General features: G+C 68.0%; 50 protein-coding genes and 1 tRNA gene (2 of these 51 cut by a window edge). 12 read left to right on the top strand and 39 right to left on the bottom strand.

The annotated features are described in order from the left end of the window. From murF to dinB, 8 genes are all read right to left on the bottom strand, one after another. Positions 1-420 carry the 5' end (the start) of a UDP-N-acetylmuramoyl-tripeptide--D-alanyl-D-alanine ligase gene (murF, locus tag CXQ96_RS07875; protein ID WP_104117479.1) on the bottom strand. Its footprint begins 1086 nt before the window's first position, so only the first 420 of its 1506 coding nucleotides appear in the window; its start codon is at positions 418-420; its stop codon lies off the left edge, out of view. A 6-nt stretch (positions 421-426) separates the two neighbouring features. Next, entirely contained in the window at positions 427-2025 is a 1599-nt protein-coding gene (locus CXQ96_RS07880) for a UDP-N-acetylmuramoyl-L-alanyl-D-glutamate--2,6-diaminopimelate ligase (protein WP_104117480.1), read from the bottom strand. A gap of 57 nt (positions 2026-2082) precedes the next feature. Beyond that, a complete protein-coding gene (locus CXQ96_RS07885) occupies positions 2083-3873 on the bottom strand; it encodes a penicillin-binding protein 2 (protein ID WP_104117481.1) in 1791 nt (596 codons plus the stop codon). 56 nt (positions 3874-3929) lie between these two features. Then, a complete protein-coding gene (locus CXQ96_RS07890; RefSeq protein ID WP_104117482.1) occupies positions 3930-4619 on the bottom strand; it encodes a hypothetical protein in 690 nt (229 codons plus the stop codon). Then, complete coding sequence (gene rsmH, locus CXQ96_RS07895) at positions 4616-5617, bottom strand: 16S rRNA (cytosine(1402)-N(4))-methyltransferase RsmH (RefSeq protein ID WP_181036396.1); 1002 nt, start codon at positions 5615-5617, stop codon at positions 4616-4618. Before rsmH ends, CXQ96_RS07890 begins: the two co-directional genes overlap by 4 nt. Positions 5618-5871: 254 nt before the next feature. Continuing rightward, positions 5872-6303 carry a division/cell wall cluster transcriptional repressor MraZ gene (mraZ, locus tag CXQ96_RS07900; protein ID WP_104117484.1) on the bottom strand — a complete coding sequence of 144 codons (432 nt, stop codon included), beginning with the start codon at positions 6301-6303 and terminating at the stop codon, positions 5872-5874. 359 nt (positions 6304-6662) lie between these two features. Then, complete coding sequence (locus CXQ96_RS07905; RefSeq protein WP_104117485.1) at positions 6663-7040, bottom strand: DUF3040 domain-containing protein; 378 nt, start codon at positions 7038-7040, stop codon at positions 6663-6665. Positions 7041-7271: 231 nt separating this feature from the next. Continuing rightward, positions 7272-8618, bottom strand: a complete 1347-nt coding sequence (dinB, locus tag CXQ96_RS07910; protein ID WP_258058943.1) for a DNA polymerase IV — start codon at positions 8616-8618, stop codon at positions 7272-7274. 124 nt (positions 8619-8742) lie between these two features. On the opposite strand from dinB, the gene CXQ96_RS07915 reads away from it, so the two are divergent. Further along, positions 8743-9867 carry a polyprenyl synthetase family protein gene (locus CXQ96_RS07915; protein WP_104117487.1) on the top strand — a complete coding sequence of 375 codons (1125 nt, stop codon included), beginning with the start codon at positions 8743-8745 and terminating at the stop codon, positions 9865-9867. A 166-nt stretch (positions 9868-10033) separates the two neighbouring features. On the opposite strand, the gene CXQ96_RS07920 is transcribed toward CXQ96_RS07915, so the two are convergent. Further along, on the bottom strand, positions 10034-10387 hold the full coding sequence (locus CXQ96_RS07920) for an Rv2175c family DNA-binding protein (RefSeq protein WP_104117547.1): 354 nt from the start codon (positions 10385-10387) through the stop codon (positions 10034-10036). A gap of 319 nt (positions 10388-10706) precedes the next feature. On the opposite strand from CXQ96_RS07920, the gene CXQ96_RS07925 reads away from it, so the two are divergent. Then, positions 10707-12278 (top strand): lytic transglycosylase domain-containing protein, encoded by a 1572-nt coding sequence (locus tag CXQ96_RS07925; RefSeq protein ID WP_104117488.1) that lies wholly within the window; start codon positions 10707-10709, stop codon positions 12276-12278. 88 nt (positions 12279-12366) lie between these two features. Beyond that, a complete protein-coding gene (locus CXQ96_RS07930; RefSeq protein WP_104117489.1) occupies positions 12367-14643 on the top strand; it encodes a Stk1 family PASTA domain-containing Ser/Thr kinase in 2277 nt (758 codons plus the stop codon). Positions 14644-14718: 75 nt separating this feature from the next. Here the strand turns inward: CXQ96_RS07930 and CXQ96_RS07935 are convergent, their stop codons facing one another. Beyond that, positions 14719-16101, bottom strand: coding sequence for a class II 3-deoxy-7-phosphoheptulonate synthase (locus CXQ96_RS07935; protein ID WP_104117490.1), 1383 nt, complete (start codon positions 16099-16101; stop codon positions 14719-14721). Positions 16102-16178: 77 nt separating this feature from the next. Further along, positions 16179-17039, bottom strand: a complete 861-nt coding sequence (locus tag CXQ96_RS07940) for a 1-acyl-sn-glycerol-3-phosphate acyltransferase (RefSeq protein ID WP_104117491.1) — start codon at positions 17037-17039, stop codon at positions 16179-16181. 322 nt (positions 17040-17361) lie between these two features. Here CXQ96_RS07940 and CXQ96_RS07945 point away from each other — a divergent pair, with 322 nt between their 5' ends. Beyond that, complete coding sequence (locus CXQ96_RS07945; protein WP_104117492.1) at positions 17362-17922, top strand: hypothetical protein; 561 nt, start codon at positions 17362-17364, stop codon at positions 17920-17922. A 103-nt stretch (positions 17923-18025) separates the two neighbouring features. On the opposite strand, the gene CXQ96_RS07950 is transcribed toward CXQ96_RS07945, so the two are convergent. Continuing rightward, on the bottom strand, positions 18026-19114 hold the full coding sequence (locus CXQ96_RS07950) for an ROK family glucokinase (RefSeq protein WP_258058945.1): 1089 nt from the start codon (positions 19112-19114) through the stop codon (positions 18026-18028). A 136-nt stretch (positions 19115-19250) separates the two neighbouring features. Here CXQ96_RS07950 and CXQ96_RS07955 point away from each other — a divergent pair, with 136 nt between their 5' ends. Next, complete coding sequence (locus tag CXQ96_RS07955; protein WP_104117493.1) at positions 19251-21059, top strand: long-chain fatty acid--CoA ligase; 1809 nt, start codon at positions 19251-19253, stop codon at positions 21057-21059. 45 nt (positions 21060-21104) lie between these two features. On the opposite strand, the gene CXQ96_RS07960 is transcribed toward CXQ96_RS07955, so the two are convergent. The 3 genes from CXQ96_RS07960 to CXQ96_RS07970 form a co-directional block, all read right to left on the bottom strand. Further along, positions 21105-22508 (bottom strand): mycothione reductase, encoded by a 1404-nt coding sequence (locus tag CXQ96_RS07960; protein WP_104117494.1) that lies wholly within the window; start codon positions 22506-22508, stop codon positions 21105-21107. 20 nt (positions 22509-22528) lie between these two features. Continuing rightward, positions 22529-24052, bottom strand: coding sequence for a MinD/ParA family protein (locus tag CXQ96_RS07965; RefSeq protein ID WP_104117495.1), 1524 nt, complete (start codon positions 24050-24052; stop codon positions 22529-22531). A 116-nt stretch (positions 24053-24168) separates the two neighbouring features. Then, a complete protein-coding gene (locus CXQ96_RS07970) occupies positions 24169-27603 on the bottom strand; it encodes a pyruvate carboxylase (protein WP_104117496.1) in 3435 nt (1144 codons plus the stop codon). Between the two features lie 243 nt (positions 27604-27846). Between CXQ96_RS07970 and CXQ96_RS07975 the strand changes: the two genes are divergently transcribed. Next, the gene (locus CXQ96_RS07975; protein WP_104117497.1) at positions 27847-28668 is read left to right on the top strand and encodes a ParA family protein; all 822 of its coding nucleotides are present in this window, start codon (positions 27847-27849) and stop codon (positions 28666-28668) included. A gap of 69 nt (positions 28669-28737) precedes the next feature. Here the strand turns inward: CXQ96_RS07975 and CXQ96_RS07980 are convergent, their stop codons facing one another. The 14 genes from CXQ96_RS07980 to CXQ96_RS08045 all read right to left on the bottom strand — a co-directional run bounded on the left by CXQ96_RS07980 (position 28738) and on the right by CXQ96_RS08045 (position 41262). Then, the gene (locus CXQ96_RS07980) at positions 28738-29325 is read right to left on the bottom strand and encodes a MerR family transcriptional regulator (RefSeq protein WP_104117498.1); all 588 of its coding nucleotides are present in this window, start codon (positions 29323-29325) and stop codon (positions 28738-28740) included. 219 nt (positions 29326-29544) lie between these two features. After that, a complete protein-coding gene (locus CXQ96_RS07985) occupies positions 29545-30048 on the bottom strand; it encodes a bifunctional nuclease family protein (protein WP_104117499.1) in 504 nt (167 codons plus the stop codon). A gap of 11 nt (positions 30049-30059) precedes the next feature. Continuing rightward, complete coding sequence (locus CXQ96_RS07990) at positions 30060-30809, bottom strand: MerR family transcriptional regulator (protein ID WP_104117500.1); 750 nt, start codon at positions 30807-30809, stop codon at positions 30060-30062. Between the two features lie 8 nt (positions 30810-30817). Further along, entirely contained in the window at positions 30818-31309 is a 492-nt protein-coding gene (locus tag CXQ96_RS07995; RefSeq protein ID WP_104117501.1) for an FHA domain-containing protein, read from the bottom strand. Positions 31310-31381: 72 nt separating this feature from the next. Beyond that, positions 31382-31768, bottom strand: a complete 387-nt coding sequence (gcvH, locus tag CXQ96_RS08000) for a glycine cleavage system protein GcvH (RefSeq protein WP_104117502.1) — start codon at positions 31766-31768, stop codon at positions 31382-31384. A 197-nt stretch (positions 31769-31965) separates the two neighbouring features. Next, a tRNA-Pro gene (locus tag CXQ96_RS08005) sits at positions 31966-32039 on the bottom strand. A gap of 77 nt (positions 32040-32116) precedes the next feature. Further along, positions 32117-33673, bottom strand: a complete 1557-nt coding sequence (gene der, locus CXQ96_RS08010; RefSeq protein WP_104117503.1) for a ribosome biogenesis GTPase Der — start codon at positions 33671-33673, stop codon at positions 32117-32119. 84 nt (positions 33674-33757) lie between these two features. Continuing rightward, complete coding sequence (gene cmk / locus CXQ96_RS08015; RefSeq protein ID WP_104117549.1) at positions 33758-34456, bottom strand: (d)CMP kinase; 699 nt, start codon at positions 34454-34456, stop codon at positions 33758-33760. A 59-nt stretch (positions 34457-34515) separates the two neighbouring features. Beyond that, the gene (locus CXQ96_RS08020; RefSeq protein WP_104117504.1) at positions 34516-35643 is read right to left on the bottom strand and encodes a prephenate dehydrogenase; all 1128 of its coding nucleotides are present in this window, start codon (positions 35641-35643) and stop codon (positions 34516-34518) included. A gap of 3 nt (positions 35644-35646) precedes the next feature. Then, positions 35647-36951, bottom strand: coding sequence for a pseudouridine synthase (locus CXQ96_RS08025; protein WP_104117505.1), 1305 nt, complete (start codon positions 36949-36951; stop codon positions 35647-35649). Positions 36952-36978: 27 nt separating this feature from the next. After that, positions 36979-37620, bottom strand: a complete 642-nt coding sequence (gene scpB, locus CXQ96_RS08030) for an SMC-Scp complex subunit ScpB (protein WP_258058947.1) — start codon at positions 37618-37620, stop codon at positions 36979-36981. After that, on the bottom strand, positions 37613-38512 hold the full coding sequence (locus CXQ96_RS08035) for a ScpA family protein (protein ID WP_258058959.1): 900 nt from the start codon (positions 38510-38512) through the stop codon (positions 37613-37615). Before CXQ96_RS08035 ends, scpB begins: the two co-directional genes overlap by 8 nt. A gap of 209 nt (positions 38513-38721) precedes the next feature. After that, positions 38722-39609 carry a ParA family protein gene (locus tag CXQ96_RS08040; RefSeq protein ID WP_104117552.1) on the bottom strand — a complete coding sequence of 296 codons (888 nt, stop codon included), beginning with the start codon at positions 39607-39609 and terminating at the stop codon, positions 38722-38724. 252 nt (positions 39610-39861) lie between these two features. After that, complete coding sequence (locus CXQ96_RS08045) at positions 39862-41262, bottom strand: cation:dicarboxylase symporter family transporter (RefSeq protein WP_104117506.1); 1401 nt, start codon at positions 41260-41262, stop codon at positions 39862-39864. A gap of 230 nt (positions 41263-41492) precedes the next feature. Between CXQ96_RS08045 and CXQ96_RS08050 the strand changes: the two genes are divergently transcribed. The 6 genes from CXQ96_RS08050 (at position 41493) to CXQ96_RS08075 (ending at position 48398) form a co-directional block, all read left to right on the top strand. Further along, positions 41493-43190, top strand: coding sequence for a sensor histidine kinase (locus tag CXQ96_RS08050; RefSeq protein WP_104117507.1), 1698 nt, complete (start codon positions 41493-41495; stop codon positions 43188-43190). Beyond that, positions 43187-43909, top strand: a complete 723-nt coding sequence (locus tag CXQ96_RS08055; RefSeq protein ID WP_104117508.1) for a response regulator — start codon at positions 43187-43189, stop codon at positions 43907-43909. The genes CXQ96_RS08050 and CXQ96_RS08055 overlap by 4 nt, the downstream gene beginning before the upstream one ends. Positions 43910-44073: 164 nt before the next feature. Continuing rightward, positions 44074-44751, top strand: a complete 678-nt coding sequence (locus tag CXQ96_RS08060; RefSeq protein WP_104117509.1) for a GntR family transcriptional regulator — start codon at positions 44074-44076, stop codon at positions 44749-44751. Next, complete coding sequence (locus tag CXQ96_RS08065; protein ID WP_104117510.1) at positions 44744-46264, top strand: MmgE/PrpD family protein; 1521 nt, start codon at positions 44744-44746, stop codon at positions 46262-46264. The genes CXQ96_RS08060 and CXQ96_RS08065 overlap by 8 nt, the downstream gene beginning before the upstream one ends. A 9-nt stretch (positions 46265-46273) precedes the next feature. Continuing rightward, positions 46274-47203: a methylisocitrate lyase gene (gene prpB / locus CXQ96_RS08070; RefSeq protein ID WP_104117511.1), complete on the top strand. Its 930-nt coding sequence runs from the start codon at positions 46274-46276 to the stop codon at positions 47201-47203. A gap of 52 nt (positions 47204-47255) precedes the next feature. Next, positions 47256-48398: a bifunctional 2-methylcitrate synthase/citrate synthase gene (locus CXQ96_RS08075; protein WP_104117512.1), complete on the top strand. Its 1143-nt coding sequence runs from the start codon at positions 47256-47258 to the stop codon at positions 48396-48398. Positions 48399-48440: 42 nt separating this feature from the next. Here CXQ96_RS08075 and CXQ96_RS08080 read toward each other — a convergent pair whose 3' ends face one another. The 10 genes in view from CXQ96_RS08080 to CXQ96_RS18820 are tightly spaced (at most 50 nt apart) and all read right to left on the bottom strand, a layout consistent with a single transcriptional unit that may run on beyond the window. Continuing rightward, a complete protein-coding gene (locus tag CXQ96_RS08080) occupies positions 48441-49037 on the bottom strand; it encodes an 8-oxo-dGTP diphosphatase (protein ID WP_219816109.1) in 597 nt (198 codons plus the stop codon). Between the two features lies 1 nt (position 49038). Next, positions 49039-49998, bottom strand: a complete 960-nt coding sequence (gene xerD, locus CXQ96_RS08085) for a site-specific tyrosine recombinase XerD (protein WP_258058948.1) — start codon at positions 49996-49998, stop codon at positions 49039-49041. Between the two features lie 5 nt (positions 49999-50003). Then, positions 50004-50699 carry an NUDIX hydrolase gene (locus CXQ96_RS08090; RefSeq protein ID WP_104117554.1) on the bottom strand — a complete coding sequence of 232 codons (696 nt, stop codon included), beginning with the start codon at positions 50697-50699 and terminating at the stop codon, positions 50004-50006. A gap of 8 nt (positions 50700-50707) precedes the next feature. Next, a complete protein-coding gene (locus CXQ96_RS08095; protein WP_104117514.1) occupies positions 50708-52408 on the bottom strand; it encodes a CTP synthase in 1701 nt (566 codons plus the stop codon). After that, positions 52405-54132: a DNA repair protein RecN gene (gene recN, locus CXQ96_RS08100; RefSeq protein WP_104117515.1), complete on the bottom strand. Its 1728-nt coding sequence runs from the start codon at positions 54130-54132 to the stop codon at positions 52405-52407. The genes CXQ96_RS08095 and recN overlap by 4 nt, the downstream gene beginning before the upstream one ends. Continuing rightward, positions 54129-55055: an NAD kinase gene (locus CXQ96_RS08105; RefSeq protein WP_104117516.1), complete on the bottom strand. Its 927-nt coding sequence runs from the start codon at positions 55053-55055 to the stop codon at positions 54129-54131. Before CXQ96_RS08105 ends, recN begins: the two co-directional genes overlap by 4 nt. After that, on the bottom strand, positions 55048-55899 hold the full coding sequence (locus tag CXQ96_RS08110; RefSeq protein ID WP_104117517.1) for a TlyA family RNA methyltransferase: 852 nt from the start codon (positions 55897-55899) through the stop codon (positions 55048-55050). The genes CXQ96_RS08105 and CXQ96_RS08110 overlap by 8 nt, the downstream gene beginning before the upstream one ends. Further along, positions 55886-56101, bottom strand: coding sequence for a hypothetical protein (locus CXQ96_RS08115; protein WP_219816110.1), 216 nt, complete (start codon positions 56099-56101; stop codon positions 55886-55888). The genes CXQ96_RS08110 and CXQ96_RS08115 overlap by 14 nt, the downstream gene beginning before the upstream one ends. 50 nt (positions 56102-56151) lie before the next feature. Next, positions 56152-57141 carry an HAD-IIA family hydrolase gene (locus tag CXQ96_RS08120; protein ID WP_181036398.1) on the bottom strand — a complete coding sequence of 330 codons (990 nt, stop codon included), beginning with the start codon at positions 57139-57141 and terminating at the stop codon, positions 56152-56154. Continuing rightward, a protein-coding gene (locus CXQ96_RS18820; protein ID WP_258058951.1) for a hypothetical protein crosses the window boundary here: on the bottom strand, positions 57134-57671 show its end. Its footprint extends 1148 nt past the window's final position; the window shows 538 of its 1686 coding nt (coding positions 1149-1686); its start codon lies off the right edge, out of view; the stop codon is at positions 57134-57136. The genes CXQ96_RS08120 and CXQ96_RS18820 overlap by 8 nt, the downstream gene beginning before the upstream one ends.

Here is a 57671-nt window from a genome sequence, read left to right on the forward strand (position 1 = left end):
GGTTGGAGCGTCGGCCGCGAGGATACCCGCCAGCAGGTCCTTGGTGGTGGTCTTGCCTGCCGACCCCGTGATGCCGATGACCGTGATGTCGCCGTGCGCACGCAGCCGACGCACCGCTTCGGCGGCGAGCTGACCCATTGCGAGGACGGCATCGGGCACGATGACGGCGGGGAACGGGCCGTCCGGACCGGCCACCGCGCGCTGCGCCAGGGCCAGGACGGCACCGCGCTCGAACGCCGATGCGATGAACAGGTGTCCGTCCGACTCCTCTCCGGGTTTCGCGACGAACAGGGAACCGGGCACGCATTCGCGCGAATCGGTTGCTGCGGAGGTGACGGTGATGGCGGGACCGGTGGGGTCTGTACCGGTCAGGACACCCCCTGTGAGTGCCGCGATCTCGGCTGCGGTGAATTCAATCATGACGGTTCAGGACTCTATCCCGGAGGTGGAAAGCCCAGAGAATCCGTGCCTTGTCAACGCGGAGCGCAGTTCCACGCGGTCGTCCAGGGACAGATTGACGCCCTTCACCTCCTGCCACACTTCGTGGCCGCGGCCCGCGATCACGATGGTGTCGGAAGGGGTCGCCAGCGCCACCGCACGATCGATCGCATCGGCGCGGGGGAACACCTCCAGCACCTGGCACGAGAGCCCCTCGTTCCGCACGGCGTCCCTGGCCCCCGCCAGCACGGCACTGCGGATGACGGCCTCGTCCTCATCGTGCGGGTCGTCGTCGGTCACGATGAGGACGTCCGAGAGCCGGGCTCCCACGGCGCCCATCACGGGGCGCTTGGACTCGTCACGCTGCCCGGTGGCCCCGAAGACGGCGATGACGCGTCCGGTGGGACGGCGGACCGAGGACAACGTGCGTTCCAGCGCGTCCGGGTTGTGCGCGAAGTCGACGATCGAGGCGGGCTCCTCGCCGATGAGCTGCATCCGGCCCGGCACCTCGGTGGTGAAGGGATCGTGCGCGTCGAGGGCACGCTGGATGTCCTCCAGGGCGACGCCTGATGCGAGGACCATGATCGTCGCGAGCGCCGCGTTCGAAATGTTGAACGATCCCGGCAGTCCGGTACGGACCCGGAGCCGCTCGCCCGAGCGGTTCTCCAGCACGAAGGCATTACCCAGCCCGCTCGGCTCGGCCGAGGTCACCACCCAGTCGGCGTCGACGGTGCCGCCGTCTCCCGAGCGGTCGGTGCGAAGCGTCAGCACGGGGACGTCCGCCGTGTCGGCGAGCTTCCGCCCCCACGGATCGTCGACCAGCACGACGGCACTCCCGCACCGCTCGTGCGTGAACAGTGAAGCCTTGACCGCGAAGTAGTCCTCCATCGTCCCGTGGAGGTCGAGGTGGTCCTGCGTCAGGTTCGTGAAGCCCGCGACGTCGAAGCGCACTCCGTCCACGCGACCGAACTCCAGGGCGTGGGAGGAGACCTCCATCGACGCCGCGTCGAGCCCGCGCTCCCCCATCAGGGCGAGCAGGGAGTGGACCTGCGGGGACTCCGGCGTGGTCAGCAGACTGGGGATCGCTTCGTCACCCGCGCGGATCTCGATCGTGCCGATCAGTCCGGTGGTCCTGCCGAGCGCTTCGAGCAGCGCGTTGAGGAAGTAGGTGGACGTGGTCTTCCCGTTCGTCCCCGTGATGCCGAAGAGCGTCGGCGCGGAGCCCTGCTGCCGGCTTCGGAAGACCTCGCGCGCGAGTGGCCCGACGGCCCGCCGCGGATCGGTTACGACGACGACCGGAGGCAGGTCGATGCCGGCGGCAGCGGCCGAGCGAGCCGCGATGGCTGCTCCTGCCTCATCCGTCATGATCGCCGATGCACCGCTGAGGACGGCCTGCGCCGCGAACTCGGCGCCGTGGCGCGACGCTCCCGGAAGGGCTGCGTAGACATCCCCCGGAAGGACGGACCGGGAGTCGAGCGTGACGCCGCTGACCGTCGGCAGCGAATCGGCGTCAGGTGTGGCTGCGAGGGGGCCGAGGACCGCCAAAGCGGTCGACAGGCTGATCGGGCGCGGAACTCGCGGCCGCATCAGGGAAGCGTTGCTCCCCTGCGGAATGTTCAATTGCACGGTGCTGTGGCCTCCGGGTCAGAATTCGACCGGGTAGATGTCCGGTTGCGTTGTCGATGCCGGGACGTTCCTGGAGTTGAGGACCTGCTTCATGACCTTCTGGAAGGACTCGCCCGGGATGAGGTAGTACAGGTCGCCCTGGGGCTTCTGGAGCGTGATGACGACGACGTACTGGGGATCCTCGATCGGCGCGATGCCGGCATAGGAGAGAGTGTAGCCGTCGTAACCGCCGGTCGCGCTCGGCGCCTCGGCCGTGCCGGTCTTCGACCCCACCCGGTACTGCTCCAGTTCGCCCGACTTCCCGGAGCCCTCCTCCGTCACCGTCTCGAGCATCTTGCGCATCGTGAGGGCTGTCTCCTCGGAGAGGACCCTCGTGCCCTCGTCCTCGGGCACGACGTGTTCGGTACCGTCCGGGTCGATGTACGCGTCGATCAGCCGTGGCTGCAGCCGAACGCCGTCGTTGGCGAGGGTCTGGTACACCATCGCGGTGTGCAGGGCAGTCTGCGTCAGGCCCTGACCGAAGAGGACGGTGTATTGCTGCCGGTCGTCCCAGTTGTCGGGGGTCGTGAGGAGGCCCTGGTTCTCCTCGTTGAGTCCGGTTCCGAGGGGCTCGCCGATCCCGAACTTCTTCAGCCAGTCGTAACGCTCCTGCTTCGTCAGCTTCTCACCGATCTGCACCGTCCCGGTGTTCATCGACTTCGCCAGGATGCCGGCGGTCGTGCGCTTCTCCGTGCCGTGCTCGAAGGCATCCTTGAACGTCTGGGCGCCGACCGTGTACCGGTTCTCGAGGGTGAATTGCGAGGTGGGTTCGATCAGCCCCTCTTCCAGAGCTGCCGCCATGGTGATCACTTTCGTCGTCGAGCCCGGCTCGAAGGAGGCGCTCACCGAGTTGGGCGTGCGCTTCTCCGGCGGGGTCGCTCCCGGATCATTCGGGTCCGGGGTCGTCGATTCGGCCATCGCCCGGATCGCGCCGGTCTTCGCCTCGACGACGACGATGTTGCCCCACTCGGCGTTGTAGTCCTCGACCTGCGAGGCGATGGTCTGCTGGGCGAACCACTGCAGGTCCTGGTCGATCGTGAGCCTGACGTTCTGGCCGTCGACGGCGGGATCGTCCTCGTTCGTGGCGTAGGGGATACGGATGCCGTCTCCGCCGATCTCGAACGTCCGGCTGCCAGGGGTGCCTTCCAGGGCGTCGTTGAGCGAGTACTCGAGGCCCTCCTGCGGCTTGCCGTTCTCGGACACGAAGCCGATGATCGACCCGGCGACGGGACCCGCGGGATAGGTCCGTACGCTCGTCTTGTCGGCGTAGACGCCCGGTATACCGACCGCGAGAGCCCGGTTCTTGACCTCCGGCGTCACCGATCTCGCGACGTAGTTGAAGGGCATGTCCCCCATGATCGAGGCCCTCAGCGTCTCCGCGTCGATGCCGAGGACCGCCGACAGCTCGTCGAGACCCTGATCGATGGGGACGCCGGTCTCGCGCTGGTCGGAATCGGGGATGGTCCTGGTGAAATCGTCCACGGCGCTCAGACGCTGGTCGACGACGATGTCGTAGCGTTCCACGCTGCGGGCGAAGTACTTGCCGTTCATGTCGACGATCGACCCGCGGATGGGCTGCACCGCGGTATTGGTGAGCCGCTTCGACAAGCCGGTCTGCGCCATCCCGTTCAGGTCGAGTGCCTGCAACTGGAACAGCCGCACTCCCAGCACCAGGAGCAGCACGAGGACGAAGGCGAGCCCCACGCGGAGCCGCGTCGACCCGAGGGCCAGTCGGAGGCTGTCCGGGCTACCGGTGCGTGCAGGGGTCACGAGCAATCCTTGTCGGTCGGTACGTGCAGTGCGAGGAGCGGCGGACGCGGACCCCGCTACCGGTCGGAGCCGAGCTGCAGGGGCGCCGGGATGGTTCCGGCGACATCGCTGCCGTCGTAGCTCTCGACGGCCGGGAGCTCACCGACTGTGGCAGCACCCTCCACCGGTCCGATCGCCTGGACTGGCGCGGGCTCCTCAGCGACAGGATCCGACGGCGCCTCGACCACCGCCGGAGCCGGAGCCGGCTGCACGGCGAGGTTCGGCGCGGCGATCAGCACCTCCGGCTCTGGGCCTTCCTTCGCGGGTTCAGGAGTGCCCGTCACCGTCTTCGAATCTAGCTCAACAGTTCCGAAGGTCGGGGAGGACACCATGCCGAGTTCCGTCGCTGCCGCCGCAAGGTTCTGGGGCGTCTCCCTGCTCTCGATCTCGAGGACCAGTGCCTCGTTCTGCTGACTCAGCGCGACCTGCTGGTTCCGGAGCTGCACGAGGTCGTACTGCGTGCCGGAGACGGAGATGTTGAGCATGAGGACGGCGGTCAGCGCCGCACCCAGCACAAGCAGGCTGAACACCGCGAAGGGCACCCTCCGGCGTGCAGGTGGGGCCGGGACGACCGACAGGGGTGTCCGCGGCTTCTGGGCGACGTCCGGCGCTCCCCCGCTGAGCCTGCCGCGAGCGACGGCGAGAGCACCGTTGTCGGAGTAGGCGGCAGCGGTGTGTGGCTTCTCAACAGTCAATGCCTGGCTCATCTGCTGTTCCTGTCGACTGGTCCTGCTTTGATTCGTTCCACGGCTCGGAGTTTGGCTGAAGCCGCACGGGGGTTCTCCTCGATCTCGGCCCCAGTAGGTGCCTCGGTGCCGCGGGTCAGCGAACGGAGGTAGGCCTTGTGCTGCTCGAGTTCCACGGGGAAGCCGACGGGCGCCGACGATTTCGTACCGGCAGAGAAGGCGCTCTTGACGATGCGGTCCTCGAGCGAGTGGTAGGACATGGCGACGATGCGGCCACCGGTCAGGATCGCGTCCACGGCTGCGGGAATCGCGCGCTCGAGGACGGACAGCTCCTCGTTGACCTCGATGCGCAGAGCCTGGAAGGTGCGCTTCGCCGGGTGTCCTCCGGTGCGCGCGGCGGATGCGGGCACCACCGCTCGGATCACCTCGACGAGCTGCGACGTCGTCCGGAACGGTTCTGCTGCCCGGGCCTGGACGATGGCCGTCGCGATCCGCCCGGCGAACTTCTCCTCGCCCCAGGAACGGATGATGCGCAGCAGGTCCTCGGCGGAGTAGGTGTTGACGACCTCGGCCGCCGTGATGCCCCTGCTGGTATCCATCCGCATATCGAGCGGCGCATCGTAGGAGTAGGCGAAACCCCGGTCGCGCTCGTCCAACTGCAGGGAGGAGACGCCCAGGTCGAACAGGACGCCGTCCACTCCGTCGATCCCGAGGTCGGCCAGGACCTCGGGCAGTTCGTCGTAGACGGCGTGCACGAGGTCGGTGCGGTCGGCGAAGGGCTCGAGCCGCTCCCCGGCGAGGTCGAGCGCTTCGGTGTCGCGATCGATGCCGACGAGGTGGGCGGTCGGGAAGCGCCGGAGCATCGCCTCCGAGTGCCCGCCCATGCCGAGGGTGGCGTCGACGACGACGGGGCGGCGTTCTGCCGCTTCGGCGGAGGCGACCGAGGGAGCGATGAGGGAGACGCAGCGGTCGCGGAGGACGGGGATGTGTCGCTCGTCCGTCGGCCGGTCACCGCTCATGCGTCCTCTCCTTCCTGCAGCTGTTCGTCCATCGTCTCGGTGTGGTCTGCAGGCTGCCGGAAGGAGGCGCCGCCCTCTTGAATCAGACCCCCATCCGGCCGGATGGTCGTCGCCTGGCTCCGGGGAAGTGAAGCCAGGTGGCGATCCATGTCCGGCGGCTGGAGATCTCATCCAAGGGATGGTGCCGTCCGCGTTGTGATTGCTGCGTCCTGGTCCTGCTGGTCCTGCTGGTGCTGCCTGTCCTGCTGCTCGGATCAGATGATGCCCGGGAAGGCATCCTCATCCGTTTCGGAGAAGGCGGTCTCCTTCTCCGAGAGGTAGGACTCCCAAGCCTCCGCCGCCCAGATCTCCGCTCGACTTCCTGCGCCGATGACCGCGAGGTCCCGGTCCAGTCCGGCGTACGTCCTGAGTGCAGCTGGGATGGTTATCCTGCCCTGCTTGTCCGGCACCTCGTCCGAGGCCCCCGACAGGAAGATGCGGTTGTAGTCCCTCGCCTGGCGTGACGAGATGGGCGCCGCCCGCATCTGCTCGTGAACCCTTTCGAACTCACTCATGCTGAAGACGTAGATGCACCGCTCCTGGCCCCTCGTGAGGACCAGCCCCTCGCTCAGTTCCTCCCGGAACTTCGCAGGAAGGATGAGCCTGCCTTTCTCGTCGAGGCGCGGGGTGTGAGTTCCGAGGAACATCCCTGACCGCCTGTTCTGAGTCCGCCAAGCCCAGCTCGTTGCCGTCTTGCTCTTATATCCCCCACTTTACTCCACAAGTCTCCACCGTCAATGCTTCCGGGGTGTGGCGCGCCCCTCGTGGCCCCTCGAGAGGAAGAAGCGGCTCACGAGAATCCGCAGATTCCGGGCCCGCATCGACGGGGGGAGGGAAGTGGAGGACAAGTGGAGGGAAAGCGGCACGCCAGAGCTCGAAGTGGCTGTTCGACGCATTAAAAGGAGAAGAACCCGCCGTGGCGGGTTCTTCTCCATCGTGACGATCTCTTCGGTTACTGCGACCGACCGAAGAGGAGGATCAGACGCTGCCTCATGGGCAGCTCCTGCTATGTCTGGTCGCGCTTTCGCTCATCCCATTTGTCCTCGAGGCTCGACATGAAGCCGCTCTTGCCGCCCGAGGTCGCCTTCGTGGGCCTCCCGAGTGGCTGACCCGCTTCGACCTGCTTCGACTTCGTCGTTGCGAAGTAGACGCCGCCACCCATGATCAGGAATCCCGCTACCCCGATGAAGATGTTCTGGTACACGATGCCGGCAAGCAGAACGAGGATGCCGGCGATCGTGATGAGGGACCCGATGACCAGGCGCCTGGTCGACATCGACCTGCGAGTATCGGAAGCCATCGAGTGCGCGAACTTCGGATCGTCGGCGTGCAACTGCTGTTCAAGCTGATCAAGCAGCCTCTGCTCGTGTTCCGAGAGTGCCATGACCGCCTCCTTGATGTCGGTACCAACGTTCCTGCATCCAACTAACGTTCCGGACGCGGACCGGGTTCCCGGCAGAGGGAGCGACGACCTCGGGTTCCGGAAGGTGGATTGTGCGTGACGGACGGCAGCTGGGCTACCTGCTTCAAGACTAGTTTGCTACGGGGTGGGTGCAAAGTCACAATGCGGTGTTGATCGGGTGTGAGGGCGGTGCTATCCGCCCGTGATTTCCGCTCAATCACGCGGTTTTCGCGGCTCGACGGCAGGGGGACGCAGCCGCGCTCCTGGCACGTCCCGCTTCCCGGCCCGAAGCCGCGCCGGCTGCTCCCCCTCCGGCTGCTCGTCCTGTCCATCACGTGGTCCGTCCGTCGATTTCACACGCCCCCTCGGAATGAGCAGACCCGCCGGCACGACACCGGCCTCCCCGAATTTGCGGTTCACGTCGTCCAGCGCGCGCTCCGCTATCCTCCAGTTGTCGTCCCGCCGATCGATCGTCAGCTGTGTGGACCCGTCGCCGCCCGGCTCGAGCGATTCGGCGCGCAGGCCGATCAACCGGACGGCCATCGGCCGGTCCCCCAGCGCTGCCAGCAGCGCGGTGGCGGCACTGTAGAGGGCGTGAGCGCTGTCCACCGGCTCGTCCAGCTTCCGGGACCGCGTGAGAGTCGAGAAGTCGGCATAGCGGAGCTTCAGGGCTACCCCCCCGGCACGGTAGCCGGAGGACCGAAGACGCGTGGCGGTCCTGTGCGCGAGCCTCAGGAGTTCCCTGCGCAGCACGTCCGTATCGTCCACATCGCTCGAGAAGGTCTCTTCCGCACCGATGCTCTTCTCGGGCCTGGAGACCACCACGCGCCTCGGGTCCCGACCCCAGGCGAGGTGGTGTACGTGCTCCCCCGACGCTCCCAGCAGGCTCCGGAGGGTCGAGAGCGGCGTACGGGCGACATCTTCGACGGTTCGGATGCCGATGCGGGCCAGGACTTCCTGGGTCTTCGCTCCGACGCCCCACAGGGCGGACACCGGCAGGGTATGGAGGTAGGCGACCGTCTGGTCACCCGGGATGAGCAGGAGGCCGTCGGGCTTCGCCCTGGTCGACGCGATCTTCGCGACGAACTTGGTGCTGGCTGCCCCGACACTGGCCGTGATGCCGAGAGTGGAGCTGATCTCGGCACGGACCTGTTCCCCGATCTCGCGGGGGCCGCCGAGCCTGCGCATCGAACCGGCGACGTCGAGGAAGGCCTCATCGACACTCAGCTGCTCCACGTCGGGCGTCACGGAGCGGAAGATACCCATCACCCGGGCGGAGACCTCGGCGTAGCGCCGCTGGTGAGGAGGAAGGATCACGGCCGTCGGGCACTGACGCATCGCCACCGACATGGGCATCGCTGAGCGGACTCCGAACCGGCGAGCCTCATAGGAGGCCGAGAGTACGACGGACCGTCCGGACGGTGAGCCGACGATCACCGGGACACCGCGGAGGTGAGGATGATCCAGCAGTTCGACGGAGACGAAGAAGGCATCCATGTCGATATGCAGGATGTGGCACTCCGCATGCTCAACCGCCGTCGGGCGCTCGTCCTTTGACACGCAGTCATCGTACGCAGTGCCACTGACACGCGGGCGCGGCGTCCGGCGGAACGGCGGGCAGAGGGCGCACCGCCCTCCGGATAGAGTGGGATCACCACGACCAGCCGAGCTGCCCGGGAGATCCATGCTGTCCGCACCCGCCACCCCCGACCAGGGCGGCTCCACTCCCGAGACCATAGCGGCGGAGCAGGACCTGTTCCGGGCCGCACTCACGAGCAGTATCGACGACTTCCTCACGGACCAGCGGGATGTCCTCGCAGCCATTTCCGTCGAGTCGCTTCCCCTGATCACGAGCATCGCGGCCCTGACGAGCGGGGGCAAGCGGATGCGCGCCCTCCTGTGCTATTGGGGGTGGCGGGCGGCCGGCGGCTCACCGGCAGCACCTGCTCCCGTGATGGCGGGGACGGCCCTCGAGTTCTTCCAGGCGGCTGCCCTGATCCACGACGACATCATCGACCGTTCGGATACGCGGCGAGGACGCCCCAGTGTCCACCGGCAGTTCACGACACGGCACGCGGACGCGGGCTGGCACCTCGACCCCGAGCGCTTCGGCGTCTCGGCGGCGATCCTGGCGGGCGACCTCTGCCTCGCGTTCAGCGAGGAGCTGTTCACTGCGTCTTGCTCCGGTACGGGTGGTAGTGCGGCGAGGACGATCTTCAACCGCATGCGGACGGAGGTCATGGCGGGCCAGTACCTCGATCTCCTGGAGGAGGCTGTCGGCCCCGATCAGGCACCGGTGGTGGCTGAACAGCGCGCCCTGAACATCCTGCGCTTCAAGTCGGCGAAGTACTCGATGGAACGTCCACTCATGCTCGGCGGTGCTCTGGCGGGTGCGGACGGCGCCCTGCTGGCGGCCTACTCGGCCTTCGCGCTGCCCCTCGGAGAGGCGTTCCAGCTGCGCGACGACGTCCTGGGCGTGTTCGGCGATCCCGAGGTCACGGGGAAACCGGCGGGCGACGATCTCCGCGAGGGGAAGCGGACCTTCCTCATCGCGCGCGCCACCGGCGCGAGCGACGATCGGGCCTGTGCCGAGATCAATGCGATGCTGGGTGACACGGACATGGACGCCGGCGCTGTCGAGAGGCTGCGGTCGCTCATCACGGCCAGCGGCGCGCTGGCCCACACGGAACAGCTCATCGAGGAGAAGTCCGGGGAGGCGTTCGCCGCGCTGTCCACGCTGCCGGTCGATCCGGTCTCACGCCAGGCTTTGCAACTGCTCGCCGAGGCGGCCGTCACCCGCACGGCCTGACCGGACCACGCCGCCACCCGCACGGCCTGACCGGACCCACACCGAACCGGCCGGACAGCATCGGCAAGCAGACTGGAATGGTTCCCGGTACTGCGGCTCCTCCTACAGCCCGGGACGGTACCGGCTCAGGCACGTGCCTAAACGCCGCGCGGTTCGACCTGCGCAGCTACCAGGCGGCGGCTTGTGCCCGACGACGTATCTCGGTCTTCCGCCCCGCACGGAGAGCGTCGATCGGCCGGCCGGGTAGCGACTCGTCCTCGGTGTAGAGCCACCGGATGATGTCCTCGTCGCCGTAGCCCGAGTCCGCGAGGACCACGACGGTGCCCTTCAGACTGTCGAGCACCTCACCGTCCGCGAGGAACTCGGCGGGAACGCTCCTGATCTTCCGCTCACCGACCCTGACGCTCACCAGGGACCGTTCGCTGATCAGCGAATGCACCTTGGTGATGGGCAAGCCGAGAGTGGCGGCCACTTCGGGAAGATTGAGCCAGGCGGGAACGAGTTGTTCGAGTTCAGTCACCGTCCAAGGGTGCCACGGCTTCAGCACACAACTCCACTCGCGGGAGGTGCCGCCCGACCGCCCGGATCGAAGCGATCAGCGCAGGGACTCCCGGGCTGGAAACACCCGATGGGAGCGACACGCCGTAACCGGTCCTCCACCAATTTCGGGATCTCTTGTGCTAGCGACTTTTTCGTGTAAATTCACAGGAGTCACACAAGTAACAATATCAACAGGTGACACAAGAGCATCACAGCACCTGCATGCGCCCGGACAGGAAGAACTGCCCCGGGCACGTGCGTCCGCGCGGACTCAGCCGCCAACAGACGAGGAACGAAACATGACTGCCCAGCGTTCGAACGCACCGCTGAACGGCACCAGCAGGAGGGCACGCGGCACCAGCTCGCGTGGCCTGAATGTCGCCGTGACCACCGCCGCTCTGCCTGCGGTGATCCTCTCCTCCGTAGCCCTGGCTCAGCCTGCGTCGGCGGCTCCAGGTCAGCAGGCACCGGCTGCACGGCATCTCGGAGGGACAGCAACACCAGCCACCCAGCGTGCGGTCGTACCAGCGGCACTGGTCGCCACCCAGATCCCTGCGCAGAAGATCGCTGTCGCGACGCAGAACGTGCCGAGCGAATACACCATCAAGCCGGGCGACACGATCGGTGCGATCGCGAAGCGTTTCGGTCTCGTCACCCAGGAAGTCCTCTCGCTCAACTCCCTGGACGCGCGCACCCTCATCTTCCCGGGCCAGAAGATCAAGCTGACGGGATCCGCTTCGCCCACAGCCGGGCCGGCTGCCCCCGCAGCTCCTTCGCCCGCGTCCGGTGCCGGCTCCTACACCGTCAGGTCGGGCGACACGCTCGGAGCCATCGCAGCCCGTCACGGCGTGGACCTGCGGACCCTTCTCCAGTCCAACGGTCTCTCGATGACGTCCATCATCCACCCGGGCCAGAAGATCAGCCTGGGCGGACCCGCTCAGACGCCGGAGAAAGCTGCACCCGCACCCGCTGCACCCCCTGCACCCGAAGCCGGAGCGTCCTACACGGTCAAGCCGGGAGACACCCTCAGCGCTATCGCAGCCCGCAACGGCGTCAGCCTGCAGGCCGTCCTCGCGTCGAACAACCTGTCGATGACGTCGATCATCCGTCCCGGCCAGAAGCTGACGCTCGGCGCCACCGTCAGCACGCAGTCCACGCCACCGGCGACGGCGGCACCCGCCGCTCCCGCTCCCGCTCCCGGCAGCTACAGCGTCAAGGCGGGTGACACCCTCGGGGCCATCGCCTCACGACATGGAGTCAGCCTCGGCGATCTCCTGGCGGCCAACAACATGTCGCGAACGACCGTCATCTACCCGGGCCAGAAGCTCGCACTGCCCGGTGCCGGTTCTGCTCCCGCACCGGCAGCCGTCCCCGCACCGACCGATCTCGTTCCGTCGACCTTCCTCGGATACAGCTACCCGGACAAGGTGGTGGCGGACGCCAACGCGAACAAGGCCCTGCTCAACTCCCTTCCCGCCCCGTCGCAGGCGGAGATGAAGCAGATCGTCGCCGACACCGCGAGGTCCATGGGCGTGGACCCGAGCCTCGCCATGGCCTTCGCCTTCCAGGAGTCGAGCTTCAACCAGCGGGCCGTGTCGCCGGCGAACGCCATCGGCACGATGCAGGTCATCCCCTCGTCCGGGCAGTGGGCGGGCGACCTCGTCGGGCGCAAGCTCAACCTGATGGATCCCTACGACAACGCAACGGCAGGCGTGGCCATCATCCGGTCGCTCATCCGGACCAGCCCGTCGCTCGACGTCGCCATCGCCTCCTACTACCAGGGTCAGTACTCGGTACAGAACCGTGGCATGTTCGAGGACACCAAGCAGTACGTCGCCGCGATCAAGGCGCACCAGAACAACTTCCGGTAGGCCTGCATCGGCGGACGCGGCATCGATGGAGGGGGCGGGACCCGTGGTGGTCCCGCCCCCTCCTGCTGTGCCCGCTTAGTATCGAGAGGTGCACCAGCAACGGAAGGACCCTCTCGAGGGCGCGATCGTCGACGGACGCTATCTCGTCCATTCGCGTCTGGCCCGCGGCGGCATGTCCACTGTCTATCTGGCCACGGATCATAGGCTGGACCGCCGGGTGGCGTTGAAGGTCCTGTACCCCCACCTTGCCGAGGAGCCCGGCTTCATCGACCGCTTCGAGCAGGAGGCGAAGTCCGCGGCGCGCCTGTCCCATCCCCACGTGGTCGGTGTCCTCGACCAGGGCGTGGACGACGTCGGTGGACAGCCAGTCGCCTACCTCGTCATGGAGTTCGTCGCCGGCAGGACCCTGCGCGACGTCCTGCGCGAGCACGGCCGCCTGACCCCACGCCACGCCCTCGTGCTGCTGGACGCCGTGGTGGAGGGTCTGGCCGCAGCACACGAGGCCGGTTTGATCCACCGCGACGTCAAGCCCGAGAACGTCCTGCTGTCCGACAGCGGCCAGGTGAAGATCGCCGATTTCGGCCTCGCCCGCGCGGTCTCTGCCGCTACCGGGACGGCGACGCTGGCCGGGACCGCCGCCTACCTCTCGCCCGAGCTGGTGCTCGGCCGCCCGGCCGAGGCCCAGAGCGACATCTACTCCACCGGCGTCATGCTGTACGAGCTCCTTACGGGACAGCAGCCTTTCACGGGCGAGAATCCCATCCAGGTCGCGTTGCAGCACGCGCAGGCCGACGTTCCGGCACCATCGGTACTCCTACCCGGACTTGCACCCGATATCGACGAACTCGTCCAGTGGTGCACCTCGCGGGATCCGGAGGACCGTCCGGTCGACGGATCGGCACTCCTGGGCGAACTGAGGCACATCCGTACCACCCTGAGCGACGAGGACCTGGACTTTACGGCAGCTGATGCCGGCGTGCTGCCTCAGCACCAGGATCACCCCACAGTCGCCGTCGTACCCCCTTCTCCCCTGGACGACGCACGGACCGAGGTGTTCAAGCGCGCAGCGTCACGGTACGACGACGGCACGACCGCTCCGTCCGGTTGGACGGAGGTGCTGCCCGGGGTTGGGAACGGCGACGACACGACGCGTGTCATCAGCGGCGATCGGCACGCGACGCGGGTGATCGGAGCGATGCCACCGAGGCCGCCGTCGCCCGTGCATCAGGGACTGCCGAACCCGAACGCCACCTCTCGGTTCAGTAGGAACGAGGCCGAGCACGACCACCGGCACGGCACCTGGGACGACGACGCAGCCGACGATGAGCCGGGACTGCGTTCCGACGCCCGCTTCGTCGACGCTCCGGCCGATGGACCATCCGCACGGCACGGGGGCAGCAGTGCTGCTCCACTGTCGAAGAGGCAGCAGGCACGGCAGGCGCAGCGACCGCAGAAAACCCTCCGCAGCCGGGCCGCGCATCGCTCGGTGCGCCTGCTCGTGGTCCTGCTGGTGCTCCTCGCAGCCCTCGTCGCAGGAGCGGGTTGGCTTCTCGGCGCGGGGCCGGCAGGCGTGGTCTCCCTCCCCGACGTCGCCAATGTACCGCTTGCGGAAGCACGTGCCGCCCTGGGCGAGGAAGGGCTGGCGACGCTGTCCACCGAGGAAGTGTTCGACGAGGAGGTGCAGCCAGGACTCGTCGTCGCTACCGATCCGGGTGCCTTCTCGGAGGTGCGACGCTTCGAGCGCGTCGAACTCATCGTCTCGAAGGGCCCAGAGCTGTTCCGGGTTCCGGACCTGCTGGGTCTCACACGATCGGACGCCGGCGCGGAGCTCCAGGATGCCGGGCTCGCCGTCGGCGGCCTGCAGGAGGAGTACAGCGAGTCCGTACCGGCGGGCGACGTCGTCCGCCAGGCCCCGGAGCACGGGGCGGAGCGTCGCCGCCACTCCACCGTGGACCTTGTCGTGTCCCTCGGACCCGCGCCCGTCGCAGTCCCCGACGTCGTCGGGCTCACCGAGCGGGAAGCAGTCACCGCACTCTCGGATGCCGGACTCGAAGCGGTGGTGAGCGATGTCCCGGAGTACAGCCGCACCGTGCCGGCGGGCGCCGTGCTCGGCCAGAACCCTTCGGGCGTCGGTGTTCCGCGCGGAACGCGAGTGACGCTGACACTGTCCCAGGGGCCGCGCATGGTCAAGGTGCCGAACGTCTTCTCGTTGCCGGAGGGTCGCGCGGTCGACGCCCTCGAGGCGGCCGGGTTCGCCGTGCAGGTCGACTACACCTTCGGCAGTGCGGTGCTCGGGCTGGTAGCGGGCCAGAGCCCGTCGGGCGAGCAGCCGGAGGGTACGACCATTCGCATCACGGTCACCTAGGACAGGCTCCGGCGGAACGACTGAAGGCGGCCACCGGGGTGGCCGCCTTCAGTCGTTCTCCCTGGTCGTCGGACCTCAGCTCTTCGAGAGGGCGCCCGCGACGAGGAACGCCATCTCCAGGGACTGCATGTGGTTGAGGCGGGGATCGCACACCGATTCGTACCGCTCGACGAACGCCTCCTGGTCGATGGGATCGGCGCCGCCGAGGCATTCGGCCACGTCGTCGCCCGTCATCTCGACGTGCAGGCCGCCGGGGAACGTTCCCAGCGAGTTGTGCACCTCGAAGAAACCACGTACCTCGTCGATGACGTCGTCGAAGTTGCGGGTCTTGTACCCGTTCGGGGACGTCACGGTGTTTCCGTGCATCGGGTCCGTCACCCAGAGGACCTGGGCCCCCGAGCCGGTGACGCGCTCGACCAGCTTCGGCAGCTTCTCGCGGATGTTCTGCGCGCCCATGCGGGTGATGAACGTGAGCCTGCCCGGTTCGCGGTTCGGATCGAGCTTGTCGATGAGCGCGAGGGCGTCGTCCCCCGACGTCGAGGGTCCGAGCTTGACGCCGATCGGGTTCCGCACGCGGGACAGGAAGTCGACGTGTGCGCCGTCGATGTCGCGGGTCCGCTCACCGATCCAGAGGAAGTGTGCCGACGTGTCGTACGGCAGAGACGTGCGGGAATCGATGCGGGTCAGCGCGCGCTCGTAGTCGAGGAGCAGGGCCTCATGGCTGGCGAAGAACTCGACGCGCTTCAGCGCCTCGAAATCGGCACCGCAGGCATCCATGAAGCGCACCGCACGGTCGATCTCGCGGGCGAGTGACTCGTAGCGGGAGTGCGCCGGGTTGGCCATGAAGCCCTTGTTCCAGTGATGGACGAGCCGCAGGTCCGCGAACCCTCCCTGGGTGAAGGCCCTGATCAGGTTCAGCGTCGATGCCGACGTGTGGTACGCCTTCACCATGCGTGACGCGTCGTGCCCACGGCTCTCCGGGGTGAAGTCATAGCCGTTGACCATGTCGCCCCGGTAGGCGGGGAGTGTGACGCCGTCGCGTGTCTCGTCGTTGGACGAGCGGGGCTTGGCGAACTGGCCCGCCATCCTGCCCATCTTGATCACGGGCAGCGACGCGCCGTAGGTCAGGACGACGGCCATCTGGAGGATCGTGCGCACGCGGGCGCTGATCTTGTCGGCGGTTGCCCCGTCGAAGGTCTCGGCGCAGTCGCCGCCCTGAAGGAGGAAGGCCTTGCCCTGCGCGGCGGCGGCGAGCCGTTCACGCAGTACGTCGACCTCACCGGCGAAGACGAGTGGAGGCAGGCTCGAGAGTTCCTTGACCGACGCCGAATAGACTCCAGGATCCTGCCACGAAGGCTGCTGGACTGCGGTCATCGAACGCCAGGCATCGAGGCCCTGGGTGGTGGACGAGGCAGGTTCCGCTGTACGCGGGAGGACGGGAGCTAGTGAATCAGTCACACCGAAATTCTACCGGCTGCGCGTCGGGCTCCCGATTCGGCCCGTCATCGCCGCTTCACAGTCCGACGGCGGTCACGCTAACCGGCGGGCGGGCCGGCGTTCTGACCGTCATCCGTCCCGACGGGTCCCTCTGCAGGAGCCGTGCGACCGATCTCCGTGACGGTGCCGGGGGCCGGGCCGGCGGCCTCGTTCGACATCCTCACCGCGGCCCGGCGGGTGTCCGCTCCGGGCTTCGGCGTCTTGCGCCCGGCAGCTTTCTCGGCGGCGAGGCGTTCCTTGACCGTACTGGCGTAGGCGTCGACGTACTCCTGGCCCGACAGCCGCATGAGCTCGTACATGATCTCGTCCGTGACGGACCGCTGGACGAAGCGGTCGTCTTCCAGCCCCTCATAGCGGGAGAAGTCGAGCGGTTCGCCGATGATGATCCCGACACGCCGGATGTTCGGGATGCGCCGGCCGATGGGCTGCACCTTGTCGGTGCCGATCATCGCCACCGGGATGACAGGAACGCCCGTGGCCAGGACCAGTTTGGCGACGCCGGTCTTGCCGCGGTAGAGGCGGCCGTCGGGGCTGCGGGTTCCCTCGGGGTAGATGCCGAGGATGCCGCCTTCGTTGAGGATGTCCATGCCGGCGGACAGTGACGACGACGACGCCGCGCCACCCGAACGGTCCATGGGCAACTGGTTCGACAGCCTGAAGAAGAGCGCCGTCAGACGACCCTTGAGGCCCTTGCCCGTGAAGTACTCGGACTTGGCGAGGAAGACGACCGGCCGCGGGACGACGATCGGGAGGAAGATCGAATCGGAGAACGACAGGTGGTTGCTGACGATTACCGCGGGGCCTGACGACGGGATGTTGTCGAGCCCCTTGACCCATGGCCGGAACAGGAGGTTGAGGATCGGACCGACGATGATCCGCTTCATCACCCAATAGAACACGCTGCCAGCCTCCCTGCATGGACGGCGCGGCATATGGCATGCCGCCCGCTTTTTCATGTGGAAGCCTACTCTAAGGACGCGGTGCCGTCGGCTGGTTCCGGCGTCGGGAAGACCCGCGGCGGGCAGGGCGACTCCCTGCCGTATCCTCCCGAGGTGCGATGCCGTGGTACCGGGCCTGTCGAGCGCTGTCGACACGCGGACGGACGGTTGACGTAGCGGCGCGCTGTGCCCACGATTAGACGAGCACGCCCTCTGATTTCCACGACGCCGGGCCGGATACCGTCCGACCCCAGCCGCAGCACGCGACAGCAGGTAGCAAAGTATGGGCCCCCGAGGTCAGGAACCGAACGAATCCACTGATGACGCCGTCTGGCAGGATCTCGTGGCACGCCTGGAAGGAACGCCCACGGACTCCGGTTCGCCGGACGTCCCCCCTGCCCAGGGCGCCTCGCCCGTGACGGCCCAGGGTCCGCACCAGGATGAAGCAGCCCATCGCAGGCCGGACGCGGCAGAGCCCCTCGGTGAGACGGGCGCGGGCGGTGCCGGCCTCACGGACAGGGAGAGGGCGGATGCCATCTTCCGCAATCAGCCGTTCCGGTCGACGGGACCCCGCGACTACAGCCCACCCGACGGACCTGAAGACGACGAGGGATTCGTGCCGGAGGAGCCGCCGCCCCTCGGTACGGGCGATCCGCTGACGGTCCTCGCCTGGATCGGCGCCGCGGGCGGGCCAATCCTGCTGCTCCTCTTCGCCATGTTCTGGCGTGACGCGCCGCTGGCCGCCACGCTCGGGGTCCTCGCACTGTTCCTGGCCGGCGCCGGCTACCTCGTCACGAAGCTGCCGAAGCATCGCGACATAGGGGACGACGGCGCCGAGGTCTAGCGACCAGCCTGGCGCGACCAGCCCGGCGATCCCAGCGCGACCCTTCAGCTCGATCGTCCAGCGCCGGGCCCGGGCCACCCTCCACCGTCGTCAGGAGCGCCGGTCACGTACCGCTGCGGGAGAGCAGGCGCGACATATCGGCTGCTCCGATGAGCCCCGCTTCCGGCCCCAGCGCCGCGCGCTCTATCCGCGCCGCGGGTCGGAAGCCTCGGCCCGTCAGGTTCCTCCCGAACGCCCGCCTCGCCGGATCGAGCAGGAGTTCACCGGCTGCGCTGAGCCCACCGCCGATGACGAAGGTTCCCGGGTCGAGGGCGGCCGCGAGGTTGGCGAGCCCCAGCCCCAGCCACTGGCCGACGTCGTCGACCAGTTCACGGGAGGCCGGATCGCCCTCCATCGCCAGCCGGGTGACGAGCGCGCCCGTGATGGGCGATCCGTCGCCCGGAGCTGCGGCGATGATGGCCTGCGCCACCGGGCTGTTCGCCGCGGCCAGCTCCCGCGCCTCGCGCCCGAGCGCGTTGCCGGAGGCGTACTGTTCCCAGCAGCCGCGGTTCCCGCACTCGCAGCGGTGCCCCTGCGGAACGATGATCTGGTGCCCGAACTCCCCCGCCACGCCGTACCGGCCCCGCTCGACGCGCCCACCCATGATCATGGCGCCGCCGATCCCCGTACCGAGGGTGACGCAGACCAGGCGGGACTCGCCCCTCCCCGCACCGAATCGCCATTCCGCCCACGCAGCGGCGTCCGCGTCGTTCACCACCGTAACGCGGCGTCGCAGCAGCTTCTCGAGGTTATGGCGCAGCGGCTCGTTGCGCCATGCCAGGTGGGGACTGAACAGGACAGTGCTGTTCGACAGGTCCATCCACCCGGCCGCGCCGATCCCGACCGAGCGGATCCGATACTCGCGTGACAGCTCGCGAACGAGTTCCGCGATGACCTCCTCGACCGCGCGCGCATCCTGGCCCGGCGTCGCCCGGCGTGCCTCGGCGAGGATCCGGCCCCGCACGTCGACCACCCCGGCGGCGACCTTCGTCCCGCCGATATCGATGCCAACCGACAGGCCGCGACGTGCCGGGTTGGGGAAGGTGCTGCGGGCGGCCCGCGCGCTCAACTGGCCGTTCCCCCGCCACGCGGGACCGACGTCGGTCCGGGGTCGGCGGGCGCGTGGGCCGGCGGCCTCCGGCATGATCGGCATGCAGTCCTTTCGTCGTCCCCAAGGGAAGCGTGTGCACGCCACCGTTACCGATTCGTACATTACTGGACAGTGATTCGAGCAGGCGAAGCTATAGGCTGAAAGCCACCCACGGTCGAGTGATACCAAAGGAGCTATCGTGCGCGACATCAGCGTTCCCGTCCTCGTGGACGTTCCCCGCCAGACCAATACGACCGACCTCGTCGTCCGGCAGGCGGCCAAGCCGTCGAATCCCGCGTTGTTCGCCGTCAAAGGTGCGTCCGGCGAATGGGAGAACATTTCGGCCACCGAGTTCCGCCGTCAGGTCGAGGACGTCGCCAAGGGCCTGATCGCTTCGGGCGTGCAACCGGGCGACCGCGTGGCGATCATGGCCCGCACCCGCTATGAATGGTCCCTGGCGGATTTCGCGATCTGGTTCGCCGGCGCCGTCTCCGTGCCCGTCTATGAGACGTCCTCCCCGGCGCAGGTCGCGTGGATCCTCAGTGACTCCGGTGCCGTCGGAGCCTTCGTCGAATCCGCGCGTCACGAGAACGTGGTCCGCGAAGCCGTCGCGCTCGAGGACATCGAGTCCCTCCAGCACGTCTGGCAGTTCGACGGCGACGGACTGGACACGCTGAGGACCGCCGGTGTCGGGACAGACGAGCAGACCCTGTCCGACCGGCGCGCGTATGCCGGCCTCGACGACATCGCGACCATCATCTACACCTCCGGTACCACCGGCAAGCCCAAGGGCTGCGAACTGACCCACGGCAACTTCGTGGAGCTGTCGGAGAACGGTGCTGCCGCACTGCCGGAGGTCGCCCACGAGGGCGCCCAGACCATCATGTTCCTCCCCCTGGCCCACGTCTTCGCGCGCTTCATCTCCGTGCTCTGCGTTGCTGCGGGCGCCACCGTCGCCCATACGCCCGACGTCAAGAACCTGCTGCCGGACCTGCAGAGCTACAAACCGACGTTCATCCTCGCGGTCCCGCGCGTCTTCGAGAAGGTCTACAACAACTCGATGCTGAAAGCCGAGGACGGCGGGAAGGGCAAGATCTTCCATGCGGGTGCCGACGTCGCCATCGCCTGGTCGAAGGCAGAGCAGGCCGGAAAGATCCCACTGGGTCTGAAGGTCAAACACGCACTCTTCGACCGGCTGCTCTACGGCAAGATCCGGACCGCGATGGGAGGCCGTGTCCAGCACGCAGTCTCCGGTGGCGCGCCCCTCGGAGACCGGCTCGGACACTTCTTCCACGGCATCGGGCTCATGGTGCTGGAGGGCTATGGCCTAACCGAGACGACCGCACCGATCACCGTGAACACCCCGAAGCGCATCAAGATCGGAACGGTTGGAGCGCCCCTTCCGGGCAACGCCGTCAGGATCGCGGACGACGGCGAGATCCTGGCGAAGGGTGTCTGCGTCATGAAGGGCTATTTCAACCGCCCCGACCTGACCGAGGAGGCCTTCGTGGACGGCTGGTTCCGGACGGGTGACATCGGCGAACTCGATGAGGACGGCTTCCTGAGCATCACGGGCCGCAAGAAGGAGATCATCGTGACGGCCAGCGGGAAGAACGTCATCCCGGCGTTGCTGGAGGACGCGATCCGCGCCAACGCCCTCGTCTCGCAGTGCGTGGTGGTCGGTGACCAGCGTCCCTTCATATCGGCACTCGTCACCCTCGACGAGGAGGCGCTGCCGGGCTGGCTCGAGCGGCACCACCTACCGGCCGCCACCACGACGGCGGAAGCCGCGGAGCACCCGGCGGTCCTCGCCGAGATCCAGGAGCTCGTCGATACCGCCAACACGACCGTGTCGCGTGCGGAGGCGATCAAGGTGTTCCGCATCGTACCGACCGACTTCACCGAGGCCACCGGTCACCTCACGCCGTCGATGAAGATCAAGCGGGCGCAGGTCCTGAAGGACTACTCGGACGTCGTGGAGTCGATCTACTCGACGGCCAAGGTCTAGGTCCGGACGCGGTCTCCCCGGCTCCGGAACCGGCCGGGGAGGACGTCAGCCGGTCTTGAGGTTCAGCAGCGCGTTCTCGACCACCTCGGTCAGGGCCGGGTGGATCCAGTACTGACCCCGCGCCATCGTATGGGCATCGAGCCCGAAGGACATCGCCTGGATGACGGGCTGGATGATCATCGATGCCTCATGACCGATGATGTGCGCGCCGAGGATCCGTCCGCTCGCCTGCTCCGCGATGAGCTTCACAAATCCCTGGGTGTCCTCCATGGCCCAGCCGTACGCCGTCGAGCCGTAGTGCTGCACCGCCGTGACGATCGCGGTGTCGGTAGCCTCCGCGTGTCCGAGTGCCTGCTCCTCGGTCATGCCGACGGAGGCGACCTGCGGGTGTGAGAAGACCGCGGACGGCACGAAGCGATGGTCACTCGCCCGCAAGTCCTGCGGATGCAGCAGATTGTGGGCGACGACCTTTGCCTCGTGATTCGCCACGTGCTTGAGCTGGTACCCGCTACTCGCGTCGCCGAGCGACCACAGTCCGTCCACGGGCTTCCCGCTGCGGAGGACCCGCTGGTACTCGTCGACGACGAGGCGCCCGTCGTCGTGCAGGTCGAGTCCGGCGTCCGCCGCTCCCAGCCTGTCGGTGTTCGGAACCCGACCGACGGCGACCAGGACCATGTCGACCTCGAGAGGGGTCGGACCCGCCGGTCCGTTCAGGCTGGCGGTCACGCTTCCGTCGTCGTTCGCGGCGATCCCGGTGACGTCGGTGTCCAGTCGAAGATCCCATTGCTCCGCCGCCTGCTCCGAGAAGGCTTCGGACACCGTGTGGTCGAGGTGGCGCAGCATGGCGCCGGAGCGGACCGCGATGGTCACGCTGGTACCGAAGGCGGCGAAGACATGGGCGAACTCCGCCGCGATGTAACCTCCTCCGACGATCAGCAGTCTCCTCGGACGCTGATCGACGCGCATGATGGTGTCCGAGGTGTGGACCTGGGGCAGGGATATCCCGGGAATGTCCGGCAGGACGGCTCGGGACCCGGTCGCGATCACCAGCTGGTCGGCCGTGATCAGATCGCCGACCGGTGTCTGGAAGGACCTCTCCCCCGTCAGCCGGACGTAGTCCTCGATCAAGGTGACGTTCTCGAGCTCGTCGGCACGGTACGCGCGTCCACCGCTCGATATCGCGTCGATGCGCGTGAAGATGCGGTCACGGATATCCCGCCACCGCACACCGTCGAGGGAGAGATCGACGCCGAGCCGCGACGAGTCTGCCGGTGCCGATGCCAGGAGCGCCGGGTAGACGTACATCTTCGTCGGGATGCAGCCGACGTTCAGGCACGTCCCACCGAAGGTTCCGCCATCGACGAGCACGACCTTCCGGTCATCCCACTCGGGTGTAATGAGCGTGTTGCCGGAGCCGGAGCCGATGATGGCGAGGTCGTAGTGGGTCACAGGACGCAGTCTAGCCGCGGTCAGGACGCGAGCTGGTCCACCAGAAGCGCCGCCAGTTCGGTCACCGCCCGCCTGGTTGTGGGGCGTAGTTTGGCCAGATCGATGCGCGAGCCCTCCGCCAGATGACGGTCGTAGGGGATCCGGACGACGGTGGAGACACGCGAGCGGAAGTGCTGCTCGATCTGGGCGATGTCGACCTGTGTCCCGTTGCCCGAGGACAGGTTGATCACGACGATCGCCTTCGCCAGCAGGTCCTGCCGACCATGCGCCTCGAGCCAGCTGAGCGTCTCGGAGGCAAGCCTCGCCTCGTCGACGCTTCCACCCGAGACCAGCACCACGGAGTCCGCCTTCTCCAGCGTGCCCTTCATGACGGAGTGCACCATGCCGGTCCCGGAGTCGGTCAGGACGATGGAGTAGTAGCGGCTCAGGACGTCCGTCACGGCGCGGTAGTCGGAATCGTCGAAAGCCTGTGCCACGGCCGGGTCGGTGTCCGATGCGAGCACATGGAGCCGGGAGCCGTCGCGGGTGACGTAGCCCGCCAGCTGGGCGAACGATTCGATCGTGTAGCGATTCTGCACGAGCTGGCGGGCTGTGTAGTCGGCACGGCCCGGCGAGCGGTCCGACAGCGTGCCGCGGTCGGGGTTCGCATCCATCGCGATGATGCGGTCCTCGCGAAGATCGGCGAGTGCCATACCAAGGAGCGTCGTCACGGTCGTCTTGCCGACACCACCCTTGCGGGACAGGACGGGAACATAGCGCGTCCGGCCGCCGAGCCTGACGGAGATGCGGTGCTCGAGCGCACGCTGCACGCGCACGGCGTCGGAATCCCCGACATTGACGCGGCCGAACGTGATGGCGTGGAGCCACCTCCGCCAGCCGGCAACCGGAGGCTTGTCGGCTGCGACGAGCAGCCGATCGGCCGTGAGCGCCGACGCGGGCTCCGGTCCGACCTCTTTCTCCCGCCGGGCGCTGCGTTCCGTCACCGGCTTTCCCTGCGCAACCGCTCCGTCCGTCAGGACCACGGCGTCGGTCGAGGAAACGGTGCCTCCCGGCACAGCTGCCTGCTGCGAGGCGGCGACCCGGCGGTCGTCACCTGCAGCGGTCGCAGCGGTCGCAGCGGTCGAAGCGGACGGAGCGGTCGAAGCGGACGGAGCGGTCGGTGCGGACGGCGGGAAGGCCGGAACGGTGAGGGCCGGTCCCTGCAGGATGGCTGGGGGGACGGTCGTGACCGGCACAGCGAAGGCGTCCAGGTGGAAAGCGACATTGTCAGCAGAACCGGCTGCGTCCTTCGGTGACGACTCATGGGTGGGCTCACTGCTGTCCCTGCTGTCCCTGCTGTCCCTGAAGGCAGGATCGGCTGCACCTGCCGCGCCGTCATCGACGGTTCCGTTCCCACCCGTGGCTTCGCGTGGTTCCCCATCCCTCCCCTGGTTCGGGGCGGGCTCGATGAAGGGGACGCCCGGCACGATCGGCACGCCGTGCGTCGGATTCCCCGTCGTGCCGTCGGTGCCGCCGTTCAGGGGCTCATTCGGGTCGCTTGCCATGGTTCCTCACACATCGTCGGCCGGGCCGCTCCGTCGATCGGACCGGAGCGGCCGCACTGATTCCAGCGCCCCACTCTAGCGTGCCGGCCCCTGCCCGCAGGAAGGCCCGGTCCACCTCACGCGGGGGCCACCACCAGGAGGAGATCACCGCCCTGCGCGGGTCCGGCGCCGTCGAGCGCAACGCGTTGTACCGTGCCGCTGATGGGACTGGTGATGTTGGCTTCCATCTTCATCGCTTCGATGGTGGCGACGGTGTCGCCGGCGTTGACGGCCTGCCCCTCGGTGACGGTGATGGTCACCGATCCGGCGAAAGGCGCGGGGACATGGCCCGGATTGCCGGGATCAGCCTTCTCTGCCACCTCGACGTCGCTGGCGATGCTCCGGTCACGGACACTGACGGGCCTCATCTGGCCGTTGAGCGTGCACATCACAGTGCGCATGCCCTTCTCGTCAGGTTCGGACACCGCTTCCAGGGTCGCGATGAGCCGCACGCCCTTCTCCAGCTCGATGACGTGCTCGATCCCGGGCTGCAGGCCGTAGAGGTAGTCAGCCGTACTGAGCAGGGACACGTCACCGTAGGTGTCGCGCGTTGCCGTGAACTCCTTCGTCGGCCCGGCGAACAGCAGGGTATTGAGCGCAGTGCGGCGCTCCGAGGAGGTGCCTGCGAGCTTCGCCTCGTCGTCGTCGGACAGCTCGGCGTCGCGGGGTTTGAGTTCCCGTCCCTGCAGGGCCTTCGTCCGGAAGGGCTCGGGCCAGCCACCCGGAGGGTTGCCCAGATCCCCGTTCAGGAACCCGATGACGGAGTCGGGGATGTCATAGTCCTGGGGATTCTGCTCGAACTCCGCCGGGTCGGCGTTCCTGCCGACCAGGGCCAGAGCGAGGTCGCCGACGACCTTCGACGATGGAGTGACCTTGACGAGCCTGCCCAGGATCCCGTCGGCCGCGGTGTACATGTCCTCGATGGCCTCGAAGCGTTCCCCCAGGCCCAGGGCGATGGCCTGCTGCTTGAGGTTGGACAGCTGCCCGCCCGGGATCTCGTGCCGGTACACGCGGCCGGTGGGGCCGGGAAGCCCTGACTCGAAGGGCGCGTACATGCGCCGCACTGCTTCCCAGTAGGGTTCGAGCGCGCACACGTTTCCGAGATCCAGTCCCGTGTCCCTCGGAGTATGGGCCAGGGCGGCAACCAGGGCTGACGCCGAGGGCTGGCTCGTCGTGCCTGCCAGGGGTGCGCTGGCGACGTCGACGGCATCCACGCCGGCGTCGACCGCTGCCAGCAGCGTGGCCAACTGACCACCGGCGGTGTCGTGGGTGTGCAGATGCACCGGCAGGTCGAACCGTTCGCGCAGGGCGGAGACGAGTTTCGCGGCCGCGGCCGGACGGAGGAGCCCTGCCATGTCCTTGATCGCGAGGATGTGCGCGCCCGCGTCGACGATGCGCTGCGCCAGCTCCAGGTAGTAGTTCAGGGTGTAGAGGTCCTCCGCGGGATCGAGCATGTCCGCCGTGTAGCAGAGCGCTACTTCGGCGACCGCGGTCCCGGTGTCTCGGACCGCCCGGATTGCCGGCTCCATCTGGGACACGTCGTTGAGCGCGTCGAAGATCCGGAAGATGTCGATCCCCGACGAGGCCGCCTCCTGCACGAAAGCGGCGGTGACCGCTTCCGGGTACGGGGTGTAGCCGACGGTGTTCCTTCCTCGCAGCAGCATCTGCAGGCAGATGTTCGGCACCTCGCGGCGCAGCGCGTCGAGGCGCTCCCACGGATCCTCGCCCAGGAAACGGAGCGCGACATCGTACGTCGCTCCACCCCATGCCTCGACCGACAACAGCTCCGGCGTCAGTCGTGACACCGAAGCACCGGCCGCCACGAGATCCGACGTCCGCACACGGGTCGCCAGCAGCGACTGGTGGGCGTCCCGGAAGGTCGTGTCCGTGACCGCGACCGCTGTCTGCTCCCGCAGATGACGCGCGAAGCCCTCCGGCCCGAGCTCCTGCAGACGCTGGCGGCTCCCCGACACCGGCGCGGGGACCTTCGGCCCGGCATCGCGGTCAGCGTGTTCGGTAGGCAGGGCGGGCAGTTTCTGGCGGGGGTCCAGGTGCGCCGGCCGTGCACCGTTGGGCTGGTTCACGGTGACATCGGCGAGCCAGGTCAGCAGCTTGGTGCCCCGGTCCGCCGGAACCCTGGCGGTGAGCAGCTCGGGACGTTCATCGATGAACGACGTCGCCACATTGCCCGCGATGAAATCCGGGTCATCCAGGACAGCCTGCAGGAAGGAGATGTTCGTTGACACACCGCGGACCCGGAACTCCGCCAGGGCGCGCCTGGCCCGGGTCACGGCCGACGGGTAGTCCCGGCCACGGCAGGTGAGCTTGACGAGCATCGAGTCGAAGTGCGGGCTGATCTCCGCCCCCGCGTACACCGTGCCGCCGTCCAGTCGCACTCCGGCACCCCCGGCGGAGCGGTACGCGGAGATCCTCCCGACATCGGGCCGGAAGCCGTTGGCCGGGTCCTCCGTGGTGATCCGCGACTGCAGGGCGGCGCCGCGCAGGGTCACCGTGTCCTGCGACAGACCGAGGTCCTCGAGCGTCTCGCCCGCGGCGATGCGCAGCTGGGACTGCACCAGGTCGACGTCGGTCACCTCCTCGGTGACGGTGTGCTCCACCTGGATGCGCGGGTTCATCTCGATGAAGACATGCTGTCCCGCCCGCTCCCCGACCGTGTCCACCAGGAACTCCACCGTTCCTGCGTTCACGTACCCGAGGGCCGTCGCGAACTTCACCGCATCCCTGTGCAGCGCCTGGCGGATCCCCTCGTCCAGGTTCGGGGCAGGAGCGATCTCGATGACCTTCTGGTGGCGGCGCTGCAGGGAGCAGTCCCGCTCGAACAGGTGCATCACATTCCCCTGCGCGTCCGCGAGGATCTGCACCTCGATATGCCGTGGCCGCAGCACCGCCTGCTCCAGGAACATCGTCGGATCCCCGAACGCCGACTGCGCCTCCCGCATCGCCGACTCCAGGGCCTCCGGCAACGCCTCACGCGTGTCGACCCGCCGCATCCCGCGGCCACCGCCACCCGCCACGGCCTTCGCGAACACCGGGAACCCGATCTCGTCCGCCGCCGCGATCAGCTCGGCCACGTCCGCGCTCGGACGTGACGACGCCAATACCGGTATGCCCGCAGCCCGAGCAGCATCCAATGCCTTGACCTTGTTCCCCGCGAGCTCCAGCACATCCGCGGGCGGGCCCACGAACGTGATTCCGGCGTCCGCCGCGGCCCGGGCCAGGCCCGGGTTCTCCGACAGGAACCCGTACCCCGGATAGATCGCATCACACCCGGCCTCCGTGGCGACACGGATGATCTCGTCGATATCCAGATACGCCCTGACCGGGTGGCCCTCCTCGCCGATCAGGTATGCCTCGTCCGCTTTCTGCCGATGGATCGAGTTGCGGTCCTCGTGCGGAAAGACAGCGACCGTCTTCGCGCCCACCTCATGCCCGGCCCGAAAAGCGCGGATGGCGATCTCGCCACGGTTAGCTACCAGAATCTTCGAGAACATCGCACTCCTGCATCCTTGCCGGTCGGGTTCTTCACGCTGCGTCGATCCTACCCGCCGGCCATTCCGGGGGCGCGCTCATTGTCGGGCCGCTGCCGGATCCGTCGGAGGGCGCACCCGGGTGGAGCTGTTGGACGGGGAACCGCGGCGGAACGGGGCGCCGCACCGGATCGCCCTATGATGGTCGGGGATCAATATGCGACCCGCCTGCCCGGCGGCGGCTACAGATAGGTATGGGTTTATCACGTGCAGGTAGTGAGCATCAGCAGCCTCAAGGGCGGCGTGGGGAAGACATCGGTCACTCTGGGGCTCGCCTCGGCAGCATTGGCGGCCGGAATTCCGACGCTGGTGGTCGACCTGGACCCGCACGCTGACGCAACCACCGGTCTCGGGGTGCGGCCGTCAGGCCAGATCGACGTCGGACGCCTCCTCAAGAACGCACGTCGCGGCGACCTGGGCGGCAACACGGTTCCCAGCGGCTGGGTTGCGACCGCGTCCAAGCAGACCACTGCGTCCTCCACCCTCGACGTCGCCATGGGCTCCGCGTACTCGGGCATCTATGACAGGCCGGACCTCGGGCGTCGGGACCAACGCCGTCTGGCGACGTTGCTCTCCCGCGTCGAGGGCTACAGCCTCGTCCTGGTCGACTGCCCGCCTTCACTCAATGGCCTGACGCGCATCGCATGGACCGCGAGCAACAAGGTCCTCCTCGTAGCCGAACCAGGCCTGTTCTCCGTTGCGGGCACGGAGCGCACCATGCGTGCATTGGAGCTCTTCCGCCAGGAGTTCGCGCCGAATCTGCAGACGGCCGGCATCGTCGCCAACCGTGTGCGCTCCACCTCCAACGAACACTCGTTCCGTCTGAACGAGATGAAGCAGATGTTCGGGGAGTTGCTGCTGAGCCCGACGATTCCGGAGCAGGCCAACTGGCAGCAGATCCAGGGCGCCGCCCACTCCGTGCACCACTGGCCGGGCGAGTCCGCCCAGCAGGCTGCAGGCTACTTCGACGACCTGCTGAAGAGCGTGATGGATTCCGGCAGGATGCGAAGCCGTAGCGCGAGGCGCTAGCCACTCCTAGCTGTGGAGAACCGGTACCTCCGTCACGGGCGCGACGTCTGATCGGCCCGGACGGTTCGGTCAGCTGATCTTCCGCGTCGCGCGCCGCTTGCTGAGTTCGTCGCCGGGGAAATCCTGCTCTGCAGCATGCTCGCTGGGGAGAGCCGCGAGGCTTCCCTCGACCTCGCGCCACACGCGCCCGACAGCGATGCCGAACACGCCCTGCCCGCCTTGCACGAGGTCGATGACTTCGTCCGCCGACGTGCATTCGTAGACGCTGGCGCCGTCGCTCATGAGGGTGATCTGGGCGAGATCCTCGACGCCCCGCTCACGCAGGTGTTCGACCGCCGTGCGGATTTGCTGGAGGGAGACTCCCGTGTCGAGCAGCCGCTTGACGACCTTCAGGACGAGGATGTCCCGGAAGCCGTACAGGCGCTGGGTGCCCGAGCCGGAGGCGCCGCGCACGGCCGGTTCGACGAGACCTGTGCGGGCCCAGTAGTCGAGCTGGCGGTAGGTGATGCCTGCCGCCTTGCAGGCCGTGGGGCCGCGGTATCCGGCGTCTTCGTCGAGGACGGGCAAATCTTCCGTGAAGAGTAGGCCCTGGGCGCTCGGTGGGATACCAGCGCCTGCCGGGCTGGTTGCCTTGCCGGCGTCACCCTTCGGACTCACGTGCTGCCTCCTCGTCGGGTTCCCGGGGAAGTCTGCTGTTCGGGGTGGAACGTCGGGTGCGCACCTAGGGTGCCCCGAGCCCCCCACACACGCAATGGGAACTGTATGCTTCGACGTTAGGCCGCGCGGGGGTCGAGGTCAAAGATGCAGCACTCCAAGAATGGGCGTGTCGCCCGTGTCGCACCCCTCGATCCCGGAGTGCGCGGTTGCAGGACCGCCTCAGCGCTCGAAGTCCTCGGGCTCGACGTCCGCCAGGAATTCGCGGAACTGGAGCACCTCTTTCTCTGCGGTCTCCTCGGTGTCGCCCTCCTCGGCGTCCTCGGCGTCCGCGTCCGCGATCTCGACGCCGGCGACGGCGAGCACCTCGTCGGCACAATAGATCGGGCAGGGTACGCGGAGCGCCACGGCAAGCGCGTCGGAGGCGCGGGAACTCACCGTCACGCCATCACTGAACACCAGCTGTGCGTGGTACACGGTGTCCTCGACGGAAGTGATGCGCACCTCCGTGATCTCCTTCCCGGCGGCCGCCACGACGTCGACCAGGAGGTCGTGGGTCATGGGTCTGGGCGGCACGATGCCCTGCTGTACGAAGGCGATCGCGCTGGCCTCGGGCGCTCCGATCCAGATGGGCAGGTGCCTCTCCCCCGCAGTCTCCCTGAGCAGCACCAACGGCTGGTTCGATGGCAGTTCGATCCGTACGCCTACCACTTCTACTTCGATCACGGGAGAGCCGCCTAACTGTCCATTCGGGCTATGTGGCTGTGCACGAGGGCGCTGTGGAGACCGAGGCAGAGTTCACTGATCTCGCGGGCCGTCTCTGCCGCGCGGGCCTTCGACGCGACATCCTTGCGCGATGCCACCGGCGCGACGACGCGTTCGACGAGTCCGAGCTCGCGGTCGGCGGCCGCACGGAACGGCCGCAGGTGGCGCGGCTCTATGCCATGTCCCTCGAGTTGCACGCACGCCTTGATGATCTTGAGCGCGTGCTCGTCGAACCGGTTGTCGACGGCGGTGATCAGCCCGAAGCTCACGAGGTCGTCGACGAGCCTGCGAGGCGCTCCTGCCTCCGCGGCCAGCGTCTCCGCCGTCAGTCTGCGCGAGTGCGCATTCAGTTCGAGGGACAACTGGTCCGAGACCACGCGCGGGGACAGCGTCATGCCCCCGGGCAGCGAATCGGGTCGCTCACCGCGGTCGATCGCGTCGACGTAGTCCTTGATGACCTTCAGGGGGAGGTACTGGTCGCGCTGCAGCGCCAGGACGAAGCGGAGACGCTCGACGTCGTGCGCTGCGTACTTGCGGTACCCGGCACGCGTGCGCTGCGGCGTGATCAGCCCCTTCTCCTCCAGGAACCGGATCTTGGAAGCCGTGACCTGGGGGAACTCCTCGGTCAACTCGCGCAGGACCTCACCGATGGTGAGGACCCCGGCACCGGGGTGGACCGAAGCGATGCCGGCCGGGCTACGGGCGGGTTGGGAGACAGGCATGAACCGGATTAGGCCTGCGCTGAGGAGTGCTGCGCGGCGTGGCCCGAAGCGGTACGTGCGGCGTAGAAGGTCAACCGGAACTTGCCGATCTGTACCTCGTTGCCATTGCGGAGGGCAACGCTGTCCACGCGGTCGTTGTTGACGTAGGTGCCATTGAGGCTCCGGGTATCGACCACCATGAATCCGTTGGCAGTGCGACGGAACTCGGCGTGCTGCCGGGAGACCGTGACGTCATCGAGGAAGATGTCCGCGTTCGGGTGGCGGCCGGCCTTGGTGACGTCCTCGTCGAGCAGGAAACGCGCACCCGCGTTCGGTCCGGAGTGGGCTATCAGCAGCGCCGATCCCGCAGGCAGGGCAGCGACGGACGCCTGCTCCTCGCGCGTCAGATGCCGTTCCAGCTCCGACGTCGCTGCCTGCGGCGGCATCCCGATCGTCGTTGTCTCAGGAGACGTCATGTTCGGCTCTTCTCCATTCACGGCTGCGTTCACGTTGGGCGTCATCGGTATTCCTCCCCTACTGCGTGGTCCGATCGTCGCCGACCGAACCGCCCCTGCTGCCTTCGCCGGGTAGACCTAGCCTACCTGCTGGGAGTAATCGGCTGAACTCAGGAGGCCCTGCACCACGGAGGGATCGGAGACCTTGATCTCGAGCAGCCAGCCCTCGCCGTACGGATCCGAGTTGATGAGGGAGGGGTCGTCGTCGAGCGCCTCGTTCCGGGCTACGATCTCGCCCGTCACGGGCGCGTAGATGTCACTGACGCTTTTGGTCGATTCGACCTCTCCGATGACATCGGCACCGGTGACGCCGGTCCCTGCCTCGGGCATCTGGACGTAGACGACATCGCCGAGGGCGTCCTGGGCGAAGTCGGTGATACCGACGCGCACGGTACCGTCGATGGCGGGCTCACTGACCCACTCGTGCTCCGCGGTGTAGTACAGGCCATCGGGAATCGTGCTCATGCTTGCCTCTCGGACGCGCGGGGTGCAGAGGCGGCTGGACGTGCCGCCTGGTGCGGGTACTGGTCGAGTATAGGCACAACCGGCAGAGCCGTGACGCACCTCTCAGACGGGAAATATCCCTCATCGGAGGAATCCCTGCGACATGCAAAAAGCCCGCTCCCTCCGGCGTATCGCCGATGGAAACGGGCCCTGCAGTGTCGGGATGACAGGATTTGAACCTGCGACCCCTTGACCCCCAGTCAAGTGCGCTACCAAGCTGCGCCACATCCCGATCAGCCTGTCCAGCAGGCCAAACCACTCGGATAACAATACATCATTCCGGGAGCGGGTCGGCACACCGGGGAGGCGTCAGCGCTTGCGGCTCCGCTTCTCGCGGACGCGCATGCTGACCTCGATGGGCGTGCCCTCGAACCCGAAGGTCTCGCGCAGGCGGCGTGTGATGAAGCGGCGGTAGCCGGGGTCGAGGAAGCCGGTGGTGAAGAGCACGAACTTGGGCGGACGGCTCGAAGCCTGCGTGCCGAAGAGGATTCGGGGCTGCTTGCCTCCGCGCACCGGGTGCGGGTTGGCGGCGACGAGCTCGCCGAGGAACGCGTTGAGGCGTCCCGTGGGGATGCGTCGGTCCCAGGACTCCAGCGCGACGTCGAGGGCCGGCACCAGGCGGTCCTTGTGCCAGCCGGTGAGCGCGGAGATGTTGACACGCGGAGCCCACTCCACGTGCGCCAGGTCCTGCTCGATCTCGCGCTCCAGGTAACGGCGGCGCTCGTCGTCCAGCAGATCCCACTTGTTGAAGGCCAGCACGATCGCGCGGCCCGACTCGATGGCCATGTTCAGGATACGGATGTCCTGCTCACTGAGCACCTCGTCCACGGCGAGGAGCACGACGGCGACTTCCGCCTTCTCCAAAGCCGATTGCGTCCGCAGTGAAGCGTAGAAGTCCGCTCCCTGCTGCATGTGCACGCGGCGACGGATGCCTGCGGTGTCGACGAAGCGCCAGGTGCGCCCGCCGAGTTCGATCATCTCGTCGACCGGGTCGCGGGTGGTGCCCGCGAGCGGATCGACCACGACGCGTTCGGATCCGGCGAGCTTGTTGAGCAACGAGGACTTGCCGACGTTCGGACGACCGATGAGTGCGATCCGGCGCGGACCACCGGATCGCTCGATGCCGCCGTGCTCCGAGAACTCGGGCAGCACCTCGAGGACCCTGTCCAGCATGTCAGCCGTACCGCGTCCGTGCAGGGCGGAGACCGGCCAGGGCTGCCCGAAGCCGAGACCCCACAGCACGGACGCGTCGGCCTCGTTCTGGATGTCGTCGACCTTGTTGGCCACGAGGATCACGGGCTTCTTCTTGCGTCGCAGCATGCGCACCACGGCTTCATCGGTCGCCGTCGCGCCGACCGTCGCGTCCACGACGAGCAGGACGGCATCTGCCATGTCGACAGCGATCTCCGCCTGATCGGCGACGCGTGCGTTGATGCCCTTCGCGTCCTGCTCCCAGCCGCCCGTGTCCACGAGGGTGAAGTTCCGGCCCGTCCACTGGGCGGGGTACGACACCCGGTCGCGCGTCACGCCCGGGGTGTCCTCGACGACGGCCTCGCGGCGTCCGAGGATGCGGTTCACGAGAGTGGACTTGCCGACATTCGGTCGCCCGACGATGGCGAGCACGGGATTGAGCCGGCCCTCCGCGTCGTCGTCGTAGTCCTCGTCCTGCCGGGCGAGAAGCGCAGCGTCCTCGTCGTCGAGCTCGTAGTCCTCGAGGCCCGCGCGCAGGGACGCAGCGCGCTGCTCGGCCTCGGCGTCGTCGAGGTTCTCGAGCAGCTCGCTGACGTGGTCCTCGCCGCTCGGCACGTAGTCCTCGTCGGCTGCGGGACCCTGGTCCGTCGCGTTCGGCGAAAGGTTCTCGCTCATCGTTTGTTCCTTCGGTTGGTGTTCACCGTCTCCCGACGGTGATTCTGGTGGGCTCACGCCCGTAAGTTCAGGGTGGTACTGCGGCTAATGCGCCACGGTGCGCACGATGCCGAGGACGGCGGCTACTGTCTGCTCGAAGTCCAGATCCGAGGAGTCGAGCGTGACGACGCCGTCCGCAGCCTGACGGAAATTGACCACCGTCGAGTCCTTCGCATCGCGATCGATGACCTGTTGCTTCAGCTGCGCCTCCGACTGTGTTCCGCCGAGCTGATCGCCGCGGCGTCGTAACCGGGCTTCCTCGCTCGCCGTCAGCAGGATGCGGACCTCGGCGTCGGGTGCGACGACCGTGGTGATGTCGCGTCCTTCGGCCACGATCCGGTGACCGGCGCCCGCGATCAGCGCACGCTGGCGGCGGATGAGCTCGGCACGGGCGCCCATCGTCGTCGCTACGGCGCTCACCGCCGAGGAGACCCGCGGTTCGCGGATAGCAGCGGTGACGTCGTCGCCCGCGATGGTCACGGACTCGCGGTCGGGGCTCGTGCTGATGAAGAGTTCGATGGACCGGGCCACTGCCTCGACCGCCGCGCTGTCCTGCAGGTCGACCCCCGTGGCGATGCACTGCAGCGTGACCGCCCGGTACATCGCTCCCGTATCGAGGTAGGCCGCCCGGAGGCGTCGCGCAACCTCACGGCTGACGCTCGACTTCCCGGAGCCGGACGGGCCGTCGATGGCGACGACGAGCGACTTGCCGAGGCGGAAACCGGAATGCGGGCTCGACGGCACCGCCTCCCCCGTCGGATCCGTCGCCTCGGACGCCTGCGCGATCTCTGCTGAAATCTGACTCACTGCACTACCTTCCAACCCCGCTGCGTCAGGGACTCCGTCAAATCGTGGCGTTTACCGGGCAGCACGGAGAGCTCCGCAAGGCCCACTTCGCGTCCCGGCGAGTGCTCCAGGCGGAAATCCTCCACATTGATACCGGTGTGTCCAATCTCCGTGAGGAGCTTTGCGATCTGGCCGGGCACGTCGTCGACGAGCACCGTCAGTCGCGCAAACGAGTTCGGCGGCGTCCCGTGCTTGCCCGGCACACGCGCCTGCCCGGCGTTCCCCTCCGACATGAGCTGGGCCATGTCGAGGCGGGCGCCACCGGCCGTCGGGTCCTCGAGGGTGCCGATCAGGCGGTTGAGGTCCTCGCGCACCCCGTACAGGATGTCGACGAGGCGACCGGCGTTGGCCGACAGGATCTGCACCCACAGCCGCGGATCGCTTGCAGCGATGCGCGTGACGTCGCGCAGCCCGTTGCCCGCGAGCGACAGGGCCTGCACCGGGGAATCCTGCAGCCGGCTCGCCACGAGCGACGACACGACCTGCGGCAGGTGCGAGATCAGGGCCACGGCCTCGTCATGCTCCTCGACGGACATGCGCGCGGGCACCGCGCCGAGATCGACCGCGAGTGACTCCGCGCACAGGACTGCTTCCGGGGCGCTGGTGGCATGGGCGCACAGCACCCAGGGAGCACCGGTGAACAGCTCGGCACGGGCAGCAACGGGACCGGACTTCTCGCGGCCCGCCATCGGGTGCGTGCCCACGTAGCGGAACAGCTGCTCAGCAACGTCGGGTGTCGCGGTGAGCTCGGCCAGGATCGCTTCCTTCACACTGCAGATATCGACGACGATGGCCCCCGGATACTTCAGCAGCGCATCCGCGACCACCCGAGCGGTGACGTCCGGCGGCGTCGCGACGACGACGAGTTCCGGGGACAACTCCTCCCCCGGGCCCTGCCCCTCGGCGAGGAGCCGACCCGCGCCGATGTCGCGCGCCACGGCCTCCGTCGACGGCGAGCTGTCGGACAGGACGACGTCGAGCCCGCGGGCCCGCAACCCCAATCCGATGCTCGCGCCCAGCAGCCCCGCCCCCACGACGAGGACGGGCCCGGTGAGGTGCGTTCCCTGATCCGTGCGCGTGATCATCGGCTAGAGGCCCACCGACGCCAGCAGGTGCCCGACCTCCTGGCGTCCGAGCACGCGGATGCTGCCCTGGCGCTGGTCGCCGACGCGGATGGGTCCGAGCTGCGTGCGCACGAGTCGCTCGACGGGGTGGCCCACGGCGTCGAACAGCCTGCGGACCACGCGGTTTCGCCCTGAGTGCAGGATGACCTCGACCAGGATGTGGCCCGGCGTCGAGTCGACCAGCCTGAAGGAATCCACCTTCGCCACGCCGTCCTCGAGCTCGATCCCTTCCTTCATCTGTGCACCGATACCCTGCGCCATGGGTCCGCGGACCTGCACGAGGTAGGTCTTCGGGACTTCGTAGGACGGATGCGTCAGGCGGTTGGTGAGCTCGCCGTCGTTCGTGAGCAGGAGCAGCCCCTCGGTCTCGGCATCGAGCCTGCCGACGTGGAAGAGCCGCTCGTTCTTGTTCTTGTTCTTCAGGAAGTCGCTGATACAGGGGCGGCCCTCGGGATCCTCCATGGTGGAGACGACGCCGCGCGGCTTGTTGAAGACGTAGTACTTGAGGTGCTCATTGAGCTGGAGTCGGATCCCGTCGACGTGGATGGCCACCTGTTCGGGGTCGACACGGACACCGAGTTCGGTCACCACGGTGCCGTCCACCTCGACGCGACCGTCGAGGATCATCTCCTCGCACACGCGGCGGGACGCGACGCCGGCGAGCGCCATCACCTTCTGGAGGCGTACGCCCTCCGGGTTGTGCACGTCGATCTCGTCAGCGGGGCGGCTGGCACGCTTCGGCTGCGCCGCGCGTACCGGTCCGAGGTTCTGCCCGAAGCGCTCCCGCCCGAAAGCCTGTGCCCCGGCCGGCTTCTGGCGTCCGCCGCCGTCCTGCCCGAACGACCGCGTACCGGTTCTGGCGCCCGTACCGGTTCCGGTCCCGGGACGGCCCGGTCTGCCTCCCGCGCGTCCTCCGGCCTTGGCGCCGAAACGGCTCGACGGAGTGCCGGCAGAGGGACGGCCTGCGGCCGAGCGAGCACGGCCGTCGGCCGATTCGCGCCGATCGGAACCGGCCGAGCGGCCTTCCGACGAGCGTCCCGCAGCCGGCCGGCCACGCTCACCACGATCCTGGAACGGACGCCCCTCACTCGGGCGACCGGCACCACGCTCACCACGCTCCTGGAACGGACGCCCCTCGCTCGGCCTGCCCTGTGAGGCACCGCGGGGCGAGGACTTCCCACGGGAGCGCGCAGCGTCGGATGGGCGTCCGGCCGACCCGCCGCGGCGGGGCGTATTGCGTCCGGAACCGGATCCTGGCGGCTGTGTCATGTACAAAGTCCTTCTCGTTGGTCGTGCTCAATACGTCGTTTCGTCATACTCCCCAAGGCTCTCGAGGCCCGGCAGATGGGGAGCTATCCGGGGCAATTCGTCGACGCTGCCCAGTCCCAATCTTTCCAGAAAGACGGTAGTGGTCCCATAGAGGACCGCGCCGGTCTCCGGATCGGTCTCCGTCTCGACAACCAGCCCACGCTGCAGCAGCGTACGGACCACGGAATCGACGTTGACGCCCCGAATTGCAGAAACCCGGGCACGGGACACGGGCTGACGGTATGCGATGACCGCCAAAGTCTCGAGTGCAGCTTGCGAAAGCCGGGCAGATTGGCCATCGAGCACGAAGGCGGCAACGACGGAAGCGAAGTGCTTCCGGGAGAAGATACGCCACCCGCCAGCGATATTTCGCAGTTCGAAACCGCGCGCCGAGGGTGGTTCGGTGCTCTGGGGGCCGAATCCAGTATAGCCGTCGTACTCGCGCTGCAGTTCCACCAGCACCTCGTGGACCCGCGCCGTCGGCCGCTCCAGGACCGCTGCCAGCTGTTCGTCCGTCACGGGCCGCTCCGCCACCATCAGGATCGCTTCGATCGCCCCGCGCAATCCGCCCGGACGCTGTTCGACGGGTATCCCGTCGCCGTCCACGACGGCTTCGGCGTCCTCAGCCAACCCGTGCTCCCTTCTCCTGCGCTTCTGACCCCGCGGTGTCGATCTCATGGCCGCCCTCGGGAGCGCCACCCGTTCCACCGCCGTGCTCCAGCCCGGCGGGCCCCTGGCTGCCGTCGTCCTCGAAGTCGCCGGCGAGTCGATCTGCGGACCATCGATAGTCCTGCGCACTCCAGGTCACCAGCAGTTCGGACAGCGGCGCACCCTGCTCGAAGGTGATTGCGCCATCCCGGAACAACTCCAGCAATGCGAGGAAGCGCACCACCAGGACCATTCGCGTGCCTGCGTCCTCGGTGAGCTGCCGGAAGGACAGCGGCCCCCTCTCCCGCAGGAGAACCTGCAGCACCACCGCTTGGTCCCGCAGGCTGACCGGCGGGGAGTGCAGGTGCTCGATACTGACCTCGCTCGGTTCCTCCCGGCGCGGGGCGAGCACCTTCGCGGCGAGTGCCGCGAACTCCTCCGGAGAATGTCTCCAGATCAGCTCCGGCAGGAGTCGGGTGAACTCCGGCTCCAGGGGCACCATACGAGGATGCCGGGCGTCCTCTTCCTCGAGCCGCCCCGCCAGGTGCCGGGCCATCTCCTTGAACGCCTTGTACTGCAGGAGCCTGGCGAACAGGAGGTCACGTGCCTCGAGCAGTGCGATGTCCTCCTCGTCCTCGACGCTGCCGGCGGGAAGAAGCCGGGCTGCCTTCAGATCGAGGAGGGTTGCCGCGACGACGAGGAACTCGCTCGCTTCATCGAGCTTCCATTCCCCCTCGGCAGCCTGGATACGGCGGATGTGCCCGATGAACTCGTCCGTCACCTGCGCCAGGGCGATCTCGGTGATGTCCAGTTCACGCCGGGAGATGAGGTTCAGTAACAGGTCGAAGGGGCCGCTGAAGTTGGTCAGCTGCACCTCGAAGACCCTCGGGCCGGTGGTGCTGTGCCCGCGGTCGCCGTCGTTCCCGACGCGGCCGGGACCTTCAGCGACCCGGTCGCTCGCGCTCCGGCCCGCCGCAGCTCTGCGGGATGTGGCAGCACGCGACGCGTGGGCCTGCCGACCCTGGTGCGTGGCCGGCACGGGCACCACCTAGTGCTCCCGGGCGAACCGTACGTGCCCGGGCACTAGGGAGCTCCGCCCCTGCTGATCAGTTCCTTGGCGAGCCTGCGGTAGGCGTCCGCTCCCGAGTGGTTCGCGGCGTAGGACGTGATCGGCTCGGCGGCGACGGTCGCGTCAGCGAACTTGATCGTGCGCTTGATCACCGTCTCGAAGACCTTGTCCCCGAACGCCTCCACGAGCCGTGCGATGACCTCGCGGCTGTGCAGCGTCCGCGCGTCGTACATCGTCGCCAGCACGCCGTCGATCTGCAGGCGCGGGTTCAGGCGGTCCTGCACCTTCTCGATGGTCTCGACGAGCAGTGCCACCGCTCGCAGGGCGAAGAATTCGCAGATGAGCGGGATGATCACGCCGTGCGCTGCTGTGAGGGCATTGACCGTCAACAGTCCCAGCGACGGCTGGCAGTCGATGAGGATGACGTCGTAGTCGTCGGACACCTTGCGCAGAGCCCTGTCGAGCACCTGCTCGCGCGCCACCTCGTTGACCAGCTGGACCTCTGCCGCGGACAGGTCGATGTTCGCCGGAAGGAGGTCAATGTTCTCGATCGCCGTGTGCTGGATGGCATCGTGGATGGTCACCTTGCGGTCCATGAGGACGTTGTAGACGGTGACGTCGAGTTCGTGCGGGTTGGTGCCGAGGCCGGCGGAGAGCGCACCCTGCGGGTCGAAGTCCACCAGGAGCACCTTGCGTCCGGCCTCTGCGAGCGCCGCGCCCAGGTTGATGGTCGACGTCGTCTTGCCGACGCCGCCCTTCTGGTTCACCATCGCGATGACGCGTGCCGGCCCGTGCGAGTCGAGGACCCGGGGCTCGGGGAACTCGGTCACAGGGCGGCCTGTCGGGCCCAGTTCCGCGTCCGCTGCGCTGGGCAGAGTGGTGGAACCCTGTTCGCTACTCACGTATTTCTCCACGCTTCCATCAGTATCGGTGCAGGCCGCCGGTCCTCGGATCCGAGCGGCATTCTTCTAGTCCCACGGTACAACGCCTGCGGCGCCGGTCGTGGAGGCCTGCTCCGCCGGGACGCGAGCCTTGATCCTCAACTTGAGGTCGAATGTTGGGCAGGATGGCGGGAACGACGACGGCGACGACCGGGATCTTCCCGGGTCGTCGCCGTCGTTCGTCGTAGGGCGCCTGGCCCCGCCGCAGAGGTGTCAGCGAGCTGACGTTCCCCGCACGGCAGCGTCCGTGGTGACGGCCGATCCTTCCTCGACGTCGTCGTTGTTCTCGAACCGGTGATCCGTGCTCATCGTGGTCTCGTCGAAGGGAAGGCGTCCCTCGAGGACCTCGTCGACACGCGCACGGTCGATCTCCTTGGTCCAGGTACCGACGAGGACCGTGGCGACGGCGTTGCCGGTGAAGTTCGTCAGGGCCCGCGCCTCCGACATGAAGCGGTCGATGCCGACGATGAGGCCGACGCCGTCGACCAGGTCGGGGCGGTGCGACTGCAGCCCGCCGGCGAGGGTCGCGAGGCCTGCTCCCGTGACGCCTGCCGCACCCTTGGACGCGATGATCATGAAGATCAGGAGGGAGATCTGCTCGCCGAGTGCCAGCGGCTTGCCGAGAGCTTCCGCGACGAACAGGGCGGCCATCGTCAGGTAGATCGCCGTGCCGTCCAGGTTGAAGGAGTACCCCGTGGGGACGGTCACGCCGACGACAGGCTTGGAGATGCCCAGGTGCTCCATCTTGGCGATCAGCCGGGGCAGGGCGGCCTCGGACGAGGAGGTGCTGAAGATGAGCAGGTACTCACGGCCGAGGTACTTCATCAGCTTCAGGATGTTGACGCCCGTCACGAGCTTCAGCAGTCCGCCGAGGATGACGACGATGAAGAGGATGCAGGTGATGTAGAACGCGATCATCAGGGTGGCCATGCTGACGATCGCCTGCACGCCGGTCTCTCCGACCACTGCGGCTATGGCACCGAAGGCGCCGATGGGGGCGAGCCACATGATCATGACCAGGATGCGGAAGACGAGTGCCTGGATGTGGCCGATGCCGCGCAGGACGGGCTTCCCGGCCGATCCCATCTTCTGCAGCGCGAAGCCGACGAGCAGTGCCACGAACAGTGTCTGCAGGATGCTGGGACCGGTCAGCGCCGACAGGAGGGTCGTGGGGATGATGCCGAGCAGGAAGCCGATGGTTCCGCCGTCGCCGCCTTCTGCGGCCTCCGGGACCGTGTACGTCGACGACGAGATGTCGAGTCCTTCACCCGGCTGGATGAGGTTGCCGACCACGAGGCCGATCGCGAGCGCGAAGGTCGACATGAGCATGAAGTAGCCGAGTGCGAGACCACCCACCTTGCCGACCGTCGCGGCTTTCGCGATGGAGCCGATACCGAGCACGATGGTGCAGAAGATGATCGGGGCGATCATCATCTTGATGAGGTTGATGAAGCCGGTTCCGAGCGGCTTGAGGGACTTGGCGAACTCGGGTGCTGCGAGGCCGAGGATCGCCCCGAGGACCACGGCGGCGATGACCGCGATGTAGAGGAAGTGGGTCTTGTCGACCCGCTTGCGGGGTTGCGCTGGTCCGCTGTCGGACCGCGATGGCGCCATAGCCATGCTGTTCTCCCTTGATGTCCAGCCGCCCGGAGGCGCCGGCGGGGAAGGTCGTTCTTCGTCCGCGGGGGTCGGTCCAGGAAGCGTACTGTTGAGTGTTTCCCCCTCATCATGGCACCGGGAGTGACCGGGCTCACGATTGAGTTCATACTGGTCGTGGCCCGGCGCGACGGACGTACCGGCAGTCGCACAGGGCCGACGGAACCCGGAAGGAGCAGGATCACGGCGTGAGTCGATGGAGCCTCGCCCGGCAGTTCTTCCTGGCCCAACTCGTGTTCATCCTCGTCCTGTCGACGTCCCTGTCCGTGATCCTGTACGTCGACGCGGCGCGGGGCGTGAACGACGCGGCTGCAGAGCGCATGGTCGCGGTCGCCACGGCCATCGCCCTCGAACCGGCCGTACTCGAAGCGGTCGAGGGTCCCGCCCCCTCCGCGGCACTGCAGCCCTACGCCGTCGAGGTCATGGACAGCCTGGGTGTGGACTTCATCACCATCATGGCCACGGACCGGACGCGGTACACGCACCGCAACCCGGCGCAGATCGGCAAGCCCTACCTCGGATCGGTGTCCGAAGCCCTCGCGGGCCGGACCCAGACGGAGACCTATGCCGGGACGCTCGGTCCGTCGATCCGCTCGATCGTGCCGATCGTCGACGACAGCGGAACCGTGCGGGCGATGGTCGCCGCCGGCATCACCGTCGATCGCGCCGCCATCGCGCGCAACGCACAACTTCCCCTCGTGGCCTTCATCGCCCTGGGCGCCCTGGCGTTGGGAGCCCTCGTCTCCTTCCTGCTCAGCAGGCGCCTGCGCGTCGCGACCCTCGGCATGGGACCAGCGGAGCTCGCCCGCACCTTCGTGTTCTACGACTCGGTCCTCCACTCCGTCCGCGAGGGGCTTCTCCTGACCGACGCGGCGGGGCGGCTCGTCCTCTACAACGACCAGGCGGCCCGCCTCCTCGGACTCGACGGCTCGCAGGAGCCCGTTGCGGCGTCGCGCCTTGCCGTTCCGCCTTCCCTGCGTGACCTCCTGTCGTCGGGACGACGCGCGCGGGACGAAGTGCACCTCACCGACGACCGGGTGCTGGTGGTCAACCAGGAGCCCGCGGTCCCGCCCGCTCCCGCTGGGCGGGGCAACCACGCGCAGGGGGCGCTCGGCACGGTGACGACCCTGCGGGACCACACCGAGATCGAGGCGCTCACCGGCCAGGTCGAGACGATGCGAACCCTGACGGACGCGCTGCGCTCGCAGACCCATGAACACGCCAATCGCCTGCACACCATCGTCTCGTTGGTCGAACTCGGGCGGAACGCCGACGCCCTCGACTTCGCGACGCGGGATCTGCAGCAGTCGCAGCGGCTGACGGACGAGGTGGTGCAGGCCATCGACGAGCCGTTCATCTCCGCGCTGTTGCTCGGCAAGGCCGCGCAGGCGAACGAGCGCGGCATCGAGCTCGTCCCGGACATCGCAGCCGACGCGCAGGCAGGCTCGCTGAACCCGGTGGACCTCGTGACGATCATCGGGAACCTCCTGGACAACGCCTTCGATGAAGCTGCCGGGTCGGAGGAACCGCGCGTGCTCCTCGGTGTGCGCCGGGTGGCGAGCGGGAACACGCCGCCCGAACTGGAGATCGTCGTCGAGGACAGCGGGAACGGCCTGCCCGATTCGGAGAAGGCGAAGGTGTTCGAGTTCGGCTACAGCACGAAGGGGTCCGGCGACATACCAGGCGGCGGCCGCGGCATCGGCCTGGCCCTCGTCCGCCAAGCCGTGCAACGCTTCGCCGGCACCCTGGAGGTGACGGACGCGGACCACGGAGGAGCCCGGTTCACCGTCCGGCTCCCCTACTCGAGCGGTCGCGGAACGACCGGGGCGGTCGACGGCAGCGCTGCGCCCCCTGCCGTCAGCACAGGACTCGGGAGCAGGACGTGAGCGCCATCCGTGTCCTCGTCGTCGAGGACGACCCGGTGGCCGCCGACGCGCACGCCGAATACGTCCGACGGCTGGACGGCTTCGAGCTCGCCGGAGTCGCCCGCAGCGGTGCCGAGCTCGCGGCATTCCTAAACCTCGGGGGTGGAGCGACGGGAAGGTCCGAACCGGCTGTCGACCTCATGCTGCTCGACATGAACCTGCCGGATGCGCATGGACTGGACATCATCCGCCGTGTGCGCGGGCTCGGCCTGCCACTCGACATCATCGCCATCACCGCCGTCAGGGACCTGCACGTGGTGCGCTCGGCCATTTCGTCGGGCATCGTGCAGTACCTGATCAAACCGTTCACCTACTCCGCGTTCAGGGAGAAGCTGGGCGCGTACGAGGAGTTCCGACGGAACATGGTCGGGCAGGCGTCCGCCACCACCCAGGCCGAAGTGGACCAGGCGTTCGCGTCCCTCCGTCCCCTCACGGCTCCCGCGCTGCCCAAGGGCCTGTCGGCCGAGACCCTGCGGGCGGTCTCGCGCTTGCTGAAGGAGCTCCAGGCACCGACATCCGCCGTCGAGGTGTCCGAAGCGCTGGCGATGTCCCGCGTCACAGCCCGGCGCTACCTCGAGTACCTCGCCGACCAGCAGTCGGCCCTGCGCACCCCGCGGTACGGCACCAGGGGGCGGCCCGAGTTCGAATACAGCTGGGCGCGGAGCTCCGAGAACCAGTAGCGGGCGCCGTTCAGTGCTCACTTGTATACACTCGGGCCAGGGTGACCCGCCTTCGGCGAGGAAAGAGCGCTGTTCCGCTGGCCACCACCCATCCTCTGTATACACTGATCTTCGTGATCAGTGCCGACCGGCACAGTCGTCGACGGGGACCGGGAGGGAAAGGCATGCGAGCCAGCGACCGCGCGTACTTCCTCCTCCGCTCCGACATCGTCGAGTGGCGCCTGGCGCCCGGCGAGCTGCTGGGCGAGGTCGAACAGTCGGCCCGGCTCGGCGTGTCGCGGACCCCCCTGCGCGAGGCGCTGTCACGACTGATGGCCGAAGGACTTGCCGCTCCCCACGCGGGGCGCGGGGTGGTCGTCTCGCCGATCTCGCTCGAAGCGGTCACCGACCTGTTCCACGTGCGACTTCCACTCGAATGCGCAGCGGTCCGGCTCGCGGCCGTGCGCGGGAACGAGAGTGCCTTCACCGCCCTCGCCGAGGAATTCGCTGCCGCCGGCCGCCTCATCGAGGGCGACGACGGTGGACAGGACGCGTACTACGCGCTCGTCGCTCGACTTGACCAGGAGATCGACGACGCCGCCCGCAACGCGTACCTCCTTCAGGCACAGAAACCGATCCGCACTCATCTGGCGCGCGTCCGGAGGCTCGCCCGGAACGACCAGGACCGCCTTCTCGCCTCCGCCCGGGAGCATGAGCAGATCGCCCTCGCCCTGGCTGCGTCGAACACCGAGCTCGCCGAAGCCGCCATGCGGGTACACCTGCTCAACAGCCTGCAGCATCTGCTCGCCCCCCACGACGGGCACCGCCCGCCGCCGAACCATCGAGAGGAACACCATGGTTGAACACCATCCCGTCCGCGTGCACCGGAGCGAGGAGAACCTGCCGAGGACCGGCCAGCTCGCCTGGAAGATCGCGGAGGTCGCCAGCGATCCCGTCGAGGTACCGGCCGACGTCATCGACATGGTCGTCAACCGCATCATCGACAACGCGTCGGTGGCCATCGCCTCGCTCAACCGGGCACCCGTCGTCGCTGCCCGGGCCCAGGCCCTGAGCCACCCGGTCTCCGCGCACGGTGCAGGTGCCTCGGTGATCGGCGTCGATTCCCTCGTCTCGGCGGAATGGGCAGCCTGGGCGAACGGGGTCGCTGTTCGTGAGCTCGACTACCACGACACGTTCCTCGCCACGGACTACTCCCACCCCGGCGACAACATCCCTCCGATCCTCGCTGCTGCACAGCACACCGGCGCGTCCGGCAGGGACCTCGTGCGGGCCATCGCGACGGGCTACGAGGTCCAGGTGGATCTCGTCAAGGCCATCTGCCTGCACAAGCACAAGATCGACCATGTTGCCCACCTCGGCCCGTCCGCCGCCGCCGGCATCGGTACCCTGCTCGGTCTGGACCAGAACGTCATCTTCCACGCCGTCGGGCAGGCCCTGCACACGACGACGGCGACCCGGCAGTCCCGCAAGGGCGAGATCTCGACCTGGAAGGCCCACGCCCCCGCTTTCGCGGGGAAGATGGCCGTGGAAGCGGTCGATCGGGCGATGCGCGGACAAACCTCACCCACACCCATCTACGAGGGCGAGGACGGAGTCATCGCCTGGCTCCTCGACGGCCCCGAGGCCACCTACCACGTGCCCTTGCCGGCGAAGGGCGAGCCCAAGCGAGCCATCCTCGACACCTACACGAAGGAGCACTCGGCCGAGTACCAGGCGCAGGCGTGGATCGACCTCGCGCGCCGGCTCAACAGCGCGCACCCCGAGGCCACGAACCCGGACGACGTCGCGTCCATCGTCATCCACACCTCCCACCACACGCACTTCGTCATCGGGTCGGGCGCGAACGATCCCCAGAAGTACGATCCGACAGCTTCGCGCGAAACCCTCGACCACTCGATCCCCTACATCTTCACGGTGGCTCTCCAGGACGGCCGCTGGCACCACGAGGACTCGTATGCCCCGGCGCGGGCGGCCCGCCCGGACACCGTCGCGCTCTGGCGGAAGGTGACCACCGTCGAGGACCCGGAGTGGACGCGCCGCTACCACTCCCTCGATATCGCGGAGAAGGCGTTCGGCGGCAGGGTCGAGATCACCCTCGCGGACGGCTCCGTCATCACCGACGAGATAGCCGTCGCGGATGCCCATCCGCTCGGCGCGCGACCGTTCGCCCGGGCCGACTACGTGGCCAAGCTGCGGATGCTGGCGAAGGGTGTGGTCGACGACGCCGAGCTCGACCGCTTCCTCGGTGCCGTCGAGCGATTGCCGGACCTGCCCGCGGGCTCGCTCGGACAACTGAACATCGTTGCCCGCCCCGGCGTCATCGATGCGGCCGCCGCGCCGCAGGGACTCCTGTAGGGGCGCGCCGTGCTGTATTCGAGCGTCACTCCCGAACAGAAGCGCCGCGACCTTAGGGACGGGCTCGCAGCCGGGCGCATCCAGCAGTTCCCGGGCGCCTTCAATCCCCTGTCCGCCCGACTCATCGGTGACAAGGGTTTTGACGGCGTGTACATCTCCGGTGCGGTGATCGCGGCGGACCTCGGTCTGCCGGACATCGGCCTGACGACCCTGACGGAGGTGGCACACCGTGCCGGACAGATCGCCCGTATGACGGACCTGCCGTGCATCGTCGACGCCGACACCGGGTTCGGCGAGCCCATGAACGTCGCCCGCAGCGTGCAGGAACTCGAGAACGCCGGGCTGGCCGGGTGCCACATCGAGGACCAGTTCAATCCGAAGCGCTGTGGCCACCTCGACGGCAAGAACGTCGTCGACCTCGATACCGCGGCGAAGCGGATACGCGCGGCTGCCGATGCCCGCCGTGATCCGAACTTCCTCATCATGGCCCGCACCGACATCCGGGGTACCGACTCGCTCGAAGCGGCGCAGGAGCGGTCCCGCGCCCTGGTCGACGCGGGTGCGGACGCGATCTTCCCCGAGGCGATGCGGAGCCTGGACGAGTTCCGAGCCATTCGGGACGCCGTCGACGTGCCGATCCTCGCCAACATGACCGAATTCGGCAAGAGCGAGCTCTTCACGGTGGACCAGCTCGAGGCGGTGGGAGTCACCCTGGTGATCTATCCGGTCACCCTCCTGCGCAGCGCGATGGGCGCCGCCGAGCGTACGCTGGACTCGATCAGGGCCCACGGGACGCAGGAACCGGCCGTGGGAGAGATGCAGACGCGCAGCCGGTTGTACGAGTTGGTGGACTACGAGGGGTACAACCGCTTCGACTCCTCCGTCTTCGACTTCGAGGTGCCCGGCGGCCGTCGGCGCGACCACGGGGGTGACCGCTAGGTTCCCCGCGCTCGGACCCCATCCGCAGGACGATCCTCCAGGAGGAACAGCCGTGACAGAACCAGCGATCCACAAGGGCCTGGCGGGAGTCGTGGTGGACTACACCGCCATCTCGAAGGTCAATCCCGCCACCAACTCACTGCTCTACCGGGGGTACCCCGTGCAGGAGCTGGCCGGGCACCGCGACGTCGAGGACGTCGCCTACCTGCTGTGGAACGGAGAGTTGCCCGATGACTCCCAGCGCCGCGGCTTCGATGCCTTCGAGCGCGCGCACCGTGCGCTTCCCGGGCACGTGGTAGCCGCGATCGACCTGCTCCCCGTGACCGCGCATCCCATGGACGTCGCCCGTACCGCCGTCTCCGTGCTCGGTGCGAGCCACCCTCTCGCGGGGGACAACTCGGTCGAGGCGAACATGGAGAAGGCCGCAACGCTGTTCGCCACGTTCCCCGCCGTCGTCGCCTATGACCAGCGACGACGCCGCGGCCAGGCGCTCGTGGAGCCCCGGGACGATCTCGGCTACTCGGCCAACTTCCTGTGGATGACCTTCGGCGAGGAGGCACCGGTCGAGGTGGTCCGGGCCTTCGACATCTCGATGGTCCTGTACGCCGAGCACTCGTTCAACGCGTCGACCTTCACCGCGAGGGTCATCACATCGACCCTCTCCGACCTGCACTCCGCCGTCACCGGCGCGATCGGGGCGCTCAAGGGCGCCCTGCACGGCGGTGCGAACGAGGCCGTGATGCACACCTTCGAGGAAATCGGAATCCGTGAGGACGAGACCTCCGAGGAGGCTGCCGCCCGTGCGAAGGCGTGGATGGAGGACGCACTCGCGTCGAAGAAGAAAGTCATGGGATTCGGCCACCGTGTCTACAAGAACGGCGACTCCCGTGTGCCGACCATGAAGTCCGCACTCGACGCCATGATCGAGTACTACGGGCGCAGCGAGATTCTCGGCCTGTACTCAGGGCTGGAGACCGCCATGGACGAGGCGAAGGGCATCAAGCCGAACCTCGACTACCCTGCCGGTCCTACCTACCACCTCATGGGATTCGATACGGAGATGTTCACACCGCTGTTCATCGCCGCGCGGATCACAGGCTGGACGGCGCACATCATGGAGCAGGTGGCGTCGAACTCGCTCATCAGGCCGCTCAGCCTCTACAACGGTCCGGACGAACGGCACGTCGGCGACTGAGGCCGAAGCGGCTGCCGTGCCTCGTCGTGTCGCCCCGTGCCGTCAGCGCAGGACGGCGCTCGCGACACCCTCGTTGTCCCGCTCCATCACGATGTGCGCGTCGACTGGTCGACCGTCCAGCAGCGTCGGTATCCAGTAGGGGGCGTCCCTCCACATGGCATCCCAGGGGATCGACCCGACACCGTACCAGCGCGGTTCGATCTCCTCGCTCGCCGTGGGATCCGCGGAACCCGCGTCGGCCGTGAAGAGGAACGCCGTCATGTTCCAGGTCGGCTGATCAGGGAAGGACCAGCTGATACGGCCGGCGTGGTGCAGTGCGTCCGGAGCGAGTTCGATCCCGCTCTCCTCCGCGACCTCGCGCACTGCTGCTTCGACCGCTGACTCCCGTCCGTCGATCTTCCCGCCCAGTGCTACGACCCTGCCGGTTCCGAAACCCGTCCTCTTCAGCCCCAGGAGCACGCTCCTCTCCGGCTCCTCGTCGACGCGTTTCCTGCTGCTGAAAAGGAAGCACAGGACCACGCACCGGTATGCGGTGCCATCGATGGTCATCCACTCCCCCGGCCGCTCCGGATTCGGCTCCGGATTCGGCTCCGGATTCGGCTCGGGCGCAGGCTCGAAAGCGCCGGGCTCCAAGGACACGTCAGGCACGCGCCCTCGGGTGAGCCGCCGCATACACTTCCCGCAGCGTGTCCGCCGTGACGAGCGTGTAGACCTGTGTGGTCGTGACGGACGCATGCCCGAGCAGTTCCTGCACCACCCGCACGTCGGCACCGCCTTCGAGCAGGTGCGTCGCGAAGGAGTGCCGGAGCGTGTGCGGAGAAACCTCCCGCGCCACACCCGCCCGCTCCGTCGCCGTCTTCAGGATGGTCCACGCGCTCTGTCGGCTGAGGCGTCCCCCGCGCATGTTGAGGAAGAGGGCCGGACCGCCCTTGCCTTTCGACGCGAGCGCCGGGCGGCCCTGCACGAGGTACGCATCCACAGCCCGCGCCGCGAAGGATCCCACCGGGACGAGCCGCTCCTTCGATCCCTTCCCGGTGAGGCGGACGACAGCGGGACCGTCGGGATCACCGCCTGCGATGTCGTCGACGTCGAGACCGACGGCTTCGCTGATCCTGGCTCCGGTGGAGTAGAGGAACTCCAGCAGCGCACGGTCACGCAGTCCCGACGGCGTTGCGGTGTCCACCGATTCGAGGATTCGCACCACCTCGGGAACCGGGATCGCCTTCGGCAGGCGCCGGCCGGCCATGGGCGGATGCACATCCCGGGCCGGGTCGCCCTCCGTGAGGCCCTCGAGTGCCCAGAAGCGATGGAGACCACGGACGGCCACCACAGTTCGTGCGGCGGACCGGGGACTCAGGGCAGAGGAGCCGTCGTCTCCCGACACGACGGCCTGCGCGAAGGCCGACACGTCATGGCGGGAGATCTGAGCGGGTTCCTCCACACCGCGCGCCGCGAGGAATGCTCCGTATCGTCGCAGGTCGCGCCGATAGGCCGCGAGCGTGTTCACCGACAGCCCCCGTTCGACGGACATGTGCTGCAGGTAGTCACGCAGGAGGACGGCCAGGGGTCCGTCCTCCTGCGTGCGCGCCGGATCCGGCAAGACGATCAGTCCTCGAGTACGGCGCCGTGCGGCCAGGACGAATGCTGGCTGGGGTGCTCGGGCCACGGTGTCATGGCCGGACGGAGGTCCACAAACCCGTTCTCGCGGGCCACGCGTGCGGCAAGGATCGCCGCGACCGCCGACGGACTGTGGATGCGTCCTTCGAGCACTGCGTCCACGGCGGCGTCGAGGTCCACCCACTTCAGCTCGATCTCCGCCTCCTCGTGCGTCCGCGTGTGCCGGTCCGCCTCCGGAACCTGACCGACTCCCCGCGCGAGGTACACGCGCAGTGCCTCCGAGGATGAACCGGGAGACAGGAAGAGATCCACGAGGACGTGCCAGTGGCGTGCCGTCAGGTCCGCTTCCTCGGCGAGCTCGCGCGCAGCGGCATCGACGAAGTCCTCACCCTCCTCGTCGAGCAGGCCGGCCGGGATCTCCCACAGCGCCATCCGTACCGGATGACGGTACTGCCGTAGCAACAGGACCTGTCCGTCGTCGTTCAGCACCAGAACCGCCACGGCCCCCGGATGCTGGATGAAGTCGCGAGTGATGGCCTCGCCATCATCCGTCAGGACGAACTGCTCGCTGACGACATCCCACACCCGACCCTCGTAGACCGTGGTGGTCCCGAGGAGCCGTCGTGGGCTCTGCTCATCACCGAAGGCGGCGGTGTGGGGGGCGGAGGTGTCGTGCCCGGACAGCTCCACCGTCAGACCTTCGCGCCGCGGCGCTCGAGGGCGGCCTTGACGAGCCCCGCGAACAGGGGATGCGGCCTGGTCGGGCGCGAGCTCAGCTCGGGGTGTGCCTGCGTCGAGACGTAATAGGGGTGGACGTCCTTAGGCAGCTCGGCGAATTCGACGAGCTTACCGTCCGTCGTCGTACCCGAGAACACGAGTCCCGCCGCGGCAATCTGCTCACGGTACTCGTTGTTCACCTCGTAGCGGTGGCGGTGGCGCTCGAACACGGTGGTCTTGCCGTACGTCCCCGCGATGACCGAGCCCTCCTGGAGCTTCGCTTCCCAGCGACCGAGGCGCATCGTGCCGCCCATGTCGCCCTCGCCGGCGACGATCTCGAGTTGCTCAGCCATCGTGGCGATCACAGGGTAGGCGGTGTCGGGCTCGAACTCGCTCGACGAAGCGCCCTCGAGTCCGACGACGTTCCGTGCGTACTCGATGACCATGCACTGCAGTCCGAGGCAGAGGCCGAGGGTAGGGATCTTGTTCTCGCGCGCATAGGTGAGGGCTCCGAGCTTGCCCTCGAGGCCCCGGATACCGAAGCCGCCCGGGATGCACACCGCGTCGACACCGTCGAGTGCCTTCTTCGCCCCCTCGGGCGTCTGGCACTCGTCCGACGGCACCCACTTGATCGTGACTTTCGCCTTGTTCGCGAATCCACCCGCGCGCAGCGCCTCGGTCACGGAGAGGTAAGCGTCGGGCAGGTCGATGTACTTGCCGACCAGCGCCACCTCGAGGTGGTGCTTCGGGTTGTGCACGGCTTCCAGGAGTTTGTTCCATTTGGTCCAGTTGACGTCCTTGAACCGGAGGTCGAGCGCCTGGACGATGTACGCGTCGAGGCCCTGGGCGTGCAGCGTCTTGGGGATGTCGTAGATGCTCGGCGCATCGGCGGCATTGACGACGGCATCGATGTCGACGTCGCACATGCGACCGATCTTCTCCCGCATCAACGCCGGGACCTCGCGGTCGGAGCGGATCACGATGGCGTCCGGCTGGATACCGATGGAGCGCAGCATCGCGACGGAGTGTTGCGTGGGCTTGGTCTTCAGTTCCTGCGAGGGGCCGATGTACGGAACGAGCGAGACGTGCAGGAAGAACACGTTGTTCCTGCCGACGTCCTGGCGGACCTGGCGAGCCGATTCGAGGAAGGGCTGCGACTCGATGTCACCGACCGTTCCGCCGATCTCGGTGATGATGACGTCGGGGGCTTTCTTGCCCGGCGAAGGCTCCGCCGGCAGACGCATGCGCCGCTTGATCTCGTCCGTGATGTGCGGGATGACCTGGACGGTATCGCCGAGGTACTCGCCGCGGCGCTCCTTGGCGATGACGGTCGAATAGACCTGTCCCGTGGTCACGTTGGCGGACCCGTCGAGGTTCTCATCGAGGAACCGCTCGTAGTGGCCGATGTCGAGGTCGGTCTCAGCGCCGTCGTCCGTCACGAATACTTCACCGTGCTGGAAGGGGTTCATGGTGCCAGGATCGACATTGAGGTAGGGATCAAGCTTCTGCATCGTCACGGAGAGGCCGCGCGCCCTCAGGAGGTGACCCAGGCTGGATGCCGTCAGTCCCTTGCCGAGTGAGGAGGCCACGCCGCCAGTCACGAAGATGTGCTTGGTCGTTGCGGATTTAAGGAACCGGGAGTTTAGTTGCTGCGCCACGGAATTCGAGCTTATCACCGAGCGCGGGTGCGGGCCGCATCGGCGAGGAGTTCCTCGGCATGGGCGCGGGCCGAGGCGGAGTCCTCCTGGCCCGCGAGCATCCTCGCCAGCTCGCGCACGCGCTCGTCATCAGGCAGGACCTCGACGTCGCTGGCGGTCACTCCCCCTCCGTCGCCGTCCCTGGACACGTTCTTGGTGACACGGATGTGCCGCGCAGCGAAAGCCGCGACCTGCGGCAGATGGGTCACCACGATGACCTGGACGTGCTCGGCCAGCATGGCGAGCCGACGGCCGATCTCGACGGCGGCCTTGCCGCCGACACCGGCGTCCACTTCGTCGAAGACGAAGGTGGGTACGGGATCGACTGCCGCGAGCACGACCTCGATGGCGAGCATCACTCGGGAGAGCTCACCGCCGGAGGCTCCCTTGCCCAGCGCGCGTGGCGCGGAGCCCGGGTGCGGCTGCAGGTTGAAGGCGATGTCGTCGGCGCCGTGGAGTGTCAGCGACTCCGCCGGCGTGACCTCGATCAGGAGCTGGGCGTCCGGCATCGCGAGCGCGGTGAGCTCGTCGCTGACTCTTTCCGCCAGGTTTCCCGCCGCCGCACGCCGCAGCGAGGACAGCGCGTCGGCCCGTTCGTGCACCTGCCGGTCCAGGTCCTCGATGACCCCGTCGAGCTCCTCCACCCTGGACGAGTCGCTGCTGAGCTCGAGCAGGCGCTTGACGGCATCCTCCTGCCAGGCCAGCACCTCATCGATGGAGGGTGCGTACTTGCGCACGAGGACGGACAGGGTCGCGCGTCGGGACTCGACCTCCTCGAGCCGGCCCGCGCCCTCTCCGTCGAGTGCTGCGCCGTAACCGGCCAGGTCGGCCGAGATGTCGGCCAGAAGGTATCCGACCTCCGCAAGGCGTCCAGCGAGCGTGCCGAGGTCGGCGTCGTGCTCGGCCACGGCCTCGAGCTGTCGCTTCGCCTCGTCGACCAGCGACACGGCATCCGCACTGGCACCGATGTCCTCGGAGACGAGCGCCTGATGGGCGACGAGGGCGGCCGTGCGGAGCTCCTCCAGGTTGCCCAGGCGCATCGACTCCGCCTTGAGTACCGCATCCTCCCCCGGCTGTGGGTCGATCTCCCCGATCTCCGTGAGCGCGGCCTCGAGGCCCTCGGCCTCGCGTAGCCGCTCGCGGGCCTCGCTCCTCAGCCGGTCGCGCTCCGCAAGCGCGTCGCGCCATCGACGAAAGGCGTCCTCATACGCCCTCAGGGCCTCCTCGACGGCCTTGCCGCCGAACTTGTCGAGCGCCTGCCGCTGGGCGGGCGCGCCCTTGAGGCGCAGCTGGTCCGATTGCCCGTGCACGACGACGAGTTCGTCACCCAGTTCGGCGAGGACGCCCACGGGAGCCGCGCGACCCCCGACATAGGCCCGGCTGCGGCCCTCGCTCGTCACGGTGCGTGCGAGGATCAGCTCGGCGACGCCGTCGTACTCCTCGAGGGTCGCCCCCGCCTCCGCGGCCCTGATGGCCGCCGGACTCTTCGGGTCGAGGCGCAGAACCGCCTCCGCGGACGCCGATTTGGCATCGAGGCGGACGGCTCCGGCATCCGACCGCGCACCGCGCAGGAGCCCTAGTGCCGTGATGACCATGGTCTTGCCCGCGCCGGTCTCGCCGGTGACGACCGTCAGTCCCGGGCCGAGGCTGAGCGTGGCGTCGGTGATGACCCCGAGGTCACGGATGCGCATCTCCTCGATCACAGCGACCGACCGTCCTGGTGCTTCACGGGCCCGCGCCAGCCCTGGATGGGTAGTTCGAACTTCCGCACGAGCCGTTCCGAGAACGGCGTCTGGTGCGTGCGGGCCAGACGCACCGGGTGCTCCGAGCGACGGACTTCGACCCGCCCACCGGGTGGCAGGTCGATGCTCCTGCGTCCGTCGCACCAGAGCACGCCCGAGGCGTCGGTGCGGGTCAGGAGTTCGACGGCGAGCACTGAGGTGGGTGCGACGACGAGGGGCTTCGCGAACAGGGCGTGGGCGCTGATGGGCACCATGAGCAGCGCCTCCACCTCGGGCCAGACGACAGGACCGCTGGCCGAGAACGCGTACGCCGTCGACCCTGTCGGAGTGGCGAGGACCACACCGTCGCACCCGAAGGAACTGACGGGCCGGCCGTCCACTTCGATGACCACCTCGATCATGCGCTCACGATTCGCCTTCTCGACGGCGGCCTCGTTGAGCGCCCAGCTCTGCCCGAGCAACGCTCCCCCGTGCCAGACGAGGACGTCGATGGTCGTCCTCTCCTCGACGGTGTAGCTGCGGTCCGCGACCCAGCGCACGGTCTCCTCGAGATCGGCACGCTCGCTTTCCGCGAGGAATCCCACGTGCCCGAGGTTGACACCGAGCAGGGGGATATCAGCCTCCCGCACGAGCTCGGCCGCACGCAGGATGGTGCCGTCGCCGCCGAGGACCATGACGAGTTCGACGTCGCCGAACCCGACGCCGTCACCCAGCACTTCGGCAGGCGCGGCGAGCGCCCCGTACTCCCCCTGGATGTCAGCGAGCTCCTCCTGACGCATGACCGGCTGGAGCCCGAGGTCATGGAGGCGTGTGCACGCTTCCTGCGCCGCGATCATCGCGTTCCTGCGGCCGGTGTGCGCGAGCACCAAGATTCTTCTACTCATCAAGCTCCGTCTGGTCGGTTGGGCGGCGTAGCGGAGGGAAGAGGGCGCCCTCGTCGAGTACCTGATCCGTCAACCGGTCCAGCTCCCCTTCGATCCTAGGCATCAATCCCGCCCTCGGCACCCTTATCCACACGAAGTACTCCAGGTTGCCGTCCTGGCCCGGCAACTCGCTCAGGGCAAGCCCGACGACGTCCAGTCCACACGCGAACGCGCTGCGGAGCACACCGGCGACGGCTCGCCGACGGGCCTCGGGCGACGTGACGACGCCGAGCCGGTTCAGGCCGCTCCGCCCGACCTCGAACTGGGGTTTGACCATCAGCAGCAGGTTCCCGCCGGGCTGCGTGACCGAAGCGAGGGCACCCATGACCAGCCGCAGGGAGATGAAGGACAAGTCAGCGACAGTGAGCTCGACCTGCCCGCCGATGTCGGCGGCCTCGAGATGGCGCACGTTCATCCCCTCGAAGACGTGTACCCGCGGGTCCTCGCGCAACTGCTGCACGAGCTGGCCGTGTCCGACGTCCACGGCCGCGACCTCCCTCGCCCCCCTCCTGAGCAGTACATCCGTGAAGCCCCCGGTCGACGCGCCCGCGTCGAGGCACCGCTTGTCGGTGGGATCCACCTGGGGAAAGGCACGGAGGGCGCCGTCGAGCTTCGTTCCTGCGCGGCTCACGTAGTCCTCGCCGCGATCCTCGATGTCCAGCCTGTCCTCCTGGGTGACCGGAGCGGAAGCTTTCCGTGCCACCGCCCCTTCCCGGCGGACCCGCCCGGCCGCGATCAGCTGGGCAGCGTGGGAGCGGGACCGTGCGAGCCCGCGGGCGACGAGCTCCTGATCAAGACGCGGCATGGGCTCCTGCCTGTCGGAGCTTCTGCTCCGGGTTCAGTTCGCCGCTCAGGCGTTCATGGACGGCAGCGTACACACCGGCGTGTTCCGAAACCGGAAGAGTGTCGAGAGTGTCGAGGACCGCGAGGATGGAATCGATCCGGGCATCCCCCGTCGAGGACGCACCCATTCCGGGCTCGGCCGCTTCGCCCTCCAACTCGTCCATCACCGTTTGTCCTTCCTGATCGACCGACGCTCCCTGAGTCCTTGCACAGATTATCCAGCCGTTTCGAACACGATCTCCGGCGTGCTGTCCTGCACCGGGGCGGGGTTCGCGTCCCACCACGCGGCGCAGGCCGCACGCCAGCTATCCAGGGAGTCCTCGCGGCCGCTGATGGTCACCGTCGACCCGGACGCCCGCGCATACGCGGCACCGCAGGTGAAGGTTCCGCCGTCGGCCGTCACCGACGGGTAGCGCTCGTAGAGCTCCGCCAGTGAGCCGATGAGGTAATCCGGCCGCTCGTCGACCCGGGCGACCAGGGCCGTGCGGACCGTGTCGACGCCCGTGAGGACGAGCGCCGTCGCCATGCCCGCGCGGTTGCCGCCGAGGATATCCGTGTCGAGGCGGTCCCCGACAACCAGGGCACGGGTTACACCCGAGTGTCGTGCCGCTGTCTCGAACAGCGCCGCTTCCGGCTTTCCGGCAACCAGCGGCGACTTGCCTGTGGCTGCTGCGACAGCCGCGACGAGCGTCCCGTTCCCCGGAGCGATCCCGCGCTCCTGCGGAATCGACATGTCCGTGTTCGTCGCTACCCAGACCGCACCAGCGGTGACGGCGTAGGCGGCCTCGGCGAGATCCTTCCAGCCGAGAGAAGGAGAGAATCCCTGGATGACGGCGTTCGGCCGTTCGTCCGCGGAGGGAACGACGACGAGCCCCTGCGCCCTGACGGCGTCCGCGAGGGTCTCACTCCCGACGACGAGCACCGAAGAACCGGGGGCAACCTGTCCTGCGAGCAACTCCGCCCCGGCCAGTGCGGATCCGAAGACCTGCGCCGCGCTGGCCGGCGCCCCGAGCTCGCGAAGGTGGGCCGCGACCTGCGCCGAGGAACGCGACGCGTTGTTCGTCACGTAGGCCAGGCTCTTACCCTCGCCTGCAAGTTTCTCGAGGGCGGCGGTTGCACCGTCGATGGCACGCGGGCCGGCATAGACAACGCCGTCGAGGTCCGCGAGCACTCCGTCGAAACGATCGATCAATCGCTCAGTCATCGGCGGGTTCTTCCTTGCTGGCCTTGGCCTTGCTGATCCGGGTGCGCTTCGGAGCCGGCGGAGCTGCTTCGTCCTTCGCGTCCTCAGCGCCCTCGGCGCTCCCTGCCTCCGCATCCCCGGGCTCGATGTCGGCCGCGCCGGTCTCGTTCATGCTGAAGAGCATCTCCGTCTGGAGCGGCTCAACCTGCGCCGAGGACTCCGCGACAGGCTCAGCTTCATCAGGCACGGCTCCTTCAGACACCGCTCCTTCAGACACCGCTCCTTCAGACACCGCTCCTTCAGACACCGCTCCTTCAGACACCGCTCCTTCAGACACAGCGCCTGACTGCGCCTTCTCGGACGTGGTCACATCAGGCGCGCCTGCGTCACCCTCGAGCCCGGGGACGACGGCGTCGGCCACAGGCTTCGTCGCTGCATCCACCGCGTCTACGTCCGCGCCTCCAGGCTTGGATTCCTCGCGCACGTCCCCCGAACCCTCCTTCGACTCTGCCGTCGAGCCTGATCCGGCCTCGGAGCTCACCCCGGAGCTC

Origin of the sequence: Arthrobacter sp. B1805 (genome assembly GCF_002929745.1) — a bacterium.
Classification (GTDB): Bacteria; Actinomycetota; Actinomycetes; order Actinomycetales; family Micrococcaceae; genus Arthrobacter_D.

Bases quoted from the DNA above. Each gene is read 5' to 3' on its own strand.
- CXQ96_RS07915 (WP_104117487.1), top strand. From the start codon at position 8,743: ATGCTGTCCGCACCCGCCACCCCCGACCAGGGCGGCTCCACTCCCGAG.
- CXQ96_RS08020 (WP_104117504.1), bottom strand. From the start codon at position 35,643: ATGATCACGCGCACGGATCAGGGAACGCACCTCACCGGGCCCGTCCTC.
- CXQ96_RS08060 (WP_104117509.1), top strand. From the start codon at position 44,074: ATGCGAGCCAGCGACCGCGCGTACTTCCTCCTCCGCTCCGACATCGTC.
- CXQ96_RS07965 (WP_104117495.1), bottom strand. From the start codon at position 24,052: ATGGCAAGCGACCCGAATGAGCCCCTGAACGGCGGCACCGACGGCACG.
- CXQ96_RS07905 (WP_104117485.1), bottom strand. From the start codon at position 7,040: ATGGCACTCTCGGAACACGAGCAGAGGCTGCTTGATCAGCTTGAACAG.
- CXQ96_RS08025 (WP_104117505.1), bottom strand. From the start codon at position 36,951: ATGACACAGCCGCCAGGATCCGGTTCCGGACGCAATACGCCCCGCCGC.
- CXQ96_RS07995 (WP_104117501.1), bottom strand. From the start codon at position 31,309: ATGACGCCCAACGTGAACGCAGCCGTGAATGGAGAAGAGCCGAACATG.
- CXQ96_RS08120 (WP_181036398.1), bottom strand. From the start codon at position 57,141: ATGACTGAGCGATTGATCGATCGTTTCGACGGAGTGCTCGCGGACCTC.
- CXQ96_RS07925 (WP_104117488.1), top strand. From the start codon at position 10,707: ATGACTGCCCAGCGTTCGAACGCACCGCTGAACGGCACCAGCAGGAGG.
- CXQ96_RS08045 (WP_104117506.1), bottom strand. From the start codon at position 41,262: ATGGCGCCATCGCGGTCCGACAGCGGACCAGCGCAACCCCGCAAGCGG.
- CXQ96_RS08065 (WP_104117510.1), top strand. From the start codon at position 44,744: ATGGTTGAACACCATCCCGTCCGCGTGCACCGGAGCGAGGAGAACCTG.
- rsmH (WP_181036396.1), bottom strand. From the start codon at position 5,617: ATGAGCGGTGACCGGCCGACGGACGAGCGACACATCCCCGTCCTCCGC.
- CXQ96_RS07950 (WP_258058945.1), bottom strand. From the start codon at position 19,114: ATGCCGATCATGCCGGAGGCCGCCGGCCCACGCGCCCGCCGACCCCGG.
- der (WP_104117503.1), bottom strand. From the start codon at position 33,673: ATGAGCGAGAACCTTTCGCCGAACGCGACGGACCAGGGTCCCGCAGCC.
- CXQ96_RS07880 (WP_104117480.1), bottom strand. From the start codon at position 2,025: ATGCGGCCGCGAGTTCCGCGCCCGATCAGCCTGTCGACCGCTTTGGCG.
- CXQ96_RS08110 (WP_104117517.1), bottom strand. From the start codon at position 55,899: ATGCCGCGTCTTGATCAGGAGCTCGTCGCCCGCGGGCTCGCACGGTCC.
- CXQ96_RS08105 (WP_104117516.1), bottom strand. From the start codon at position 55,055: ATGAGTAGAAGAATCTTGGTGCTCGCGCACACCGGCCGCAGGAACGCG.
- CXQ96_RS07970 (WP_104117496.1), bottom strand. From the start codon at position 27,603: ATGTTCTCGAAGATTCTGGTAGCTAACCGTGGCGAGATCGCCATCCGC.
- mraZ (WP_104117484.1), bottom strand. From the start codon at position 6,303: ATGTTCCTCGGAACTCACACCCCGCGCCTCGACGAGAAAGGCAGGCTC.
- CXQ96_RS07890 (WP_104117482.1), bottom strand. From the start codon at position 4,619: ATGAGCCAGGCATTGACTGTTGAGAAGCCACACACCGCTGCCGCCTAC.
- gcvH (WP_104117502.1), bottom strand. From the start codon at position 31,768: ATGAGCACGATTCCCGATGGCCTGTACTACACCGCGGAGCACGAGTGG.
- CXQ96_RS07945 (WP_104117492.1), top strand. From the start codon at position 17,362: ATGGGCCCCCGAGGTCAGGAACCGAACGAATCCACTGATGACGCCGTC.
- CXQ96_RS08115 (WP_219816110.1), bottom strand. From the start codon at position 56,101: ATGGACGAGTTGGAGGGCGAAGCGGCCGAGCCCGGAATGGGTGCGTCC.
- CXQ96_RS07990 (WP_104117500.1), bottom strand. From the start codon at position 30,809: ATGCCTGTCTCCCAACCCGCCCGTAGCCCGGCCGGCATCGCTTCGGTC.